Here is a 46,982-nt window from a genome sequence, read left to right on the forward strand (position 1 = left end):
GGGTGATGCAGTTCCCGAGCGAGTTCGAGTGGATCGCGCCCTCCGGGGAGGGCGTGCTCACCCACTACATGCCGCACCACTACTCGGCCGGCTGGTGGATGGACTCCGCACCCGACCTCGCCACCGCCGAACAGGCCGTCTACGAGCTGTACCGCAAGCTCAAGCCCGTCGGGGCGACGAAGAACCTGCTGCTGCCCGTCGGCACCGACTACACCCCGCCCAACAAGTGGGTCACCGCGATCCACCGCTCCTGGGCCGCCAAGTACCTCTGGCCGCGCTTCGTCTGCGCCGTCCCCCGCGACTTCCTCGACGCCGTCCGGGCCGAACTCGCCGCCACCGGCCGCCGGCCCAGCCCGCAGACCCGCGACATGAACCCGGTCTACACCGGCAAGGACGTCTCGTACATCGACACCAAACAGGCCCAGCGGGCCGGTGAGGTCGCGGCGGTCGACGCCGAGAAGCTCGCCACCCTCGCCGCCGTCCACGGGCTCGGCCGCTACCCGTCCGCCGCGCTCGACAAGGTCTGGCGCCACCTCGCCTACGGCGCCCACCACGACGCCATCACCGGCTCCGAGTCCGACCAGGTCTACCTCGACCTGCTCGGCGGCTGGCGCGAGGCGCACGACCTCGCCACCGCCGTGCGCGACACGGCCCTGGACGCGCTCGCCTCGCGGATCCGCACCACCGGAGCCGGCCGGGCCGTCGTGGTGACCAACACCCTCTCCTTCGACCGCACCGACCTGGTGGCCGTCCCGCTGCCCCCGGACGGGCGGTCGGTCCGGGTGCTCGACGACCGCGGCGAACCCGTGCCCAGCGCCGTCGACCACGGCACCCTGCACTTCCTCGCCACCGACGTCCCCGCCCTCGGCTGGCGCACCTGGCGGCTGGTGGACGGCACGCCGCCCCCGGCCTGGACGGCCGCCCCCGGCAGCACCATCGCCAACGGCCGGTACCGGGTCACCGCCGAACCCGCCCGGGGCGGCGGGCTCAGCTCCGTCCAGGACCTCGCCCACGACCGCGAGCTGATCCGGGACGGCCGGATCGGCAACGAGCTGCGCGTGTACCAGGAGTACCCGCAGCACCCCGACTTCGGCGAGGGCCCCTGGCACCTGGTGCCCAGCGGCCCGGTGCTCGGCTCCGGCGACGCCGCGGCGACGGTCCGCCGGGAGACCGGCCCGCTCGGCGAACGGCTGCTGATCGCTGGGTCGGTCGACGGGATCCGCTACGAGCAGACCGTGACGCTCTGGCACGGCCTCGACCGGGTCGACTGCCGCACCCGGGTCGTCGACCACTCCGGAGCCGACCGCCTGCTGCGGCTGCGCTTCCCCGTCGACCTGCCCGGCGCGCTCCCGGTCAGCGAGGTCGCCGGTGCGGTCATCGGCCGCGGCTTCGCCCTGCCGGACGTCGATTCGGCGGAGGCGCCCTGGACCCTCGACAACCCGGCGAACACCTGGTTCGGGCTCGGCGCCACCGCACGGGCCGAACTGACCGACCCGGCGGGCACCCCGACCGGCACCCGGGCCCTCGGCGTGGCCGAGGTCGTCGTCCCCGCCCTGGACGACGCCGCCGACGCCCGGCCCCTGGTCGTCGCCCTCGCCCGGGCCGGCGTCACCGCCACCACCTCCGGCGCCGACTGGGCGCGCTACGGCTGGCTCGAGGTCGACTCCAACCTGCCCGACGTCCGGATCGTCCTCGGCGGTCCGGAGCGCAACGCCGCGGCCCGGGAGCTGATCGAACGCGCCGGCGAGGAGTACGCGACGGTGCTCAAGGCCCACGGTGCCGTCTGGATCCCCGCCCTCACCCCGCTCGCCGACGTCTGGCGGCCCGACGCCGACCTGCGCGACCTGCGGGCGCTGCCCGCCCTCGTGGTCGCCGACCCGGACACCCTCGTCGCCGACCTCGCCGACGCCCGGATCACCGCCGTCTGCCCCGTCCCGGTCGCGGACCGCCTCGTCGACCACACCGTCGCCCTGCTGAGCTTCGGACTCCCCGGATTCGCCGTCGACCCCACCGGAGCCCTCCACCTCTCCCTGATGCGCTCCTGCACCGGCTGGCCCTCCGGCGTCTGGATCGACCCGCCCCGGCGCACCCTGCCCGACGGCGCCTCCTTCCAACTCCAGCACTGGACGCACGAGTTCCACTACGCACTGGTCGGCGGCGCGGGCGACTGGAGGGACCAGGCGCTGCCCGCCCAGGGCCAGGAGTTCAACCACCCCCTGCACGCCCGGCTCGCCCCCGCCCACGACGGCCCGCTCCCCGCCACGCTGTCCTGGCTGCGGGTCGAGCCGCAGCGGGAGGTCCTGCTCGGCACCCTCAAACCCGCCGGGAACCCGGTCGCCCACGGCTCGGCCGCACCCACCGGGCCCGAACTCGCCCTCCGGCTGCTCGAATCGACCGGCCTCGGCCGGACCGCACGGCTCACCGGCGCGCTCGGCCTCGGCCCGCTGCACCACGCCGACCTGCTCGAACGGGCCACCGGCGAATCCGGCGCAGCCACCGGGACCGTGCACCTCACCGGCTCCCGGATCGCCACCCTGCTGGCCACCCCCGGCGTCGCGGCGCCGCCGGACGGCCCGCTGCTCGGCCCGGCCGCCGAAGCCGCCCAGCCCGTGCACGCCCGCTACTGGCTGCACAACCGCGGCCCCGCACCCCTCGGCTACCTGCCCGTCTCCGTCGGCGCCTCGCCCGGCCTGCTGCGGACGGCCGGGGAGCCCGTCACCCTCTCCGTCGCCCTCGCCTCGCAGCTGCGCGACACCGCCGTCGAGGGCACGGCCGTGGTGCTGCCGCCCGAGGGCTGGACCGCCGCCCCCGGCAGCCGCCCCTACCGGCTGGAGCCCGGAGGGCACCTGCGCTTCCCGGTCACCCTGACCCCGCCGGCCGGCGCCCGGCCCGGACTGCACTTCGCGGCCGTCCGGATCGACCACGACGGGCAGCAGATCGAGGACGTGGTGACGATCGCCGTCGGCGAGCTCCCCGCCCTGCTCCCCGCGGCCGGGGAATCACCCGAGGACTGGACGGCCGCCCAGGGCACCAAGGCCCTCACCGGCCGGGACACCGGCCTGGACGTCGACGCCCCGAACCGGACGGTACGGGTCGCCCCCGGCGGCCGCGCCACGCTCGGCGTCACACTCACCAACCGGACGTGCGGAGAGATCCGCGGCGAGCTCCAGCTCGTCTCGCCGTGGGGCACGTGGGAGGCGATCGCCGAGCCGGTGCGCGGCTTCACCGTCCCGGCCGGCTCCTCCGTCACCGTGGACTACACGATCTCCGCCCCCGAATCGCTCGCCCCCGGCTCCTCCTGGGCCCTGGCCAAGGTGATGTGGTTCGGCCGCTGCCAGTACGCCCCGACCGTCGCCCTGGAGGTGCGGGCATGACCGGCCGAGCGGCCGACCGGGCCCTCGGCCTGCTCGACGGCCGCCCCCTGCCGCGCACCGCGCTCGACCGGCGGCTGGCCGCCCTGCGGGCCGGACCGCGCGCCACCGCCCTGCCGCAGCCGGGGAGCCCGGAGGACCGGCAGCTCACCCGGTGGGTCGCCCAGGTGCTGCTGACCGAGGCGCTCTGCGAGGCCGTCGCCGCCGAGCGCGGGCTGCCGGTCGACGCCTCCGGCCCCGCCCGGCTCGACCAGCGGGCCGCCGTCGAGCTCGGCTCCATCACGGCGGCCGCCTACGAGGGCAGCGCGGCCGTCCGCGCCGTCCACGACGCCGTGACCGCCGAGGTCGAGGCCGCGCCCGCGGACGTCGCCCGCTACCGCGAACTCACCGCCCGCCCACCCGCCCGGACCTGGCGCCTCGCCCTCCCCGACGGCGAGATCGAGGCCGACCCCGACACCCTCCCGCTGGCCCTCGCCGACGCCCTCCGCGCGGCCCCGGCGGGCCGGTGGGTCACCGCGGGCCCGTGGACCGCCGCCCTGCTCGCCACCTCCGCCCCTCCCCGGCCGCCCGACCCCGCCCCCGCCCTGCGGGACGCCGCCCGCCGCGCAGCCTTCGTCCGCTGGCTCGACCACCAGCGCGCCCGCCGCCTCACCCTCGTCGAGGGCCTCGAACACCCCGGCGACCCCGACCAGCCCGACAACCACCACCGCCACTGAGAACGCCCCCGCACCGGCCCGCCGCGTGGGGGCGGCAGACCGGTGCGGGGGCTCGCGGGTCAGGACGTCGGGTGGCTCGCCCGGACGAGGGCCCGCCCGCGCAGGGTGCGCAGCTGGTCGAGCAGCGACTGGTCCGCGCCGAGGACGGTCCGCTCGACGTCGGCCTGGGCCCGGGCGACGGCGTCCGCGAGGCCGGCCTGCTGCTGGCAGCGGGCACTCGCCCCGGCGAGGGCGAGTTCGCCGCCGATCAGTTCGCGGGTCTTCGCCGGGTCGGTGCCGTCCTGTTCGACCTGCTGGTCGATCGCGGCCACCGGGTCGCCCAGGTGGGTGGCCGGCCGGTGGGCGGCGCTCATGCAGTCGCGCCAGCGCGCCTCGGCGGCGGTGAACCGGCCGTCGGCCCGGACGCCGGCGACGACCTTGCCGCCGAGCACCTGGAAGGTGTTGAACAGGCGGAAGTAGTCCGGGCCGTAGAGGGAGTCGCGGGCCGAGGCGAGGCAGGAGTCGTCGTTGTAGAAGAACTGCTGCCGGTCGGGCAGGTCGACGGTGACCCGGTGCGCCTCCGTCCCCAGCAGTGCGGCCTGCCAGGGCTCCTCCCCGGCGTGCGCCTGGTTGGGGTCGGCGGCCGGCTTCAGGTCCAGCGCCGTGCTGATGACGCCGAAGCCGTCGGCGGCGGCCTGGGCGCCGGTGAGGAGGCCGTACGGGTTGGCGTCGACCCGGTGGTCCCCGGTGGTGAGGCCCGCGGGGCGGTAGTCGAAGCCGCGCCCGCGCATGCAGGAGGCGACGAGGCTCTCCTCGGCGCCGTGCAGGGCGAGGCGCTGCTGCTCGTCGTAGTGGGTGACGCCGTCGAAGGGACGCGGTTGGGCCCCGGGCGTGGTGGTGCCGCCGGACGAGGAGCATCCGGCGGCACCGAGGCCCAGGAGCGACGCCGCGAGGGCGAGAGCGATCCTGGTGTTCACGACCGGGTCAGACCGTGCACCAGCGGTTGGAGAGGATGCTCGGCAGATTGTCCCCGATGAAGGTCCAGCCCTGGCCGCGGTAGAGGATCCAGCCCTGGCCCTGGGCGTTCTTCTGGGCGTAGACGACGACGCTGCAGCTGTTGCCGTTGTTGTACGCCGAACCCCCGTAGCTGTGTGCGAAGTTGTTGTACTGGCTCAGGTCGTTGTTGTCCTGGTAGACGGTCTGGACCGCGCCGCCGTAGTTGGAGTTCCAGTAGACGCACAGGCCGCCGGAGTTGCAGCCCGACGGGGCCGCCTGGGCCGCGGGGGCGAGGGCGACGCCCGCGCCGAGGGCGAGGCTCGCGGCGACGGCTAGTGAGGCGACGGTCTTCTTGAACATGTGGTGGCTCCCCGTGATCGAGTGAAGGTGCCGTTCAGTGAAGGTGCCTTGCACCGACGGGTGTGACGCCCCGTCGGCGACGCCCAGCCTGTGGCAGGGGTCGGAAAGATCGCCATCCACCGGCTGCGTCCCGGGACGGCGGGATTCCGTCCCACGCGCCTGAGCAGCGCGTCCCCCGGCCGTCCCGGCCGAAGGAGGGACGTCCCCGGGGCGGTGGTGCGCCGATCGAGGGGTCCGGCCGAGCGCTCGACGGTGCCGCGCCAGGCGCGACATGACGTAACGTCAGGATGCTGTCAGCGGGCTGCCGGTGGTGTCAGCGGTTTGTTCGTGTGCTGTGAGCGGGCAGGGCGAGGGTGGTCGACGGATGCAGCACCGACCCACGGGAGACCCAGCATGTCGAACACCACCCCGCCCGACGGAACCACCCCGCCTGACGTCACCGCCCTGCCCGACGGGACCACTCCGCCGCGCGGCGCCCGGACGACCTCGGTCCTGGTCTCCGGCGCCGGGATCGCCGGCACCGCGCTGGCCTACTGGCTGGAGCGCTACGGCTTCCGCGTCACCGTCGTCGAGCGCGCGCCGTCGTTGCGCGGCGGCGGCCAGGCCGTGGACATCCGCGGCAACGCGCTGGAGGTCGTCGAACGGATGGGCCTGCTGGAGGAGGTCCGGGCGCGCCGGACCGGCCTGCGCGGGATGTCCCTGGTCGACGGCGAGGGCCGCGAGCTGGGCCGCACCACGGAGTGGACGGCCAGCGGCGGCCCGGTCGGCGGGCCCGACGTGGAGATCCTGCGCGACGAGCTCGCGGGCCTGATCGCGGGCGCCACCGGCCCGGGCGTCGAGTACCGGTTCGGCGACTCGATCGAGACCCTGGTGCAGCACCGGGACGGCGTGCAGGTCCGGTTCCGCGGCGGCGCCGAGGAGGCCTTCGACCTGGTGGTGGGCGCCGACGGCCTGCACTCGAACACCCGCCGTCTGGTCTTCGGCCCGGAGGGCGACTTCCTCCACCCCCTCGACACCTTCATCGCGGGCTGGAGCGTCCCCAACCACCTCGGCCTCGACCGTTGGGAGGTGCTCCACCAGAACGGGGGCGACACCGGGTGGAACTGCCTGGTGATGACGGCCCGGGAGAACACCGAGCTGCGGGTCTTCGTCGGCTTCCGCAGCGACGAGCCGCTCGACCGGATGCTGCCCCGCGACCGCGGCGACCAGCGCCGGCTGGTCGCCGAGCGCTGCGCCCACCTGGGCTGGGAGGTGCCGCGGTTCCTCCGGGAGATGTGGGAGTCGGAGGCCTTCCACTACGACGTCGTCGCCCAGGTCCGGATGGAGCGCTGGTGGAAGGAGCGGGTGGCGCTGGTCGGTGACGCGGGCTTCTGCTGCTCGCCGTTGACCGGTCAGGGCACCAGCGTGGCGCTGACGGCCGCCTACGTCCTGGCCGGGGAGCTGTCCGCGGCGGACGGCGACCACCTGTCCGCGTTCCCGGCCTACGAGCGGCGGCTGCGCGACCACGTGGCGGCCAACCAGGCGATCCTGGAACTGACCGGTGACGTCTTCGGCGGGGACGCCGAGCCCGCGGAGGAGGGAGGGCCGGTAGGCCTCGCGGGGTTCGAGCGGCCCGGTCCGGAGATGGAGGAGGCGTTCCGGGCGGCCACCGTGTTCGACCTGGTGGACTACTGAGGGCCGGGGCCCGCCGCGCGTCGGCCGCGGTGCGGCGGGCCCCTTGCGGTCCGGGCCCGGGTGCGCCACCGGCACCCGGGCCCGGGCCGTACTACGGCAGCAGCCCCAGGGTGACCTGGAAGCCGAGCCCGCCCAGCAGGGTGTGGTCGCCGAAGAGGTCGCACCGGCCGGCGACGAGCACGCCGGCCGGTGAGGTGATGACCTGGGGGGCCTCGACGCAGTAGCCGCGGCGGCGGTCGGCGGCCGGCGCGGCGGGGGAGAGGACGCTGGTGGCGCCGGGGAAGAGGATGGCGGTGCCGCCGGTGCGGTCGCCGTGGGGAGGGGGCAGGGGGATTCCGGTGTCGTCCTGGGGGGTGAAGAACAGCACCCAGAACGATCCGGTGGGCTCCTCTCCGAGGGAGAGGTTGACGGTGGCGTCGCCGGTGACGACGTCGCCGAGCACCTTCACTCCGGAGAAGGACAGCGGGAGCGCCAGCGGGTGGTCGGAGGCGTCGATCCCGGCGAGCAGTCGGTGCAGGGCGGGGGCGGCTTCGGGTGTGGCGTACTCCCTCAGTGAGATGAATGCGGCGTCCTGGGCGGGCACGACCTGCTCGTCGTCCATGGTGTCTCCTCGCTGCCGCCCTCCGGGTGTTCGCAGGGCCGGGCGGGGTCACGGATGCCCGGGTGGGGCGGGCGGCGCACGGCGGGTGCCGAGCTGTCCCCCGAACGGCTGAGGACGGTGACCGGTACGGTCCACCGGGCCCCGCCCCACCCCGGCCCGCCCGGGCGTCAGGCCCAGGGATCGGTGAAGGAGCGGCCGGGGACGGGCTTGGCGATCAGGGCGATGGCGGTGAAGAAGTTGACCTGGCCGATGGCCGCGGTCAGCGTGGTGAGCGCCCGCTCGTCGTAGTGCGCGGCGACCTCGGCGTAGAGCGCGTCGGTGACGCGCTCGCCGTGGGGGTTGGGCTGCAGGACGGCCTCGACGAGGGCGAGGGCGGCGCGCTCGGGGGCGCTGAAGTACGGCGAGTCCTGCCAGGAGGAGACCGAGGTGATGCGTTCCTCGGACTCGCCGGCCTTGCGGAGGAAGCCGGTGTGCAGCACGGTCAGGTAGGTGCTTCCGGCGAGCTGGCCGGCCCGCAGCTGGACGAGGCTGATGGTGGTGCGGGGTACGGTGCGGTTGCCGGTGGCCTTGAACAGCGCGGCCGAGACCTCGGCGAGCTCGGGGACGAGCTCGACCGGGTCCTGGGTCATGCGGGGGCGGAGCGGGATCTCGGTGGTGATCGATCGGGTTTCCACGGCGGTTCCTCTCGGGGCGGTCGGTGCTTCCGGAGGTCCGACGGATCACGGCGGGGGATTGTGACGGGGGCCGGTCGGGAGTTCTGTGACGGCGGGTGGTCAGGGGAGCAGCGAGACCTGGTAGTGGGCGATGGACCAGCCGTCGGCGGTCCGCCGGAGCAGGACGCCGAGGTTGACGGTCAGGGTGGGGCGGTCGGTGAAGGAGAAGTCGACGGCGAGGTAGCCGAGGAGGAGGTCGTCGGCGAGGCGGCGGGTCTCCTGGACGCGGTAGGCGGCGGTCATGCCGAGCGGCTGGGAGGCGTAGTACCCGGCGACGCCCGCCCGTCCGACGGAGTAGGGGTGCAGGCCCTGGAAGATCGCGTCCTCGGTGAAGCAGGCGGCGGCCCGGTCGGGATCGTGGGCGTCGACGGCGCCCTTCCAGCGGTCGAGGACCTCGTGCAGGACGGCTTCGTCGTTCATCGGGCACCTGCGGATCCGGGGTCGTTGGGGTGCGGGGTGAGCGGGGTGACGGTGTCCCGCCGCCACACCCGCAGCGGCATCGAGGCGAGGAGCTGCTCCAGCCGTTCGGCGTCCGGGGCGGAGAACAGCCCCCAGGTGCGCCACTCGCCCGGGGTCAGCGGGGGCCGCCAGAGCCGCAACAGGTTCCCCTGGGAGGCGAGTTCGCGGGCCCGCTCGGCCTCGCGGGTGCGGATGTCGGCGACCGCCTCCGCGGAGGTGCCCTCGGGGACGGTGGTCACCATGTCGACCAGGAATTCCATCGGTGTCCTCTCGTACGGGTCACCCGGAGTATCGGGGGGCGGCCCGTGGCGAGGGGCGGTGCCACGCCGTCGGGGGCGCGTGTCGGGCGTCGGAGGCGGGGCGCGGGCCGCCGGGCGCTACCGCAGCACCGCGGGGGTGGGGCCGTCGGGGCGGACGGTGATGCTGTAGGAGGCGCCGGTGGGGATGGATTGGAACGTGGGCAGGCCGAGCGGGAGCAGCAGCTCCAGCAGGGCGGTGGTCTCGCGGAGGGCGAACTGGGTGCCCAGGCAGGCGCGGGCGCCGAGGCCGAACGGGAGGTAGGCGCCGAGCGGGCCGGGGCGGGTGCCGGCCGCGGTGAAGCGGGCCGGGTCGAAGCGCTCCGGGTCGGGCCACAGGGCCGGGTCGCGGTGGGTGAGGAAGGGGCAGACCAGGACGTCGGTGCCGGCGGCGATGCGGTGCCCGGCGAGCACGTCGTCCTCGACCGCGTGGCGCGGCAGCAGCCAGGCGGAGGGGTAGAGCCGCAGGGTCTCGCTGACCAGGGCCTGCGGGTCGTCCCGGTGGGCCCGGTGGGCGGCGGGGTTGCGGTCGAGCAGGAGGTAGAGCCACGTCAGGGTGGTGGCGGTGGTCTCGTGGCCGGCGACGAGCAGGGTGACCAGCTCGTCGCGGATCAGCCGGTCGGTGTACTCGGGGTGCCGGTCGGCGGCGTCGAGCAGGACGCGCAGCACGCCGGGTTCCTCGGTGTCGACGGCCGCGCGGGCGGTGTCGATGGCGGCCTGGGCGACGGCGTCGATCCGGGCGAGCTCCCCGGCGACGGCGTCGCGGGCGTCGGCGGCGTTGCTCGGCAGGGTCGGCATCACCGCCACCACCCGCTCCACCGCGCGGAGTTCGCGGTCGGTGTGGTCGTCCAGCGGCAGCCCGGTGAGGGCCCGCCAGACGGTGTCCAGGGCGAAGCCGCGCATCTCCTCGGCGAGGTCGAAGGTCGCGCCGCTGCGGCGGTACCCCTCCCAGCGGTCGGCCGTGCGGCGGGCGGCGGCGGCGATCCGCCGCTCGTAGCGGCGTATCCCGGTGCCGGTGAACTGGGACTGCAGCAGCCGTCGTTGGCGCTTCCAGGCGTCCCCGGTGGCGGAGAGCACGCCGTCGCCGACCAGCATCCGGGCGCGGTGCGAGCGCTTGACGTAGCGCTCCGGGTGGCGGCCGAGGACGTGCTGCACGGCCGCCGGGTCGGTGACCAGGACGGTCGGTGTCGGTCCGAGTCGGAAGGCGGCGACGCCGCCGACGTGGTGCCGGGCGCGGGCGAGCAGGTCGACGAGTTCGGCCTCCTCGGCGCGCCACTCCTCGACGGCCTCGGGTGCCAGCTCCGGGACGGGGCGCGGGTCCGTGGTCACGGGTGTTCTCCTCCGACGTGCTGACGGGGCGTCCGTGCCGACTCTATGCCAGGCCGCGGCCGGCCGGGCCGGCCCGCCGGGGGCGCCCGGGCGTGCGCTTCCGCCACCCGGGCATGCGGCTGCGCCGCGGTCCGTCCCCCTCGACGGACCGCGGCGCAGCGTCGGTGGTGGCGTCAGCTGCGGACCGCGCGGGTCACAGCTGCTGCCACAGGGCGGGGACGATCGGCGGCTCCCAGCCGACCTGGGCGGTGTGGCCCTGGATGCAGCGGTAGCTGATCCCGTTGTAGGTCACGACGTCGCCCGCCTGGTAGGTGGTGCCGGCCTTCCAGGTGCCGCCCGGGTTGCCCGGGTCGGTGCCGACGACCAGCGAGAAGGTGCTGGTGTGGGTGGCCGATCCGGTGCCGGTGACGGTGATGGTGTAGGTGCCGGCCGCGGTGGAGGAGGCGGTGGAGACGGTGAGCGTCGCGGAGCCGCCGGACTGCACGGAGGACGGGTTGAAGGAGACCGTGACGCCCGCCGGGGCGCCCGCGGCGGTCAGGTTGACCGTCTGCGCCGAGCCGGCGGTGGTGGCGGTGGAGACGGTCGCGGTGGCGCTGCCGCCGGGGGTGACGGTGGCGCCGGACGGGTTCACCGCGAGGGAGAAGTCGTTGGTCGGCGTGGTGCCGCCGACGGAGGTCTTCCAGATGGTGTAGGCGACGCCGTCGGCGCTGCGGTTGAGGACGGTCGCGTCGACGTTGCCCGTGGTGTCGCAGGACTGGTGGTAGCAGGAGTCGTAGGAACGGCCCGCGGTGCCGCCCCACTTGGCCGCCTGGGCCGAGCTCTTGGTGTCGCTGGCGCCGGCGGCGTACCCCGACGTGGGGATGCCGGCCTGCTGGAAGGAGTAGTCGTCCGAGCGGCCCTGGCCCTCGACGTTCTCCTCCGGCTGGAGGTTGAGGGAGTCCCAGTAGGCCTTCATCGGGGCGGACGCGGCGGAGCCGATGTTGTTGATGAAGTACCCGGCGTTGGGCGAGCCGATCATGTCGAAGTTGTAGTAGGCCTTGATCGCGGAGCGCTGGGCGGAGCTCAGCTGGCCGACGTAGGACTGCGAGCCCTGCAGGCCCTGCTCCTCACCCGTCCACCAGGCGAACCGGACGTGCCGGGTCAGGCCGGGGTTCTGCTGGGCGAGGACGAGGGCGTTCTCCAGCAGGGTGGCGGAGCCGGAGCCGTTGTCGTTGATGCCGGGGCCGGCCGAGACGCTGTCCAGGTGGGCGCCGAACATGGTGACCTGGTCGGTCGGGCCTCCGGGCCAGTCGGCGATCAGGTTGTTGGACTGGTAGGTGCAGGAGGTGCAGGTCTGCTCGGTGACGGTGTAACCGGCCGCCTGCAGCTTGCCCTTGATGTAGGCCAGGGACTGGCTGTGCCCGGCGGTGCCGGCCCGGCGGTTGCCGCCGTTCTGGTTGGCGACGGTGTTCAGCTGGGTCAGGTGGGCCTGCACCTTGGCGACGTCGATGTCGGGTGCGGGCCCGCCGGGGGTGCCGCCGCCGACCGTCAGGGTGTACTGGGCGGTGTGGGTGGCCGCGCCGGCGGTGCCGGTGACGGTGATCACGTACGTGCCCGGGGCCGCCGAGGAGGAGGCCGAGAGGGTCAGCGTGGCGGAGGAACCGGCCTGCACCGACGAGGGGTTGACCGTCGCGGTGACTCCGGCGGGGGCGCCCGAGGCGGTCAGGTTGACGGTCTGCGCGGTGCCGGAGGTGACGGCGGTGCTGATCGTCGCGCTGGCCGACGAGCCGGGCTGGACCGAGCCGGAGGCCGGGCCGAGCGCGAGCGAGAAGTCGTTGTTGCCGGACGGCGTGCAGGTCGGGTCACCGCTCTGGGCGGGGACGCTGACGGCGTCCCAGGCGGCCTTGGCCCGGTTGAAGGTCGTGCAGGAGGGGTCCAGGTTCTTGGCCGCGGTCAGGGTGGCGGTGCGGTAGCGCTTGTAGGTCATGCCGCTGGTCTTGAGCAGCATGCCGCCGTAGAAGATCCGGCCGGCGTCCTTGATGCCGACGCCGGTGACGGAGGAGTTGTTGCAGGTGGGGCTGGTGGGCTTGCCGCCGCCCGGGTTGGAGCCCTCGGCGAGCAGGTAGAACCAGTGGTTGAGCGGGCCGGCCGCCGCGTGCACCTCGGTGCTCGGGATGGAGGAGGAGTAGCAGTTGGGGTTGTTGCTCACCAGCGAGGGGTTGTACATGTTCCGGATCGGCCCGTTGCCGACGAGGTTGATCATCTCGCCGACGGTGTAGTCCGGGTTGTCGTACGGGGAGGGCTCGTTGGCGTACGCCTCGGTGAGCGCGCCGAAGATGTCGCCGGTGCCCTCGCCGAGGCCGTTCTCGTTGTTGGCGCCGCCCGGGGTGTACTGGTCGATGCCGTGGCCGAACTCGTGCCCGACCACGTCGATGGCGGCGATCCACTCGTTGGCCTGGCTGTGGCCGATCGATATGGAGCTGCCGTCCCAGTAGGCGTTGACGTCGTTCAGGCCGACCTTGACCGGCCAGCTGCCGCCGTTGCCGTCGTGTCCGTTGCGACCGAGCCAGTCGCGGAGCATGTCCCATTCCTTCTGGGCCGCGAACATCGCGTCGCCGCAGCCGGTCTCCTTGCTGGTGGGGTTGCCGGTGCCCCAGGAGTCGGAGGACTTGCTGAAGACCTGGCCGGTGCTGTAGTCGGAGCAGGTCAGGCCGGGCCGGTTCGGGTCGCGCAGCGAGTAGGAGCCGCCCGAGCCGGTGGTGCTGATGGTGACCGGGGAGGGGCCGTTCCACTTGCTGTTCACGGTGCCGGCGCGGACGTCGTCGTAGGAGTCGATCACCTCACCGCTCGCGGCGTCGACGAAGACGTGCAGCCGGCTCGGGGCACTCTCGGTGCGGCCGGTCAGCACGGTCTCCCAGGCGAGCCGACCGCCGGAGCCGTCCTTGACCCGGACGACCAGGCGGCGGGAGTCGACCTTGTCCACGGCGGCCAGCCTGGTGCGGGCGGTCTTCTCCGCCTTCGCCGCGCTGACCTGCGGGGTGACCGAGCCGCCGACCGGGCCGGAGGCCGCCGACTGGAGGCCGCGGACCTTGCCCTGGCCGTCGGCGAGCACCACGGCGTCGCCGCCGACGACGGGCAGACCGCGGTAGCTGCGCTCGTACGCGACGGAGTACAGGCCGCCGAGCCAGGGGGTGACGGAGCGGCGCTCGTAGGTCTCGTCCGGGCCCTTGGCGAGGGCGTCCAGGCCGGCCGCGGCGGCCGCGTCGGCGGCGTTCACGGCGGCGGCCAGGGCGCTCGGGGGTGCGGGGGAGGGGGTGGGCGCGGCGGTGGCCGGCCCGGCCGTGGCGGCGATCATTCCGGCCAGCACGGTCAGGGTGGTCGCCGTGGTCAGCAACCGTCCTGTGGAAACTCTGCGTTGCATCGAGGCTCCTCGCATGTGGGGGTCCTCGACCGCGGACGGCAATGGCTGGTGGCGCACCGCAGGGCCGTTTCTGGGGGGACGGCCGTGCGGGCCGTCCGCGCTCGGGTGCCGGAACCCTCACATGGCGTCATGCTCGGGTCAATGGCTGGTGCAAGCGGTGAATAGGGTTGGCAAATTCCGTCAAGCTGCGGTTTTCCCCCAGTGGTTGAGACCACGTCATGTACGGAACGGGTGCCATCGAGTACCGTCCTCCTCGTCGGAAGGCGAGTGCAGGGCCGGGGGACGCGACCTGGGGAGGCAGCCGTGCATCGGAACCGCGTGGCCGCGGCGCGGGCGTCCGCACCCCCGCCGCCGGCCCTCCCGAGCCCGTCGGCCGCCTCCCCGGCCACCGTCCAGGACCCGGGCGCCTGGCGCGAGTTCGGGGCCCGGATGCGCCACTGGCGGCGCCGGACCGGCCTCACCCAGGCCCAGCTCGGCGCCCACATCGGCTACGACCACACCGCCGTCAGCAAGATCGAGCACGGCTCCCGCCGGGTCACCCCCCGGATCGCCGACCGGATCGACGAACTCCTCGGCGCGGGCGGTGAGCTGCGCGCAGCCTGTCTGCGCGCCGAGACCGCCGAACTGGCCGTGCCCGCGCCGCTCGCCCCCGGACTGCTGCGCCCCCCGCTGCCCGCCGCCGGCACCGGACCCGCCGGTCCGGCGCGCTGGCCGGCGCCGATCGGCCCGCCGCGGCGGCTGCCGGACTACGGCCTGCTCTGCCCGCTGCACGGGGCGGACGGCTGTGCCGTCCCCGAGCCCGTCGAACTCGCCGCCCTGCACGCGGAGTTCTGTGCCGCCCCGTCCACCGTCGCGCCGTCGCTGGACGCCGACACCGCGCACGCCCTGACCGGACTGCTCGCCGCCCACCTGCGCTCCGGGGAGGCCGGCGGTCTGCCGGGCCTGGCGGCCGCCGTCGAGCGCACCCTGCACGCGGTGCTCGCCCGGCTCGCCGCGGCGCCTCCCGCGCAGCGTGGCCCACTGGCCCGGCTGGCCGCCGAACACGCCCACGCCGCAGGCGCGTTGCGGATGCAGGACGGCCGCAACGCGACCGCGATGGCCTGCTTCGACCGGGCACTGGGCTGGGCCGAACTCGCCGGGGACCAGGCCACCCAGGTCGCCGCGCTCAGCGACATGAGCACCCTCGCCCGGCTCGACGGCGATCCGGCCAGCGCCCTCGGCTACGCCCGGGAGATCGGCCGGGCCGCCCCCGGCCGGCACTGGTCGGGGGCGATGGGCCAGATCGGCCAGGCCCGCGCGCACGCCCTCGCGGGCGAGGTCCGGGACACCGTCCGGGCCATCGGCCGTGCGCGGCTGCACCTGGACCACATCGGCGACCGGGACGAGGACGACGCGCCCTGGCTCTCCATCGCCTCGATGCGGCTGCGGGTGGAGGCCGCCGCCTCGGCCGCCCTGCGCGACCTCGCCGCGGTGGTGGACGATCCCCGGCTGGCCCGGCGCGCACTGGCCGCCGCCGAGACCGCGCTCGGCCTGCTCGGGCCGGACCAGCTGCCGTCCAGCCGCCTGCTGTTCACGGTCCGGATGGCGGACTGCCACGCCTGCGCGCACGACCCGCAGACGGCCGTGGAGCTGCTCGGTCCGGCGCTGGAGGCCGCCCCGATCGAGGCCCTCCCGGCCCTGGTCGGCCACGAGCTGCGGGGGCTGCGCGACCGGCTGGCGGCGCAGCGCCCCGGCGCCGCCTGGCGGCTGGAGGCGTTCACCCCCCTCGCCTCCGGGCGCCCCTGACCCGCGCCGCGCTCCGGAATCTCCGTCGCCTGCCGGGGAATGCGCCCCCTTCACGCCGGAGCGATGTCAACCCTGTGCACGGATCTTCCGCCGATCGGGTCATTCATGGCGTTAGCACGTCGAATGACTGACCCTGCTGGCGGCTCCCGCTAGAGTCTCTGACGATTCCAGTCGTTAGTCCGCGAAGAACCAAGGGGGCGCGTGCTGTCCGCCATCGCACGCCGGCTCGCTCATCCGCTTCTGCTCCTGGGGGTGCTGTGCACGGCCGTCGCCACGCTGCACTTCCACTGGGAACCCGACCGGGTGTCCCCGCTCGTGCTGGTCGGCGTCATCGGGTACCTGGCGGTGCTGGAACGCGTCATTCCGTACCGGGCCGACTGGCACCCGAGCCGGCGTGAACTCGGCTGGTACGCGGCCTACTTCGCGCTGAGCATGGTCGGCGGCGGGCTCGCCCAGGGGCTGGTCACCGCGCTGGTGGAGCTGCTCGGGCCGGCCCGCCCGGCGCTCCCGTTCGCGGCGGAGATCCCGCTGGCACTGCTGGTCGGCTCGCTCGGCGACTACCTGGTCCACCGGTGGTCCCACCGCAACCGCTGGCTCTGGCGGCTGCACGGCGTGCACCACGTGCCGGACAAGGTGAACGTCGCGAACAACGGGGTGAACCATTTCCTCGACGTGTTCGTCGCGCAGTCCGTGGTCCAGCTCTCGCTGGCGCTGATCGGATTCTCCGCGGAATCCGTGTTCGTGGTCGGAATATTCATCATCGCCCAGGGGTATTTCGTCCACGCCAACATCGACGTCCGCCTCGGCCCGCTCGGCCACCTGCTCGCCGGCCCCGAACTCCACCGCCTGCACCACAGCACCGAGCTCGGCGAGGCCGGGCACTTCGCCTCCGACCTCTCGCTGTGGGACCACGTGTTCGGCAGTTTCACCTGGCGCCCCGGCCGGGTGCCCACCGCCGTCGGTCTCGCCGACCCGGCCGCCTTCCCTGCCACCGGCGAGCTGGGCGCCACCCTGCTGCACCCCTGGCGCCGGGTGAACCCCACCGAACCGACCGTCTGACCCGGCCCGCGGGGCCACCTCCTCCGCCCGTGTCCGCGCCGCCACGCCCTCACCCCCGGATTGGACCATGACCACCTCGCCCCTCGCCGTGCCCCGCGACCGGATCGCGATCACCGGCATCGGCTGCCGCCTGCCCGGACACGCCAACGACCACCGGGCCTACTGGCGCAACCTCGTCGAGGGCCGGGACTGCCTCACCGCGACACCCGCCGACCGCTACGACACCGCCACCCTGGGCAGCCGGGACAGGTCCAAACCCGGGCGGCTGACCGGCGGCCGCGGCGGCTACGTCGACGGCTTCGACACCTTCGACCCGGACTTCTTCGGGATCAGCCCGCGCGAGGCCGCCCACATGGACCCGCAGCAGCGCAAGCTCCTGGAGGTCAGCTGGGAGGCCCTGGAGGACGGCGGCCTGCGCCCCGGCGACCTGGCCGGCCGCGACGTCGGCGTCTACATGGGCGCCTTCACCCTGGACTACAAGATCCTCCAGTTCGCCGACCTCGACTTCGGCACCCTCGCCGCGCACACCGCCACCGGCACCATGATGACGATGGTGTCCAACCGGATCTCGCACTGCCTCGACTTCCGCGGCCCCAGTGTCTCGATCGACACCGCCTGCAGCTCCTCCCTGGTCGCCGTCCACCTCGCCTGCCAGGGCCTGCTCCGCGGCGAGACCGAACTCGCGCTGGCCGGCGGCGTGTTGCTGCACATGGCGCCGCAGTACACGATCGCCGAGACGAAGGGCGGCTTCCTCTCCCGGGACGGCCGCTCGCGCGCCTTCGACGCCTCCGCCGACGGCTACGTCCGCGCCGAGGGCGTCGGCGTGGTCGTCCTCAAACGACTCGCGGACGCGCTGCGCGACGGCGACCCGGTGCACGCCGTCGTCCTCGGCAGCGGCGTCAACCAGGACGGTCGCACCAACGGCATCACCGTCCCCAGCGCGGACGCCCAGGTCGCCCTGATCGAACGGGTCTGCGCGGAGGCGGGCGTGCTCCCCGGCAGCCTGCAGTACGTCGAGGCGCACGGCACCTCGACCCCGGTCGGCGACCCGATCGAGGCGGCCGCCCTGGGCCGGGTGCTCGGCGTCGGCCGCCGCCCCGGCGCCCGCTGCTACGTGGGCTCGGTGAAGACCAACATCGGGCACACCGAGGCCGCGGCCGGGGTCGCCGGACTGATCAAGACCGCCCTCGCCCTCGAACACCGGCGGATCCCGCCGCACCTCAACCTGGAACGCCCCAACCCGGGCATCGACCTGGCCGCGCTCCCCTTCGACGTCCCGACCGCCGCCGTCGACTGGCCCGAGCACGACGGGCCGGCCCGGGCCGGCGTCAACTCCTTCGGCTTCGGCGGGACCAACGCGCACGTCCTGCTGGAGGAGCCGCCCCGGCCCACGCCCGCCGCGCCCGTGCCGCACCCCGCCCGCACGGTGCTGCCGCTCAGCGCCAGGGACGCCGCCGCGCTGCCCGAACTCGCCGCCGGCGTACGGCGGGAGCTCGCCGCCGGGGTGTCGCTCGCCGACCTCGGCCACACCCTCGCCCACCGCCGCCAGCACCTGCCCGAACGGCTCGCGGTCGGCTACGCCACCCGGCAGGACCTGGACGCGGCACTGGCCGCCTGCGAACGCGGCGAGGCCCACCCGCAGGTCGCCCGGGGCCGCGCCAGAGCGCGCGAACAGCGCCGGCTCGCCTGGGTGTTCACCGGCATGGGCCCCCAGTGGTGGGGCATGGGCCGCGGCCTGTACGCGAGCGAGCCGGCCTACCGGGAGGCCGTCCGGGCCTGCGACCGGGAGATCCGGGAACAGGCCGGCTGGTCGCTCCTGGCGGAACTGGAACGCGACGAGGCCGACTCCCGGATGGCCGAGACCTGGCTCGCCCAGCCCGCCAACCTCGCCGTCCAGCTGGGTCTCTCCGCGCTCTGGCGCAGTCGCGGGCTGCACCCCGACGCCGTCGTCGGGCACAGCACCGGCGAGGTCGCCGCCTTCCACGAGGCCGGCGTCTACGACCTCGCCGACGCCGTGCGGGTGGTGCTGGCCCGCAGCCGGCTGCAGCAGCGGCTGGCCGGCACCGGCACGATGCTCGCCGTCGGCCTGCCGGAGGAGCAGGCGCAGCGACGGATCCGCCCGCACCGCACCCGGGTCTCGCTCGCGGCCGTCAACAGCCCCTCCGCCGTGACCCTCGCCGGTGACACCGAGGCGCTGCGCGAACTCGCCGACGAGCTGCGCGCGGAGGACGTCTTCGCCCGCCTCCTGGACGTCGAGGTCCCGTACCACAGCGTGCGGATGGAGCCGATCCGGGAGGAGCTGACCGCCGCGCTGGCCGCGCTCGCGCCCGGCGAGGCCCGGCTGCCGCTCTACCTCACCGCCCGCGACGGCCTCGCCCGCGGCCCGGAGCTGGACGCCGGGTACTGGTGGCACAACGTCCGCAACCCGGTGCGCTTCCGTGCCGCCGTCGAGCGGATGGCCGGGGACGGGATCGGCCTCTTCCTGGAGGTCGGCCCGCACCCGGTGCTCGGCCACGCGATCCGCGAGTGCGTCGACGGCGCGCACACCCTGGCCTCCCTCCGGCGCCGCGCGGACGAGGACGCGTGCGTCACCCGCACCCTCGCCGAACTGCACACCCTGGGCGTCGAACCGGCCTGGGACGCGCTGCACCCGGCCGGCCGCCCGGTGCCGCTGCCCGCCTACCCCTGGCGGCGCGACCGGTACTGGGCCGAGCCGGACGCCGTCCGGAAGGTCCGCCTCGGCGAGGTCGACCACCCGCTGCTCGGCCGCCGCACCGCGAACGCCCAGCCCACCTGGACCACCGCGCTCGACCCCGAGCACCTGCCCTACCTGGCCGACCACCGGATCGAGGGCCGGGTGGTCTTCCCCGCCGCGGGGTACCTGGAGATGGCGGCGCAGGCCGTCCGCGCCCTGACCGGCGGCACCGAGGTGGTGCTCGCCGAGGTCGAGCTGAACCGGGCCCTGTTCCTCTCCGAGGCCGAGCCCACCCCCGTCCAGTTCGGCTACGCCCCGGAGGACGCCCGCTTCACCGTCACCTCCACCCCCGCCGGCGGCGAGCCCGCGGTGCACGCGAGCGGCCGGGTCCGCACGGGCCAGCGCCTCGCCCACGGCCCGGTGCTGGACGCCGAAGCGGTCCGGGCCCGGACCAGCCGGCTCGACGGCCCGGACTGCTACCGGCTGCTGGCCGCCCGCGGCTACGACTACGGGCCCGCCTTCCGGGCCGTCCAGGAGGTCTGGGTCGGCCCGGGCGAGGCCCTGGCCCGGATCGGCCCGGCCGATGGGCTCGGGCCCGCGGCGGGCGAGCACCACGCGCACCCGGTGCTGCTCGACGCCTGCTTCCAGACCCTGCTCGCCGCCCGGACGGCCGCGCCCGACGACGGCGGCGTACGGCTGCCCGTCGCCATCGAGGAGGTCCGCCTCGACGCGTTCGGCGACCGCCCGCTCTGGGCGCACGCCACCGTCACCCGCGACGACGGCCGCGACGTCGTCGGCGACCTCGCCCTCTACGCCGAGGACGGCACCCCGCTCGGCCGGATCACCGGCTTCCGGGCCGCCGACGTCGCCCGGGCCCCGGGATCGGTCGGCCTCGCCACCATCGACGGCTGGCTCACCGAACCCGTCTGGCTGGACGCCCCTGCCGTCGCCGACCCCGAACACCCCGGCGACCTGCTGCTGTTCGCCGACGCCGGCGGCCTCGCCGAGCGGCTCGCCGCGCTCGCCGCCGAACGCGGCTCCCGCTGCCACCTCGTCCGGCCCGGCGCCGCCCACCACCGCGGCGACACCGGGTCGACCGTCCGCCCGGACTCCACCGAGGACCTCACCCGGCTGCTCGAAGGGCTCGACCCCGGCTACCGCACCGTCGTCCACCTGTGGAACCTCGACCAGCCCGCGCTGGACGCCGCGGAGACCGGGCAGCTGGACGGCCTCGCCACCCTCGGCGCGTACTCGCTGATCGCCCTCGCCCGGGCGCTGCCCGCCGCCCGCCCCGACGCCCGGCTGCACGTCGTCACCCGGGGCGCCCAGGCCACCGCCCCCGGCGAACGGGCCGAACCGCTCGCCGCCCCCGCCTGGGGCGTCGGCCGGGTGCTCTGGCAGCAGGAGCTCACCGCCCAGCGCGGCACCCTGATCGACCTCGACCCCGGCGCGGACCATGCCGACCAGGCCGAGGCGCTGCTCGACGAACTCGGCGCCCGGGACGAGCAGGAGATCGCCCTGCGGGCCGGCCGCCGCCGCACCTGCCGGCTGCGCCCGGCCGAGGGCCTCACCCGCCCGCTGCCCCCGGTGCTCCGGGCGGACGGCTGCTACCTCGTCACCGGCGCCTTCGGGGCGCTCGGCCGGCTGCTCTGCCGCACCCTGGTGCGCCGCGGCGCCCGCCGGCTGGTGCTGCTCGGCCGCACCGCGCTGCCCGACCGGCGGCAGTGGCGGCACACCGACCCGGACAGCCCGGCCGGCCGGCGGATCGCCTTCCTGCGCGAGCTGGAGGCGCTCGGCGCCGAACCCCTGCTCGCCGCCGTCGACGTCACCGACGGGACCGCCCTCGCCGACTGGCTGGCCGACCACCGAGAGCGCGGGCTGCCGCCCGTGCGCGGCGTCTTCCACCTCGCCGGTCAGGTCAGGGACGTGCTCGTCCCGCAGATGGACCGGCCGGCCTTCGACGCCGGCTACCGCCCGAAGGTGGTCGGCGGCCACCTGCTGCACCGGCTGCTGCGCGACGAACCGCTCGACCACTTCGTGCTGTTCTCCTCCGTCGCCGCGCTGCTCACCACCGCCGGGCAGACCAACTACGCCGCCGGCAACGCCTTCCTGGACGCCCTCGCCCACCACCGCCGGGCCGCCGGCCTGCCCGCGCTCAGCCTCGACTGGGGCCCGTGGGCCACCGGCATGATCGAGGAGCTCGGCCTCGTCGCCCACTACCGCGACGCCCGCGGCATGAGCTCGCTCCCGCCGGAGGCCGGCGCCGCCGTGCTGGAACGGGTCCTCGGCCAGGACCGCGCCCAGCTGCTGGTGGCCACCGTCGTCGACTGGCCGACCTTCCTCGCCTGGTACCCGGCGCCGCCGCCGCTGGTCGCCGAGCTCGCGGCGAGCGCCGCCGAGCTCGCCCCGGCCGGAACGGACGGCTTCCTGGACGCCTACCGCTCCGCCGACCCGTCCGCCCGCCGGCAGCTGCTGGCCGAGCGGTTCACGGCCGCCGCCGCCGGCGTGCTGCGGGTCGGCGCCGAACGGATCGACCAGGACACCAGGCTCGGCGCGCACGGCCTGGACTCGCTGCTCGCGATGGAGCTGCGCGCCCGGGTGCACGGTGAACTCGGCGTCGCCCTGCCCGTGGTGGCGCTGCTCAGCAACGGCACCGTCGGCGACCTGGTCGAGCTGCTCGGCGAGGGGCTGGCCGAGCAGCTCGCCGCCGGGGGCGGCCCGGAGCACGCCGAGGTCGAGCTGCACATCGACGAGTCCCGCTACCCGCTCACCCACAACCAGCAGGCGCTCTGGTTCCTGCGCCAGCTCCACCCGGACGGCTACGCCTACAACATCGGCGGGGCCGTCGAGGTGCACGCCGAGCTCGACCCGGAGCTGGTCTTCGCCGCATTCCGCACCCTCGTCGACCGGCACCCCGGGCTCCGGGCCGCCGTCACCGCCGAGCAGGGCCGCCCCGTCCAGCGGATCCGCCCCGAGGCCGTCGCCGACACCGGGCTGTTCGACGTCGAGGGCCGGCCCTGGGAGGAGGTCCACGCACTGATCGTCGCCGAGTACCGCCGGCCGTACGACCTCGCGGAGGACCCCCTGGTGCGGCTGCGGCTGTTCCGGCGCGGCCCGGAGCGCTGGGTGCTGATGAAGGCCGTCCACCACATCGTCTCCGACGCGATCTCCACCTTCACCTTCATCGAGGAGCTGTTCGAGGTCTACGAGGCGCTGCGCCGCGGACGCACCCCCGAACTGCCCCCGGTCGCCGCCCGCTACCTCGACTTCCTCAACCACCAGAACCGCTTCCTGGCCGGTCCCGAGGCGCAGCGGATGCTCGACTACTGGCGCGGCCACCTGCCGTCCCCGGTGCCGGTGCTCGCCCTGCCCACCGACCGGCCCCGGCCCGCGGTGCAGACCCACAACGGCGCCTCGGAGTTCTTCCGGCTCGACGCCGAGCTCACCGCCCGCGTCCACGACCTGGCCCGGGCCCACCACGCGACCCCGTTCATGGTGCTGCTCAGCGCCTACTACCTGCTGCTGCACCGCTGGTCGGGCCAGTCCGACATCGTGGTCGGCAGCCCCGTCACCGGGCGCACCCAGGAGGAGTTCGGCTCCGTCTACGGCTACTTCGTCAACCCGCTGCCGCTGCACGTCAGCCTGGCCGGGGAGCCCGGGGTGGCCGAGCTGCTCGCCCGGGTGCGGCGGAGCGTGCTCGGCGGGCTGGACAACCAGGAGTACCCCTTCCCGCTGCTGGTCGAGCAGCTCGGGCTGCAGCACGACCCCAGCCGCTCCGCGGTGTTCCAGGCGATGTTCATCCTGCTCACCCACAAAGTCGCCGTGGAGCGCTTCGGGTACCGCCTGGAGTACATCGAACTCCCCGAGGAGGAGGGGCAGTTCGACCTGACCCTGTCGGCCTACGAGGACCGCGCGGACCACAGCTTCCACTGCGTGTTCAAGTACAACTCCGACCTCTTCGACGCCGCCACCGTCCAGCGGCTCGCCGCGCACTACCGCACCCTGCTGGACGCCATGACCCGGGCCGGCGACGACCGCCCCGTCGGCCGGCTGCGGATGCTCGAGGACACCGAACGCCGGCGCATCCTCGACGGGTTCAGCGGCGCCGGCCGGCGTCTGGAGCACGACACCCCGGTGCCCGAGCTGATCGCCAAGGCCGCCGCCGAGCACCCCGAGGCGCTCGCCGTCGCCGCCCCCGGGCCGTCCGGCACCCGGCGGCTCGGCTACGGCGAACTCGACCGCAGGGCGCACCGGGCGGCCCTGCGGCTACGCGAACTCGGGGTCGTCGAGGGCTCGGTGGTCGCCGTCTGCCTGGACAAGTCGCCCGAGCTGATCACCGTGCTGCTCGCGGTCTGGCGGGCCGGCGCCGCCTACCTGCCGCTCGACCCCGGACACCCGGCCGACCGGCTCGCCCACCAGGTGGCCGACGCCGGAGCCGTCCTGGTCGTCGTCGACGAGCGGCGGCCGCCCGGCGCCGACCTGCCCGCCCGGCCGGTCACCCTGGAGGAACTCGACCGGCCCGCGGCCGAGGGCCCGCCGCTGCCCGCCGCCGACCCGGACCGGGCCGCCTACGTCATCCACACCTCCGGCTCCACCGGCCGCCCGAAGGCCGTCCGGGTCGACCACCGCAACCTCGCCGCGGTCACCGCGGGCTGGCGCGCCGAGTACCGGCTGGACACCGAGGCCCGGGTGCACCTCCAGATGGCCGGGACGGCCTTCGACGTGTTCTCCGGCGACCTCGCCCGGGCGCTGAGCACCGGCGGCACCCTCGTCCTGGTCGACCGCGACCTGCTCTTCGACACCGCCCGGCTGCACCGCACCATGCGCGAGGAGGCCGTCGACTGCGCCGAGTTCGTGCCCGCCGTCGCCCGCGCCCTGCTGGCCCACTGCGAGCGCGAGGGCCTGCGGCTGGACTTCCTGCGCCTGCTGGCCGTCGGCTCGGACTCCTGGAAGGCCGCGGAACACCGGCGGCTGCGCGCCCTGTGCGGGCCGGACACCCGGCTCGTCAACTCCTACGGCCTGACCGAGGCCACCATCGACACCAGCTACTACGAGGGCACGGCCGAGGGCCTCGAACCCGGCCGGATGGTGCCGATCGGCCGGCCGTTCCCCAACAGCGAGCTCTACATCCTCGACCGCTACGGCGAACCGGTGCCGCCCGGCGTGGCCGGCGAACTGTGGGTCGGCGGCGCCGGGGTGGCGGCCGGCTACCCCAACGACCCCGGGCAGACCGCCCGGCGGTTCACCGCCCTGGACCTCGACGGCACGCCGACCCGGCTCTACCGCACCGGCGACCTCGGCCACTGGGACGCGCACGGCACCGCACACCTGCTCGGGCGGATCGACAACCAGGTCAAGGTGCGCGGCCACCGGATCGAGATCGGCGAGATCGAGGCCCACCTCACCGCCCGCCCCGAGCTCGCCCAGGCCTGTGTGACGGTCTGTCAGGACAGCACGGGGGAGAGCGTGCTGTCCGCCTACCTCGTCCCGGCCGAAGGGGCCGCGCTGGACCGCCGGGAACTCCGCCGCCACCTCGCCGAACACCTCCCCACCGTGATGATCCCCGCCCACCTCACCGAACTGCCCGCCCTGCCGCTCACCCCCAACGGCAAGGTCGACCTCGCCGCCCTGCCCGAACCGGTGGTCGACACCGGCGCCGCCCGAGACGAACCGCCGGTCACCCTCTACGAGATCCGCACCGCCGAACACTGGAAGGCGCTGCTCGGGCTCGACGAAGTCGGCCTCCAGCACGACTTCTTCGAACTCGGCGGCAGCTCCATCCGGCTGATCGAACTGATCCACCACCTGCAGACCGAGTTCAACGTCGGCATCCCGGTCGGCCAGCTCTTCAAGGTCACCACGCTGCACGGCATGGCCCGCACCCTGGAACAGATCATCACCGGCGAACTCGAAGGCGGCCAGCCCCACCTGTGGTTCAACCCGCAGGCACCCGAGGACCGCACGGTCCTCTGCTTCCCGCCCGCGGGCGGCCACGGACTGGTCTACCGCCAGCTCGCCGGCCACCTGCCCGGCCACCGCCTCGCCGCCTTCAACTACCTCACCGGCGACGACAAGACCGCCCGCTACGCCGACCTGGCCGAGGCCCTGCACCCGGCCGGCCCGTACGTCCTGCTCGGCTACTCGCTCGGCGGCAACCTCGCCTTCGAGGTCGCCGCCGAGCTCGAACGCCGCGGCCGGACCGTCCGGTCCGTCCTGATGGTGGACTCCTACCGGATCCCCGAACCCTTCACCCTCGGCGAGGACCACGTGGCCGCCTTCGAACGCGAGCTGCACGAGCACCTGCACCGCCACACCGGCTCCCGGATCGTCGCCCGGGAGACCCTCGAACAGGCCCGGGACTACCTGGAGTTCTGCAGCCGGACCCCCAACCTGGACACCGTCGACGCACACCTGCACGTGGTCTGCGAACGCGACCGGCTCGCCCTGCACACCGGCGGCGAACCCGGCTCGTGGCAGGGCTCCTCCACCTCCGGCACCACCGTGCACGCCGGGCACGGCAGCCACGCCGAGATGCTGGACGCCGAGTACGCCGCCCGCAACGCCGAACTGGCGGGCGCCATCCTGGCCGGAGGCGCCGCCGATGACCGCCCCTGACCGCGGACCGGACTGGTCCGACCGGCGGCGCGCCGGCGGCGGCCCGCCCCGGGTCATCGTGATCGGCGCCGGCATCGGCGGCCTCGCCACCGGCTGCTACGCCCAGATGAGCGGCCTGGAGACCCGGATCTTCGAGAAGCACGTGCTGCCCGGCGGCTGCTGCACCGCGTGGTCCCGGCACGGCTACCTGTTCGACTACTGCATCGACTGGCTCATCGGCACCGCCGAGGGCACCGGCGCCCACCAGGTCTGGCGGGAACTCGGAGCCCTCGACGGCAAGACCGTCACCCGCTTCGACGTCTTCAACCGCGTCGTCGACGAACACGGCCGGGCCGTCACCTTCTTCGCCGACCCCGACCGGCTCGAACACCACCTGCTGGCCCTCGCCCCCGGCGATGCCCGGCCGATCCGCTCCTTCTGCCGGGACCTGCGCCGTTTCGCCGCGCTCGACCTGCCCTGGGAGCTCACCCCGTCGCCGCTGCGCGGGCCGGCCGAACGGCTGCGGACCCTGCGCGCCGTGCTGCCGGCCTTCCGGCTGTTCTGGCGCACCGCCACCACCCCGATGCGCGGCTTCGCCGACCGCTTCCAGGACCCACTGCTGCGCCGGGCCCTGCCCAACGTGTTCCTCCAGGAACCGGCCGGCTTCCCGCTGCTGCCCTACCTGTACACCCTGGCCGCCGCGCACAACGGCAACGCCGGCTTCCCGCAGGGCGGTTCGCTCGGCCTGGCCCGCTCCGTCGAGGAGCGCTACACCTCGCTCGGCGGGGTGATCGGCTACCGCTGCCGGGTCGACCGGATCCTCGTCGAGGGCGGCCGAGCCGTCGGCGTCCGGCTCCGGGACGGCACCGAGCACTACGCCGACCACGTCGTCGCCGCCTGCGACGGCCCGACCGTCCTCGACCGGTTGCTGGACGGCCGCTGGTCCAGCCCCACCACCGACCGGCTGTACGGCGAACTGATCGACCGGCCCGGCAACCTCTACCCGGCGGTGGTCTCCGCCTTCGTCGGCGTCCGCGGCGGGCTGCCGGAGGGCGAACCGCACAGCACCACCTACCTGCTGGGCCCCGAGCAGGGCGCCCGGCTGCCCGGCTCGCTCCAGCACAGCCTGGTCGTCCAGCTGCGCTCCGCCTACGCGGAGGGCTTCGCGCCCGCCGGCCGGTCCGTGCTGCACTGCACCTACTTCAGCGACCACCGCAGCTGGAAGGAGCTGCGTGTCCGCGACCGCCGCGCCTACCGGGCCCGTAAGCAGGAAGTCGCCTCCTTCGTCCGGGAGTTCCTCGACCGGACGTACCCCGGGCTGGGCCGCCGGATCGAACTCGTCGACGTCGCCTCGCCCGTCACCACCGAACGCTTCACCGGAAACACCCGCGGCAGCATCCTCGCCTGGCAGGCCTTCTCCGAGGCCGAGGACGCCGCCAACCGGCTGGTCAACCGGGACCGCATGCGGCTGCCCGGACTGCGCGGCTTCTCCATGGCCGGGCAGTGGGCGGGCCTCGGCGGCCTGATCCGCGCCGCGACCAGCGGCCGGTACGCCGCCCAGTACCTCTGCCGCGAACTCGGCCGGCCCTTCCGGGCCTGGCCCAGCGACAACCAGGAACCCTGGCACGCCGGAAAGCTGGGCCGGCTGCCACAACTCGACCGGGTCACCACGGGAGTACCGGAATGAGCACGGGCAGGCGGACCATGGTGATCGTCGGCGGCGGCCTGGGCGGCCTGTCCACCGGCTGCTACGCCCAGATGAACGGCTACCGCAGCCGCATCCTGGAGATGCACGAACTGCCCGGCGGCTGCTGCACCGCCTGGGACCGCGGGGAGTTCACCTTCGACTGCTGCGTCAGCTGGCTGCTCGGCAGCGGCCCCGGCAACGAGATGCACCAGATCTGGCTCGAACTCGGCGCCCTCCAGGGCAAGGTGATGCGCAACTTCGACGTCTTCAACGTGGTGCGCACCCGCGACGGCGGCGCCGTCCGCTTCTACTCCGACCCCGACCGCCTCGAAGCCCACCTGCTCGACCTCGCGCCGGAGGACGCCCGGCAGATCCGGCGGTTCTGCGCCGGACTGCGGTCCTTCCGCCGCGCGCTGGTCCACTACCCCTTCCTCAAGCCGGTCGGGCTCATGGGGCGCCGGGAACGCTGGCGGATGCTCGCCTCCTTCCTGCCCCACCTCAACGTGATCCGGCGCTCGATCACCGAGCTGATGAGCGACTACTCGGCCCGCTTCCGCAGCCCGCTGCTGCGCGAGGCCTTCAACTTCGTGCTCTACGAGAAGCACCCCAACTTCCCCGTGCTGCCCACCTACTTCCAGCTCGCCGCGCACGCCGGGCAGTCGGCCGGGGTGCCGGAGGGCGGCTCGCTGGGCCTGGCCCGCTCCGTCGAGGAGCGCTACCGGCGGCTCGGCGGGGAGATCACCTACAACGCCAGGGCGACCGAGATCCTGGTCGAGCGCGACCGGGCCGTCGGGGTGCGGCTCAGCGACGGCCGGGAGGTCCGCGCCGACATCGTCGTCGCGGCCTGCGACGGCCGCACCACCATGCTCGACCTGCTCAAGGGCCGCTACCTGAACGACACCTACCGCCGGCTGTACACCCGGACCATCACCGAACCCGGCATGGTCTTCCCCGGCTACCTCACCGTCTTCCTGGGCCTGCGCCGGCCCTTCCCGGCCGGGGACCCGTGCACCACCCACCTGCTGGAGGAGGAGTTCGCGGCCCGGCTCACCGGCATCCGGCACCCCAGCATCAACGTCCAGTTCCGCAGCCGCCACTACCCCGAACTGTCCCCCGCCGGGACGACCGTCGTCTACGTCAGCTACTTCTGCGACATCGCCCCCTGGCGGGCCCTGAGCACCGGCCCCGAACAGGCGCCCCGGCTGCGGCGCGGCGAGGAGCTGCACACCCTGCCGGTCGGCCGCGGACGCGAGTACCAGCGGGAGAAGCGCCGGGTGCGCGACGCCCTCGTCGACTTCCTCGACGGCCACCACCCGGGGCTGAAGGAGGCCGTCGCGGTCAAGGACGTCTCCACCCCCCTCACCCAGGTCCGCTACACCGCCAACTACGACGGCACCGTGCTCGGCTGGCAGCCCTTCGTGGAGAGCGGCGAGACCCTGGAGGAGGAGATCAAGCGCAACGGCCCCGGGCTGCCGGGCCTGCGCGACTTCTACCTCTCCGGCGTCTGGGCGACCACCGGCGGCCTCATCCGGGCCGCCGCCGCCGGGCGCCACGTCGTGCAGTTCATCTGCCGCGACGACCGCAAGCCGTTCACCGCCGCCGTCGACGACACCGCCCCGCCGCCCACCCTGCTGGTCGAGCCGGTCGGCCCCGCGGACCGCCAGTTTGGAGTCACCTCGTGAGGATCGAGAAGTGGGTCGTCCACGAGCACGCCGACGGCGTGCCGGACGTCGAGCGGATGTACCGGAAGGTGGTCGAGGAGGTCGACGTCCGGCTCGCCGAGGACGAGATGCTGCTGCGCACCCGGTACGTCTCCGTCGACCCGTACCTCCAGGGGATCGCCCTCGACACCCCGGTCGGGGACCACATGGGCGCCGACTCGATCATGGAGGTGCTGGAGGCCGGCCCCCGCGCCCGCTTCGCCGTCGGCGACCTCGTCCAGGGCTTCGGCGGCTGGCGCAGCCACGTGATCGGCAACGGCGCCCCGACCCCCTGGCAGACCGGTACCTTCCCGATGGTCTTCCCCGCCTACCGCCGCCTCGACCCCGACCACTACGACGACGCCCTGCCGATCTCCACCGCCCTGGGCGTCCTCGGCGGGCCCGGGATGACCGCCTGGGGCACCGTGGAGAAGTTCCTGGCCGTGCGCCCCGGCGACACCGTGCTGGTCAGCGGCGCCTCCGGGGCCGTCGGCTCCCTGGTCGGCCAGCTCGCGCGGCACCGCGGCGCCCGGGTCGTCGGCACCACGGCGACGGCGGAGAAGGCCGACCGGCTGAGGGACCTGGGCTTCGACGCCGTCCTGCACTACCGCGACGGCGACGACCCCGAGCGGCTCGCCGAGCGGCTCGCCAAGGCGGCCCCGGACGGCGTCGACCGCTACTTCGACAGCCTCGGCGGCACGCTGACCGACGTCGTCTTCACCATGCTCAACGTCGACAGCCGGGTCGCGGTCTGCTGGCAGTGGGCGAGCCAGGTCGGCGGCCGCTGGACGGGCCCCCGGCTGCTGCCGATGATCATGTTCCCGCGCACCACCGTCCGCGGCATCTTCTCGCTGGAGTGGTTCACCGAGGAGAACTGGACGGCCCTGCGGCGGGACCTCGGCGGCCTCGTCCGCAGCGGCGACCTGCAGTACCACCAGACCGTCCACCGCGGCTTCGACACCATCCCCGCCGCCTACCGCAGCCTCTACCAGGACCGGGCCGCCAGCCGCGGCAAGGTGCTCGTCCGGCTCTGAGGCCGGGTCGTCGCGGGGTCGCGGCCGGGGCGTGGCGGGGGCGTGGTGGTGGCCGCCGCCACGCCCCCACCGGCGGCCGTCAGCCGGTGGCCGCCCACTGGTGGGCGGTGCCCTGGTGCACGGCGGCGTAGACGCGGTCCCGCAGCAGGTTGGCCTGACGGTCGGTGAGCGTCCGGTCCAGGTGCCGCAGGACCAGCTTGAGCAGGACGTTCTTCTGCCCGGGGCGCGCGCCGAGCCGCTCCAGGGCCCGTGGCGGCAGCTGCGAGCACGGCGTCTCGGCGAGGATCTCGACGGTCTCCACGCAGTCCGCGTCCGGGCCGAGCGCGTCGCGGACCCGGTCCCCGAGGTCCTCCGCCAGGTCGTCGCGGTCCACCGCCACCGAGAGGTCCCGGCGGACGGCGGGCATCGCGGACACCGGCCGGTAGGGCGCGAGGTCGGTCAGCTGGGCGGCCACCGACGGCTCGGTCGAACGCAGCACCCGGATGTCGTCCACGCCCTTGAGCAGCATCAGCATCCGGTCCAGCCCCATGCCGAGGGCCAGACCGCTCCACTCGGCGCCGAGCCCGGCCCGGGCCAGCACGCCGGGGTGGGCCAGGCCGCACTCCGCGACCTCGATCCACTCCGCGCCGCGGGCCACGTCCACCTGGCGGCCGGCCAGCGTGTACGGGTGGACGCGCTCCTCGTGGCGGTGCTCGGCGCCCGGGAGCAGACCGCCGACCAGGGCGGTGACCATCCCGTCCAGGTCGGCGGTGGTCAGCCGGGCCGGGCGGCGGGTGAGCCGCCACAGGTCCAGCTGGTGCGGGGTGCCGGTGTGCAGCCGGTCGATGCTGTCGCGGCGGTAGACCAGGCCGGGGCAGACCAGCAGGACGTCCTCGGCCGGATCCGCGGCCAGGGCCCGCAGCGCCGCCGGCACCAGGGCGCTGGAGTGGCTGCGGAGCATCCGCCGGTCGTCGACGTAGCGGGTGTACCGGGTGTCGCGGGTGATGTCGTCGGCGCGGTAGCCGAGGTGGTCGTAGTTGTCCTCGACCGTGACGACGCGCTCACCGCGCCACCAGCGGACCTCGCAGCCCCAGAGCGCGGCCAGCGCCTCGACGGCACGGGCGAGGACGAGCTGCACGGCGTGCGGACCGGCGGCGGGGTCGGTGAGGTCCCGGACGGCGAGGTCGCGGGCGAGCTGCTCGGGGGAGAGACGGGCGGGAACGGCGGTGCCGGGTACGGACATGGCGGCCTCCTGGCCGGGAGCGGTGACGGGGTGACGGCACACCCCCCGGCCCCTGGGCACGACCGCCGCCCCGGGCCGGCGGCTCAGCCCTGGAGGCGTGGCGACGTCCGACCCCTGCGGCGCCCAACGGGGGCCGGGGGGCCGGTAAATCGGCGAGAGTTCGCTACGACGGCCACACAGCGACCGTACCGGCACCCGGCACCGGGGACCAAGGGGTTTCCGCGGTGCCGGGTGCCGGGTGACGGGTGACGGGTGCCTGGTCCCGGTGCCGGACGCCTGGTCCTGGTCCTGGTTCTGGGGCCGGATGTCCGCCGCCCGTGCGGGGGCGGCCGTCAGCCGCGGATCCCGGCGGCCTGCAGCCGGCGGTGGACGGCCTCCCACTCGGGGGCGACCGGCTCGGTCCTCCGGGAGCCGACCCCGAGGTCCTTGAAGCCGCTGGACGTCGACACGCAGACCACCGGTCCCTCGATGCCCTCGGCTCCCTCGATTCCCCGGGAGCCGCCCGCCGCCCCGCCCAGGCTGCGCAGCCCGGCGAGCCCGGCCGCCGCGGACAGCTCCGTCCAGAGCCCGGCCCGGGCCAGCTCGCCCTGGGCGGCCGTCAGCTGGGCGTCGTCCAGCACCAGCGCGCGGCCGCCGCTCCCGCGCACCGCGAGCACGCCCCGGTAGCCGCCGACCGGTGCGGCGATCGAGTACGCCCGGCCCGGCGCCACGGCCGTGCGCGCGGCCGGCAGGCCCTGCCGGAGGGCACTCGCCAGCGGCGCCCCCGAGGCCGACTCGCAGGAGTAGATCCTGGGCACCCGCTCGGCCAGCCCGAGCCGGTGCAGTTCGGCGAACCCCTTCCAGACCCCGAACAGCAGCTCGCCGTAGCCGGTGGGCACGAAGACCGCGCCCGGCACCCCGAGGTCCCGGAAGATCTCGTAGGCGACGGTCTTGTAGCCCTCGGGGCCGTACGCGTGCCCGGTGTGCGTGGTGGTGAGGTTGCTGACCGGGTGCAGACCGAGGCGGTCGACCACCTGGCGCAGCAGCGGCCAGCGCGCCTCCCAGGGCACCGGCAGCACGACCGCGCCGTAGGCGTTCAGGAACGCGTCGACGTTCGGCGGCAGGTCCGGGCCGGTGAGGACCACGCAGCGCAGCCCGGCCCGGGCCGCGTAGGCGGCGGCGGAGGCGCCGTGGTTGCCCGAGGAGGCCACCGCGATCCCGGCCGCGCCGACACCGACGGCGGCGCTGGTGGTGCAGCGGTTCAGCCGGTCCTTGTGGCTCCAGGTCGGGTTGCGGGACTCGTCCTTGACGTACACCCCCGGTTCGAGCTCGACCAGCGGCGTGCCGCCCTCGCCCAGGCCCGGCGCGAGCAGCGGCGGCAGCAGCGGGGCCCACCGCTCCAGGCCGGCGACCTCCGACGGCGCGAACAGCGCCGCCGGGTCCGCCTTCCCGTACGCGTAGTCGACCTCGACCGGGTAGGCGACGTCCGCGGTGCCGGTGCCCGGACAGCCGGCGGTGAGTGGGGGCCACAGGGGGTAGTCGAGGGAAGGGTCGCCGAGGGAACGCTGACCGGTTGCGAGTGATCCGTCTGTCGCCATGTCAGGAGCCTATGTCCTCCCTCCGGGCCGGGTCCGCCGGATTCCCGGCCCCGGCCGGTGCGCGGACCCCGGCCGCCCGCCCGGACCGGGGGAGTGCCGCCGCCCCGCCCGGGGAAGGATCACCGCGAATCGGCAGGCGCAGCACGGACAGGGGGCCGGCGTGGACGGCGACATCGAGGCGATGAGCACCACCGTTCGGGAGGCCCGGGCGAAGATCCGTGAGGACGCCCTGCCCCGGGCCCGGGCACGCCGCGAGGCCGTCGTGCCCGCCGACCAGGCCGCGCTGCTGGCCGAGCTGATCGACCTGGTGGACACGGCGGCGGAGCTGGCCGACGCCGTCCACATGCGGATGACCACTCCCGACGGCCGTACGGCGTACCTGCAGGCCGGCCGGAGGCTCCGGGACCCGCTGGAGCACCTGCGCGGCCACCGGCGGCGGTTGACCGCGCAGGCGGGGTCCGGGGCGGGTTCCGAGTCGGGGTCGGGATCGGGGTCGGGATCCGGGGCCGCGGAGGCGTCGAAGCCGTCCTGACGGCCGCCGCCGGTGCCCCACCCGGGTCGGGCGGGGCACCGGCGACGTCCGGGCTCGGCGGCTCGGCGGTGTGGTGGCTCAGCGGTGGGCGGTGAACTGCACCACCTGCTGGTAGGTCGGCCGGTTCTGCCAGGTCGTCCTGACGTCCGTCACCCCGCCCAGCGGACGCTGGATGACGGTGTCGGCGCACCACTGGTCACCGGCCGAGCAGTCGGCGTCGCCCGGGTAGACCTGGGCCGCGGTCTGGGCGGCGGCCCGCTTCAGGGTGTCGAGCAGGACGCCCCGACAGGCCGCGAGGTCGCCCCCGCCGCAGTACGGGCGCGCCAGCGGGCCGGCCACCCGGTCGCCGAGGACGGACCGCAGGTCCTTGTCCAGGTAGCTCCACCAGCCGTACTGGAAGGCCGAACCCTTGTGCGGGATAGACTCGTTGGCGCTCGTCGAGCCGCCGCCGGGGCCGCTCTGCCCGCCGGAGGGCGACTCGTTGATCTGCACGGCGCCGGTCAGCGCGGTGAACAGCTGGTCGCCGAGGCCGGGGCGCATCGTCCCCTCGGCGACCAGCGGCCACCAGGCGTCCATGACGCGGATCGCGGTGGCGTCGGCGTAGCTGTGGCTGCCGGCCGAGGTCTCCTTGCGCCGGCCGCCGTCGGCCAGCCACGTCTCCAGCTGCTGCAGCGCGGTGGCGGCCGTCTGGTCGGTGACCGGGGCGCTGCGCAGCACCCGGATCAGGTCGGGCAGCACGTCCTCGGCACGCAGGTCGGTCAGGGCGGCGCCCTCCATGGCCTGGGTGAGGGAGACCCTGCTCGCCTTGCCGCCGCCCTGCAGCAGCGCCCTGACCCGGTCGTCGAGCAGGTTGCCGCGGTGCACCGAGCCGTTGCCGAAGCCGGCCGTGGTGAAGCCGTCGGCCTGCTTGTTGTTCCAGGAGATGTAGTAGTCCTGGTCGACGGACTGCGGGTGCTCGGCGGGCGGGGTGTACCGCGCGGTGTTGGTGACGGGGTCGAAGTCGGTCCACTCGTAGGCCGGTTCGGCGCGCAGCGGCAGGCCCGGGTCGACGCCGGGGGCGCGGACGGGGTTGGTTCCGGAGTTGTAGTAGGCGATGTCGCGGGAGTCGGCGTAGAACCAGTTGAAGGTGTAGTTGATGTCCTGCGCGGCCCGCTGGAAGCCCGCCGCGTCGTGCACGGCGCCGGGGTCGTTGAGCTCCTGGAAGCCGATGATCGAGTCGGCCTCGTGCCGGTAGGTGGAGCGCAGCGAGGTGAAGGCGACGGGCGCGCCGCCGACCGTGCCGCGGGCGGTGACCAGGCCGTACCTGGAGCGGTACATCACCAGGGTGTACGAGCCGGCCGCGGTGGAGTCCGCGGTGGTCGGGCTCCAGGCGTTCTTGCGTTCCAGCCGGTCGAGGGGCACGCACTGGCCGTGCCAGAGGTAGGACTCGGCGGCGGTGGTGACGGGCGAGCCGTCGGTGGTGCAGAGCGGCACGGCGTAGGTGTCGGTGATGTCCTGCCCGGCGGAGGTGGCGCTCCAGGCGTAGTCCTGGCCGCGGCCGAGCTGGACGTAGAAGCTCAGGCCGGCGAAGGCGGCGCCGCGCGCGCTGATGCCGGGGCCCTGGATCTCCTCCAGCATGAGCAGTTGCGGGGCGAAGTAGCCGGTCTGCGGTCCGAACACGGCGACGGGGTGGCCGTCGTCGGTGTGGGCGCCGGAGACCAGCAGGGCGTTGGACATGCCGTGCCGGGCGCTGAGCAGGTTGCCGGGCAGCAGACCCGGTGCCGCGGTGGCGGCGGTGCCGGCCGAGCCGGTGGCGTCGTAGACCATCCGCTCGGGCACCACCGAGCCCGGGTCGGGCGGCGCCTCGCCCTGCGGGCTGTCGGGCACCGTGGCGTAGGGGAAGCGCTGGCCGTCGTGCAGGGTCTCGACGGCCTCGGGGTCGTCGGCCTCGCGCAGCGACTTCCAGACGGCGTCCCCGGCGTCCTTGCCGTAACGGGCCTCGGCGGCCGACTTGACCTGCGCGGAGGCGAGTTCGCCGCCGCCGCCGGAGCCGAACAGCGCGCCCACCACGGAGGCGAGGGCCACCAGGTCGGTCAGCTTGAACGGTTCGATGGACCCGGCGTTGGTGATCGGGTCGATGTGCCCGGTCAGGTCGTACTCGCCGGGGAAGGTGCGGCCGTTGTAGGCCTCCCGGACGTACTGGTTGATCCCGTCGAGGTAGGCGGTGGCGTCGGCGAGGGCCTGGGCGGCCCGGCCGCCGCGGGACGCGAGCGCGTCGATCTGCTGCTGGAGCTCGGCCTCGGTGTACGGGGCGGCCTGCCAGAAGCTCTGCTCCAGCTGGCGGTTGGCGGCGGCGCCGCCCGCGAAGCCGGACAGCTGGCCGCGGCCGACGTGCCGGAACAGGTCCATCACCCAGAGCCGGTCCTGGGCCGCCGCGTAGCCGGCCCCGAACTCGGTGCCGTAGCGGGTGGTGCCGCTGATGTGCGGGACGCCGGTCGCCTTGTCGCGCACGATGGTGACGTCGCCGCGGGGGCTGGCGGTGCTCGCCACCTGGTCGGCGGGGACGCCGAAGGAGGCGTCGTTGAAGAAGTCGCGCAGCTTGGCGTCGGTGAGCCCGGGGTAGCCGGCGGCGAGGCCCGCGTACGGGCCGAGCTGGTCGTCGGTGTGGGCGGGGCGGCTGCCGAACACCCGGTTGAGCAGGATCTCGGCGAGGGTGGCGTTGCCGTTCTCGCCGGGCGGCAGGATGTCGGTGCAGCGGCCGCCGCAGTAGTCGGCCGCTGCGGCCGGCGCGGGGGCAGGGGCGGCCGCGGTGGGGGTGGTGGTCAGGGCGGCGGTGACGAGAAGGGCCGACGCGAGGGCGGCGGCCGGGAACCGGAGGGGGTGGGGGCGTGGGCGCAAGGCGTGCTCCTCCGTCGAAGTCACGGGGAGTCGACGGTAGGGGTGCTACTGACCGGTTGGCTAGTGGCGTGCATGCCATTTCCGCTGGGGCGCCGTGGAGTTGACGGCTCGGGGGTGATGGCCTGGGGGCGGGTGAGGTGCTGTCAGCGGTCGCCGGGCGAGGGGCCGTCGGGCGCCGGGTCGCGGCTGAGCGGGTTGTCGTCGAGCGGGTCGTGCGCGGCCGGGCGGTGGGCGGCGTGGCGGGCGGACAGTCGGGCGGCGGCGGTGGCCGGGTCGGTGCGGGGGAGCCGGGGGTGCAGGTCGGCGAGCAGGACGAGGAGCCGCTCACGGACCGGGCCGGCGGAGGTGGCGACCGCGCCGGCGAGGACCAGGGGCTCCTCCGGCACGGCGGTGGCACGGGCCAGGGCGGCCAGGTGGCCGGCGGCGGTGTGCGCGATCGCGAGGGCGGGTCCGTCGCCCTCTTCCGCCAGCCGGGAGACCAGCGGGGCGAGGGCGGCGAGGCGCCGGGGCGGGCCCTGGTAGGCCCAGCGCAGCAGGTCGCCGGGGGAGTCGGCGGCGCAGTGGGCGCGCACGGCGGCACCCAGCGGGCCGGCCGGGTCCGCGTGGGCGTGCCGGAGCGCCTCGCGGCCGAGCCAGAAGCCGCCGCCCTCGTCGCCGAGCAGCCAGCCCAGCCCGCCGGCGCGGGCGATCGTGCGGGTGCCCGCCAGTCGGGCGCAGACCGTGCCGGTGCCGGCGATCAGCACGGTGCCGCGCCCGTCGGTGACGCCGCCGCAGGCGAGGGCCGGCACGGTGTCCGGGACGAGTCGCACCGGGCAGTCGAGGCGCAGGGCGGCCCGGCAGCGCTCCGCGAACCGCTCGGGATCCGGCAGGGCCCGGTACCCGGCGAGCCCGACCAGGCAGGAGCCGACCAGCCGGGGATCCCGCCCGTCCAGGGCGCCGGCGGCGGCCGCGCCGAGATGGGCGAGCACGTCGCCCGGGCGCTGCCCGGCCGGGTTCGCGCCGGGGCCCTCGCCGCGCCCCCGCAGCGCGCCGTCGGCGTCGAGGAGGACGGCGCCGGTCCTGCTGCCGCCCGCGTCCAGTCCGAGGTGGAAGGTGCTCACGGGGCGCCTCCGGGAGGGCGGTCCGCCGCCCGGGGCGGCTCGTGCGCGGCAGGGGTGCGGGCCGGGGTCCGCGGGTCGGGAGTCGCGGTTCGCGGTCCGGGGGGAAGCGTACCCGCCGGCGCCCCGCCGCCCCGGACGCGCGCCGCCCCGCCGCCCCGCCCGACCGCCCCGGGTCCGTCGGTCAGGACACCAGGGTCTGCTCCGCCAGCTCGGTGAGCGTGACGGTGCACAGACCGCCGCGCTCCGTCCGGACGTCCGTCACCTCCAACTGGGTGCCCGGGAGCAGGATGAACTCCTCCTCGCCGGTGAAGGCGGAGAAGTCCTGGATGCCGGTGGCCCGGGCGGGGCGCACCTCGAACAGCGTCCGCTTGCCGCGGCTGCCGAGGAAGGCCTGCGCCACGCCCAGCTTGGAGGTGCAGGAGGAGACGCCCCACCACGTCACCGTCCGCCCCAGCGGGTACTGCGCCCGGAGGTCCAGCGGGACGCCGCGCCAGAGCGGCTCGGTGCGGACGGGCAGCTGGGACACCGCCGCGAACAGCAGCCGCAGGTACGGCAGGTAGGGCACCAGGCGGGAGCGGTCGGGGGAGCGCAGGACGGCGTTGATCTCCCGGTAGAACGCCGACTCGCAGGTGTAGAGGTAGAGCGCGGCGATCGCGTCGGCGGACAGCCCGCCGGCGGCGGCCGGTGCGCCGTCGGCCCGGCGCTTGCCGAACTCGTGCGAGAGCGTGACGTGCCGGTCCAGCCCGCGCAGCAACCGGGCGACCGGCTCGACGGCCTCCCGGAAGTCCATCAGCGGGGTGTCGAACACGCCGGTGATCGCGGGCAGGACGAGGCCCTCGTCCTTGACGCTCGCGAGCCGCTCCAGGTACAGCTGGTGCAGCTCCATGGTGGAGGCGATGAACGCGCCCATCCGCTCGGCGACGTCGCCGTCGGCCGGGCCCCGCCCGTCGGCGTGCCGGTTCCACCCGGTGCTCGGGAGCCAGTCGACCTCCTCGGCGCCCAGCGAGGCGAGGGCCTCGTTGACCGTCGCGAAGTGCGCGCCGTCGCAGAAGACGTCGCCCTGCGCCGCGGGGTTGGGGTGGTCGATGTGCCGGACCTCGACGCCCGGGTACTTCTTCTGGAGCCGGAGCACCACGCTCTTCAGGCTGCGGGCGTGCGCCCCCCACCACGCGAAGACGACGCCGCGGTCCTCCTCGTCGGCGTCCTGCTTGGCGCGCAGGATCTCCTCGACGATCCGTTCGGCGACGGGCCGCCAGAACGCGGTGTGCCGCTCCGGCCCCAGGGCGCCGTCGCTGCTGGCGGTCAGGGCGGCGTTCAGCAGCAGCACGCCCTGGGTGAGCATCGCCTGGAACCACTCCGGCGGCTGGACCGTCTCCTTCTCCTTCAGCAGCGCCCGGACGTCGGCGATCGGTGTCTTCTTGGGTATGCCGTACTTCCACATCGCCGCCGCCTTGATGATGCAGCGGATGCTGACGACCCGGCCGAACTGGCTGTCCTTCCAGTCGTGGAAGGTGTTGTCGAACATGGCGATGCCGGTGGCGCTCTCCGGCCGCGGGTAGGGGTTCTGCCCGAAGACGACGACCTTCCACTTGTGCGGCGCGTGGGGCTTCAGCGCCTGGAAGGTCAGCTCGCGGACGGGCACGACGTCCGGGCCGCGCCCCGGGCCGATGAACGCGGCGGCGTCGGGCCGGGCCTCGATGACCGGCTTCAGCAGCGGCAGCCAGGGCTCGCCGCCGCCCGCGAAGAGTTCGGCGAGGGCCAGCGGGTCGGTCGGGTCGGACGGGGTGGTGGCGTTGGCTTCGCTCATGGGGCGGCACTCCGGGACGTCGGCTCGTTCGTGATGGCCCGTCAGGCACCGGGCGGGCCCCTGGCGGACACCCCCATTCCTACCTGCGGGGTGTGACAGCCCGTGGTCCGCGGATTGTCAGAGGTGGGCGCTAGCGTCGTGGTCAGTCGAGGCCGTACGCCGATGGGAGTGGAGCATGAGCATGGACGACACGCGGTCCCCGCTGAGGGTGGTGCTGGCCGACGTCAACGCGTCGGTGGTGGAGGCCTGGAGGGCGGCGTTCGCCGACGTCCCCGGGGTCGAGGTCCGGGTGGGTTCGATCCTCGACGAGCACGTCGACGCCTGGGTCAGCCCCACCAATGCGCGCGGCCGGATGGACGGCGGGGTCGACGCGGTGATCAGGCGTCACCTCGGCGCCGGCATCCAGTTGCGCGTGCAGCGGGCGATCCGGGACGAGGCCGCGGGGGCGCTCCCGGTGGGCAGCGCGGTCTGCGTCCCCTCCGGCGCGACCAACCCGCGCTTCCTGATCTCGGCGCCGACGATGGCCGGGTCCTCGCAGAACGTGAGCGAGACGCTGAACGTGGCCCTCGCCTGCGCCGCCGCCTTCCAGGCCGTCCACCGGCAGAACGCGGCGGCGCCGGGCAGCATCCGGTCCGTGGCCCTGGTCGGCATGGGCGCGCGGGCGGGCCGGGTGCCGGCCCGGGTGTGCGCCAACCTGATGTGGACGGGCTACACCCTGTTCAACGACCACCGCTTCGAGGACTACGACGACCTGCGTGCCACCGTCCTCGCCCAGCTCGACGACCTCGAAAGCGCGCCCGTGACGCAGCGCGTCCGGATATCCCCGCCGGCCCGCGGCACCGGCCGGCGCTGACCCGGGCGAGTGCCGGGACGGGTGGGCCCGCCGGCGGGTCGGGGTGCCCGGCCGCTCCGTCGGGCCGGGCCGGACAGGAGCGCCGGTGGGCCGTCACGGCCGGCCGGGGCCGCGGCCGGGCAGCGTCTGGCTGTACACGACGCTGGTGGTCGTGCTGCCGAAGCCGGCCAGCTCGTCCACGAGCACCTCGAGGTGCTCCATGGAGGTCGCGGCCACCTTCAGCGTGTAGCAGTCGTCCCCGGTGGTGCGCAGGCACTCCAGGATCTCCCGCCGCTCGGCGAGCAGCCGGCGCAGCGGCTGGTGGCGGTTGCCCGGGTACTTCAGCCGGACGACGGCGAGCACGGGGTAGCCGACCTTGGCCAGGTCCACCACGGCTCGGTAGCCGCTGATGACGCCCAGCGACTCCAGGGTGCGCACCCGTTCCGTGGTGGCGGAGGGGCTGAGCCTCACCCGCCGCCCCAGCTCGCTCAGGGAGATCCTGGCCTCCTGCTGCAGCTGCTCGATGATCGCCCAGTCGACGTCGTCAAGATTCACGGCCATCCGGCCACCCTACCGGGAGATCCACGGCAGCGGGCCGCCACAACCGGGAAGTCTCCGTTCCCTGCCCCATGATCGCCGGGATAGCCTCGGGGCATGCAACTTGGCGTCAACGTACCGAACTTCGGGCCCGGGACGGATCCGGGCGTGCTGCGGGAGTGGGCGCGGACGGCGGAGGGGCTGGGCCTCGACCTGCTCATGGTGTCGGACCACGTGGCCGTCACCGGGGACGTCGCCGCGCGCTACCCGGAGCCGTTCTACGAGCCGTTCACCACGCTGTCCTGGCTGGCCGGCCTCACCACCCGGCTGCGGCTGGGCACGACGGTGCTGGTGCTGCCCTACCGGCACCCGCTGCTGGTGGCCCGGATGGCCGCCGGCCTCGACCGGCTGAGCGGCGGTCGCTTCGTCCTCGGGGTGGGCGTCGGCTGGGCGCGCCAGGAGTTCGAGGCGCTGGGCGTCCCGTTCACCGAGCGCGGCAGGCTGACCGACGAGTACCTGGGCGTCCTGCGGGAGGCCTGGCACCCGGCCCCGGCGGCCGGTGCCCCGGCACTCCCGGGCGCGGACGGCCCGCCCACCGACGGCCAGCCCGCGGACGGCCGGCCGACCGACGACCCGCCCACCGACGACCGGCCCACGGACGGCCGGCCGACCGGATCCGCGGTGCCCGTCTGGGTGGGCGGCCACAGTGCGGCGGCGCTCCGGCGCGCCGCCCGGTTCGGCGACGCCTGGCACCCGCTGCGCCTCCCGATGGCCCGGATGCGGGAGGTCCTGGCGCAGCACGAGCTGCCTGGCTTCGCGCCCCGGATCGCGCTGCGGCTGACCGCCGCGCCGGTGGGCGACCCCGACCGCCCGGCCGGCGTCGGCACCCTCGACCAGGTCCTGGAGGACCTCGACGGGCTCCGCAGCCTCGGCGCGGGCACCGTGGTGCTCGACCCGTACCACGGCGATCCGGAGGAGACCCGCCGCCCGCAGACCGCCTGGCGGGACCTCGCCGCCGTGGCCACCCACTGGAGGACACCGTGATCACCCCCGCCGACGAACCCCTGCTGCGCCGCGCCGTCGCGATCGCGGCCGAGGCCGTGACCCTGGGCGACGCCCCCTACGGCTCCCTGCTGGCCGGTCCGGACGGCACGGTCCTCGTCGAGGCGCACAACACCGTCCGCCGCGACGACGACATCACGGCCCACCCCGAGCTGAAGCTGGCCCGCTGGGCGGCCCGTGAGCTCGCCCCCGACGAGGCCGCCCGCACCACCATGTACACCAGCTGCCAACCCTGCTCCATGTGCGCCGGCGCCATCGTCCGCTCCGGCCTCGGCCGGGTGGTCTTCGCCCTCTCCACCGACCAGCTCGTCGACCTCAACCCGGGGTCGGGCGCCTGGCCGACCGTCCCGCAGGACGGCCCGGCGCTGTTCGACGAGGCCCGCGCCCCGATCGCCGCCTACTACGGCTCGGCCTGACGCGGCCGCCCGGGTGGCGCGCCCGTCCGCTCGGGCTGCTCCCGGCAGTTCTCGGCAGCCCCGGCTGCTCAGGCAGCCCCGGCCGCTCAGGCCGCAGCGCTCGGCCGGGTGACGCGTTCTGCGACGGCGACGGTGGCGCGGCGCGGCAGCAGGCGCGGCGCCAGCGTGCCGAGCCGGTTGACCAGCCCGTCGACGACCGTGGGCCGGCCCCTGCGCAGCGCGGCCAGGGTGGTCGTGACGACCTGCTCGGGCCGACGGCGGACGCCGACCGCGGCCTCCTCGCCCGCCACGTCGAAGAACGGCGTGTCGGTGGCTCCCGGGCAGACGGCGAGCGCCCGCACACCGCTGCCGCGCAGTTCGTTCGCCAGTGCCTCGGTGAAGGAGAGCACGTACGCCTTGGTGGCGCCGTAGACGGCCATCCGGGGGATCGGCTGGAAGGCGGCCGTGCTGGCGATGTTGACGACGGCGCCGTGTCCGCGGTCGACCATGCCGGGCAGCAGCCGGGCGGTCAGGTCGGTGAGCGTGAGGCAGTTGAGCTGGACCTGCTCGGCCATCCGGGACGGGTCGGTCTCGGCGACGGCGCCGAAGGTGGCGAAGCCGGCGTTGTTGACGAGGATGTCGACGGTCGCGCCGAGTGCCTCGACCCGCTGCTGGAGTTCGGCGGCGGCGCCGGGCCGGGCGAGGTCGAGCGGGACGACGTGCACGGTGGTGCCGTGCGCCGCGGTCAGCTCCTGCTGCAGGCCGCGCAGCTTGTCCTCGCTGCGGGCGACCACGACGAGGTCGGAGCCACGGGCGGCCAGTTCGCGGGCGAACGCGGCCCCGATACCGGTGGACGCTCCGGTGATCAGGGTGGTCTTGCGGGCGAAGTCCATGACGCTCCTCGTCTCGGCAGGCGCGGGGTCGGGTGCCCCGGTCGGCGCCGCAGCTCAATGTAGTCAGTGCCAACAAAGTAGTCAACGACTACATTCCCGTATGCTGATGCCCATGCGAACGGGCCGCTACCACCACGGAGACCTCCGCGCCGCACTGCTGGAGCGCGCCGAGCAGACGCTGCGCGAGCAGGGCGTCGACGCGCTCTCACTGCGCGAGCTCGCCCGCGCCCTCGACGTCAGCCACGCCGCGCCCAGCCGCCACTTCAAGGACAAGCGCGCCCTCCTCGACGCCCTCGCGCTCACCGGCATCCAGCGGATGACCGCCGCCGGTCGCAGCCGCCTGGCCGGGAGCGGCGAGGGTTTCCGGGACCGGATGTTCGCCTTCGCCCGGTCGTACGTCGACTTCGCCGCCGCGCACCCCGCCCTCCTGGAACTCACCTTCGCGCGCAAGCACGACGTCGCCGTCGCGGACGAACTCCGGCTCGCCTGGGGGCCGTTGGAGGAGGACATCCACGCGGTCATCGCCCAGGGGCAGCGCGAGGGCGAGCTGAGGGCGGGCAGTGCCGACCGGATCTTTAACGTGCTCTACACAGCGGTGCACGGCGTCGCCGCCCAGGCGGCCTCCGGACAGCTCTCCGGGCCGGCCCTCGACCAGGTCTTCGACGACCTCCTCACCCACCTGCTGCGCGGCCTGCGGCCCGCCGCCGGGGACGAACCCCTGGCCGGGCCCGCGGCGCCGACCTGCTGAAGCCCGGCCCCGCGAAGTCGGGCAGCCTGGCACCACGAAGCCCGGCCCCGCCGAAGCCCGAACCGCCGAAGCCGCCCGTCGCGGGCCCGACAGTGCTCCACGTGGCGTGATCTAGCCCAGGAAGCCCCGGAGCAGGGCGGCCGTGGCGGCGAGGTGTTCCTCGGTGGCGCGCCGGGCCGCTTCGCCGTCGCCGTCGAGGATCGCCCGGACCATCGCCCGGTGCTGCTCGGCGGCGTGCTCGATGTTGCGCTCCAGCACCGGGATGGCGTTCAGCAGGTCGTTGAGGCGCATCCGGGCCTGCGCGATGCCCGCGGCCAGGGTGGGGGAGCCGGTGAGCTCGCCGACGGCGAGGTGGAAGCGCGAGTCGAGCTGGCGGTACCGCTCGGCGGGGGCGCCCTCCAGGTCGGCGAGCCGGCTCTCCAGGTAGGCGCGCTGCTCCGGGGTGAGGGTGCGGCGGGCGGCGGCCTCGGCGGCGCCGCTCTCCAGCACCAGGCGGTAGGTGAGCGCGTCCTCCAGGTCGTCGCCGAGGTCGCGGACGGCGCGGCGCAGCTCGGCGACGTCCGGCTCGGGCATCCGGTAGGTGACGAAGGTGCCGCCGTAGCGGCCGCGGCGGGACTCGGTGCAGCCCGCGAGCTGCAGGGTGCGGAGCGCCTCGCGCAGGGTCTCGCGGCTGACGCCGAGCCGGGCGGCGAGGTCCCGTTCGGCGGGGAGCCGGTCGCCGTGGCCGAAGACGCCCAGCTTGATGGCCTGCAGCAGCCGTTCGACGGTCTCCTCGAAGGCGTTGCCGGTCCGCACCGGGCGGAAGATCGCCCCGGCCTGCCAGTCCTGGCGGGCCCGCTCGCGTGCCTCGTCGACGTCCACGCCGGAATCGTACCTACGGTCGGGTTCCGGGACTCATCCCCTTTCCGCTCTTGACGCGGCCCGGGCCGAGCCGGAACGATGCTGATCACCCACCCCAATGGTCTGGTTCCGGACCATTGGAAGAGCCGTCCGACCGTCTAACCCGCCGGGGGAGTCGCGCCACGACGCCGTGGCCGCGCCCGCCGGCACACCCTCAACCCCCAGGGGTGCCCATGACCGACGCACGCTCACCCGACCACCCTGCCCCGCTCGGGTTTCCGTCGAACACCGGAAGTGTTACCGGCACCGACGCCGGCGCCGCAACGTCCCCCGCCGCTTCCGGCGCCGATTCCCCCACCGCTTCCGGCGCCGATTCCGCCACCGCCACCGCCGCTCCCGCCGCCGGCACCCTCTCCGCCGACGAGCAGCGGCTGCGCGAACTGGGCTACACCCAGGAGTTGGCCCGCTCGATGACGGGCTTCTCCAACTTCGCCGTCTCCTTCTCCATCGTCTCGATCCTCTCCGGCTGCCTGACCCTGTACGGCACGGGGATGAACACCGGCGGCCCCGCCATGATCATCTGGGCCTGGCCGGTGGTGGGCCTGCTGACGCTCTGCGTCGGGCTGGCGATGGCCGAGATCTGCTCCAGCTACCCCACGGCGGGCGGACTCTACTACTGGTCCGCCAAGCTGGCCCGCAGCGGCGGCCCGGCCTGGAGCTGGTTCACCGGCTGGTTCAACTTCCTCGGCCAGGTCGCGGTGACCGCCGGCGTCGACTACGGCGCGGCCTTCTTCACCAACGCGTTCCTGACCCTCCAGTTCGGCGTCGAGGCCAGCCCCGCGCACACCATGGAGATCTTCGCCGTCATCCTGGTGATCCACGGCCTGCTCAACACCCGCGGCGTGCGCCTGGTCGCCGTCCTCAACAACGTCTCCGTCTGGTGGCACCTGGTCGGCGTGGCCGCCATCGTCGGCGCGCTCGTCCTGCTGCCGGACCAGCACGCCTCCGCCTCCTTCGTGTTCACCCAGTTCGTCGACAACACCGGCTTCCACAACCAGTTCTACGTGGCGATGATCGGCCTGCTGATGGCCCAGTACACCCTCACCGGGTACGACGCCTCCGCGCACATGACCGAGGAGACCCACGACGCCGCCCGCTCCGGACCGCGCGGCATCGTGAACGCCATCACCGTCTCCCTGGTGGCCGGCTGGGTCCTGCTGCTCGGCATCACCTTCGCGATCCGGGACTACGACGGCGCGCTCGCCAGCGACACCGGCGTCCCGCCCGCGCAGATCTTCATCGACGCCATCGGCGCCGACGGCGCCAAGGTCCTGCTGCTGATCGTCATCGGCGCCCAGTTCTTCTGCGGGATGGCCTCGGTCACCGCCAACTCCCGCATGATCTACGCCTTCTCGCGTGACGGCGCCCTGCCGGGCTCCGCCCTCTGGCACCGCATCGACCCGCGCACCCAGACGCCGACCAACGCGGTCTGGCTGGCCACCGGCGGCGCCCTGCTGCTCGGCCTGCCCGCGCTGTGGAACACCACCGCCTACACCGCCGTCACCTCGATCTCCGTCATCGGCCTCTACATCTCCTACGTGCTGCCGGTGTACCTGCGGCTGCGCCAGGGCGAGGACTTCCCGCGCGGCCCCTGGCACCTGGGCCGCTGGAGCCGGCCGATCGGGATCGTCGCGGTGGTCTGGACGGCGGTGATCACCGTGCTGTTCATGCTCCCGACGGCCAGTCCGATCACCGCCGAGAGCTTCAACTACACCCCGGTGGCGGTGGCCGTGGTGGTCGGCTTCGCCGGTGTGTGGTGGCTGGCCTCCGCCCGGAACTGGTTCACCGGGCCGGTCGTCCACGACACCTCCGCCGCTTCCGCGACCTCCACCGCTGCCGTCGGTCCCGCCGACGCGCTCGACCCCGTCGTGGGCACCCGCCCCGTTCCCCCCTCCGACCCCGCCAAACTGGAGACCCGATGAGCAGCCGTCCCCGGCTCACCCTCGACGAGCTGCGTGCCATGGTCGCGGCGGGGGAGATCGACACCGTCGTGCTGGCCATGACGGACATGCAGGGCCGGCTGCAGGGCAAGCGGGTGGCCGCCGAGTACTT

Annotated in this window: 31 protein-coding genes (1 of these 31 only partly in view); 15 read left to right on the plus strand and 16 right to left on the minus strand. The window is 74.7% G+C overall.

What is annotated here, in order from left to right:
- A protein-coding gene (locus AB0N04_RS03350; protein WP_360208466.1) for an NEW3 domain-containing protein crosses the window boundary here: on the plus strand, positions 1-3,374 show its 3' portion. Its footprint begins 871 nt before the window's first position; the window shows 3,374 of its 4,245 coding nt (coding positions 872-4,245); its start codon lies off the left edge, out of view; its stop codon occupies positions 3,372-3,374.
- The gene (locus tag AB0N04_RS03355) at positions 3,371-4,087 is read left to right on the plus strand and encodes a hypothetical protein (protein ID WP_360208469.1); all 717 of its coding nucleotides are present in this window, start codon (positions 3,371-3,373) and stop codon (positions 4,085-4,087) included. The genes AB0N04_RS03350 and AB0N04_RS03355 overlap by 4 nt, the downstream gene beginning before the upstream one ends.
- Positions 4,088-4,146: 59 nt before the next feature.
- On the opposite strand, the gene AB0N04_RS03360 is transcribed toward AB0N04_RS03355, so the two are convergent.
- On the minus strand, positions 4,147-5,043 hold the full coding sequence (locus tag AB0N04_RS03360; RefSeq protein ID WP_360208472.1) for a hypothetical protein: 897 nt from the start codon (positions 5,041-5,043) through the stop codon (positions 4,147-4,149).
- A gap of 7 nt (positions 5,044-5,050) precedes the next feature.
- Complete coding sequence (locus AB0N04_RS03365) at positions 5,051-5,422, minus strand: peptidase inhibitor family I36 protein (protein WP_360208474.1); 372 nt, start codon at positions 5,420-5,422, stop codon at positions 5,051-5,053.
- Positions 5,423-5,815: 393 nt separating this feature from the next.
- Between AB0N04_RS03365 and AB0N04_RS03370 the strand changes: the two genes are divergently transcribed.
- The gene (locus AB0N04_RS03370) at positions 5,816-7,096 is read left to right on the plus strand and encodes an FAD-dependent monooxygenase (RefSeq protein ID WP_360208477.1); all 1,281 of its coding nucleotides are present in this window, start codon (positions 5,816-5,818) and stop codon (positions 7,094-7,096) included.
- Positions 7,097-7,187: 91 nt separating this feature from the next.
- Here the strand turns inward: AB0N04_RS03370 and AB0N04_RS03375 are convergent, their stop codons facing one another.
- The 6 genes from AB0N04_RS03375 to AB0N04_RS03400 all read right to left on the minus strand — a co-directional run bounded on the left by AB0N04_RS03375 (position 7,188) and on the right by AB0N04_RS03400 (position 13,828).
- The gene (locus tag AB0N04_RS03375) at positions 7,188-7,697 is read right to left on the minus strand and encodes a hypothetical protein (protein ID WP_360208480.1); all 510 of its coding nucleotides are present in this window, start codon (positions 7,695-7,697) and stop codon (positions 7,188-7,190) included.
- Positions 7,698-7,864: 167 nt separating this feature from the next.
- Positions 7,865-8,326: a carboxymuconolactone decarboxylase family protein gene (locus tag AB0N04_RS03380; RefSeq protein WP_360208553.1), complete on the minus strand. Its 462-nt coding sequence runs from the start codon at positions 8,324-8,326 to the stop codon at positions 7,865-7,867.
- A gap of 144 nt (positions 8,327-8,470) precedes the next feature.
- On the minus strand, positions 8,471-8,830 hold the full coding sequence (locus tag AB0N04_RS03385; protein WP_360208483.1) for an SgcJ/EcaC family oxidoreductase: 360 nt from the start codon (positions 8,828-8,830) through the stop codon (positions 8,471-8,473).
- Positions 8,827-9,129 carry a muconolactone Delta-isomerase family protein gene (locus tag AB0N04_RS03390; protein WP_360208486.1) on the minus strand — a complete coding sequence of 101 codons (303 nt, stop codon included), beginning with the start codon at positions 9,127-9,129 and terminating at the stop codon, positions 8,827-8,829. The genes AB0N04_RS03385 and AB0N04_RS03390 overlap by 4 nt, the downstream gene beginning before the upstream one ends.
- Positions 9,130-9,246: 117 nt before the next feature.
- The gene (locus AB0N04_RS03395; protein WP_360208488.1) at positions 9,247-10,494 is read right to left on the minus strand and encodes a cytochrome P450; all 1,248 of its coding nucleotides are present in this window, start codon (positions 10,492-10,494) and stop codon (positions 9,247-9,249) included.
- Positions 10,495-10,687: 193 nt separating this feature from the next.
- Positions 10,688-13,828: a M28 family peptidase gene (locus tag AB0N04_RS03400; RefSeq protein WP_360208556.1), complete on the minus strand. Its 3,141-nt coding sequence runs from the start codon at positions 13,826-13,828 to the stop codon at positions 10,688-10,690.
- A 369-nt stretch (positions 13,829-14,197) separates the two neighbouring features.
- On the opposite strand from AB0N04_RS03400, the gene AB0N04_RS03405 reads away from it, so the two are divergent.
- The 6 genes from AB0N04_RS03405 to AB0N04_RS03430 all read left to right on the plus strand — a co-directional run bounded on the left by AB0N04_RS03405 (position 14,198) and on the right by AB0N04_RS03430 (position 30,448).
- On the plus strand, positions 14,198-15,679 hold the full coding sequence (locus tag AB0N04_RS03405; protein WP_360208491.1) for a helix-turn-helix transcriptional regulator: 1,482 nt from the start codon (positions 14,198-14,200) through the stop codon (positions 15,677-15,679).
- Between the two features lie 201 nt (positions 15,680-15,880).
- The gene (locus AB0N04_RS03410) at positions 15,881-16,738 is read left to right on the plus strand and encodes a sterol desaturase family protein (protein WP_360208493.1); all 858 of its coding nucleotides are present in this window, start codon (positions 15,881-15,883) and stop codon (positions 16,736-16,738) included.
- Between the two features lie 67 nt (positions 16,739-16,805).
- Positions 16,806-26,048 (plus strand): amino acid adenylation domain-containing protein, encoded by a 9,243-nt coding sequence (locus AB0N04_RS03415; RefSeq protein ID WP_360208496.1) that lies wholly within the window; start codon positions 16,806-16,808, stop codon positions 26,046-26,048.
- On the plus strand, positions 26,035-27,714 hold the full coding sequence (locus AB0N04_RS03420; RefSeq protein ID WP_360208498.1) for an NAD(P)/FAD-dependent oxidoreductase: 1,680 nt from the start codon (positions 26,035-26,037) through the stop codon (positions 27,712-27,714). Before AB0N04_RS03415 ends, AB0N04_RS03420 begins: the two co-directional genes overlap by 14 nt.
- Before the next feature lie 17 nt (positions 27,715-27,731).
- The gene (locus AB0N04_RS03425) at positions 27,732-29,396 is read left to right on the plus strand and encodes an NAD(P)/FAD-dependent oxidoreductase (RefSeq protein ID WP_360208559.1); all 1,665 of its coding nucleotides are present in this window, start codon (positions 27,732-27,734) and stop codon (positions 29,394-29,396) included.
- On the plus strand, positions 29,393-30,448 hold the full coding sequence (locus AB0N04_RS03430) for an NADP-dependent oxidoreductase (RefSeq protein ID WP_360208500.1): 1,056 nt from the start codon (positions 29,393-29,395) through the stop codon (positions 30,446-30,448). Before AB0N04_RS03425 ends, AB0N04_RS03430 begins: the two co-directional genes overlap by 4 nt.
- 79 nt (positions 30,449-30,527) lie before the next feature.
- On the opposite strand, the gene AB0N04_RS03435 is transcribed toward AB0N04_RS03430, so the two are convergent.
- Both AB0N04_RS03435 and AB0N04_RS03440 read right to left on the minus strand, forming a co-directional pair.
- Positions 30,528-31,670: a hypothetical protein gene (locus tag AB0N04_RS03435; RefSeq protein WP_360208503.1), complete on the minus strand. Its 1,143-nt coding sequence runs from the start codon at positions 31,668-31,670 to the stop codon at positions 30,528-30,530.
- Between the two features lie 332 nt (positions 31,671-32,002).
- Complete coding sequence (locus AB0N04_RS03440; RefSeq protein WP_360208505.1) at positions 32,003-33,247, minus strand: pyridoxal-phosphate dependent enzyme; 1,245 nt, start codon at positions 33,245-33,247, stop codon at positions 32,003-32,005.
- A gap of 160 nt (positions 33,248-33,407) precedes the next feature.
- On the opposite strand from AB0N04_RS03440, the gene AB0N04_RS03445 reads away from it, so the two are divergent.
- Positions 33,408-33,779 (plus strand): hypothetical protein, encoded by a 372-nt coding sequence (locus tag AB0N04_RS03445; RefSeq protein WP_360208507.1) that lies wholly within the window; start codon positions 33,408-33,410, stop codon positions 33,777-33,779.
- A 78-nt stretch (positions 33,780-33,857) separates the two neighbouring features.
- Here the strand turns inward: AB0N04_RS03445 and AB0N04_RS03450 are convergent, their stop codons facing one another.
- From AB0N04_RS03450 to AB0N04_RS03460, 3 genes are all read right to left on the minus strand, one after another.
- Positions 33,858-36,584 (minus strand): penicillin acylase family protein, encoded by a 2,727-nt coding sequence (locus AB0N04_RS03450; RefSeq protein WP_360208562.1) that lies wholly within the window; start codon positions 36,582-36,584, stop codon positions 33,858-33,860.
- 215 nt (positions 36,585-36,799) lie between these two features.
- The gene (locus tag AB0N04_RS03455) at positions 36,800-37,756 is read right to left on the minus strand and encodes a BadF/BadG/BcrA/BcrD ATPase family protein (RefSeq protein ID WP_360208510.1); all 957 of its coding nucleotides are present in this window, start codon (positions 37,754-37,756) and stop codon (positions 36,800-36,802) included.
- A gap of 181 nt (positions 37,757-37,937) precedes the next feature.
- Positions 37,938-39,563, minus strand: a complete 1,626-nt coding sequence (locus AB0N04_RS03460; RefSeq protein ID WP_360208512.1) for an ADP-ribosyltransferase domain-containing protein — start codon at positions 39,561-39,563, stop codon at positions 37,938-37,940.
- A gap of 181 nt (positions 39,564-39,744) precedes the next feature.
- On the opposite strand from AB0N04_RS03460, the gene AB0N04_RS03465 reads away from it, so the two are divergent.
- Entirely contained in the window at positions 39,745-40,416 is a 672-nt protein-coding gene (locus AB0N04_RS03465; protein ID WP_363363141.1) for a macro domain-containing protein, read from the plus strand.
- Positions 40,417-40,509: 93 nt separating this feature from the next.
- Here the strand turns inward: AB0N04_RS03465 and AB0N04_RS03470 are convergent, their stop codons facing one another.
- On the minus strand, positions 40,510-40,956 hold the full coding sequence (locus tag AB0N04_RS03470) for an Lrp/AsnC family transcriptional regulator (protein ID WP_360208518.1): 447 nt from the start codon (positions 40,954-40,956) through the stop codon (positions 40,510-40,512).
- Between the two features lie 93 nt (positions 40,957-41,049).
- Here AB0N04_RS03470 and AB0N04_RS03475 point away from each other — a divergent pair, with 93 nt between their 5' ends.
- Positions 41,050-41,976 carry an LLM class flavin-dependent oxidoreductase gene (locus tag AB0N04_RS03475; protein ID WP_360208521.1) on the plus strand — a complete coding sequence of 309 codons (927 nt, stop codon included), beginning with the start codon at positions 41,050-41,052 and terminating at the stop codon, positions 41,974-41,976.
- A complete protein-coding gene (locus tag AB0N04_RS03480) occupies positions 41,973-42,410 on the plus strand; it encodes a nucleoside deaminase (RefSeq protein ID WP_360208524.1) in 438 nt (145 codons plus the stop codon). The genes AB0N04_RS03475 and AB0N04_RS03480 overlap by 4 nt, the downstream gene beginning before the upstream one ends.
- Positions 42,411-42,496: 86 nt before the next feature.
- On the opposite strand, the gene AB0N04_RS03485 is transcribed toward AB0N04_RS03480, so the two are convergent.
- Positions 42,497-43,282: an SDR family oxidoreductase gene (locus AB0N04_RS03485; RefSeq protein WP_360208527.1), complete on the minus strand. Its 786-nt coding sequence runs from the start codon at positions 43,280-43,282 to the stop codon at positions 42,497-42,499.
- Between the two features lie 106 nt (positions 43,283-43,388).
- On the opposite strand from AB0N04_RS03485, the gene AB0N04_RS03490 reads away from it, so the two are divergent.
- Complete coding sequence (locus AB0N04_RS03490; RefSeq protein ID WP_360208530.1) at positions 43,389-44,030, plus strand: TetR/AcrR family transcriptional regulator; 642 nt, start codon at positions 43,389-43,391, stop codon at positions 44,028-44,030.
- Between the two features lie 111 nt (positions 44,031-44,141).
- Here the strand turns inward: AB0N04_RS03490 and AB0N04_RS03495 are convergent, their stop codons facing one another.
- Entirely contained in the window at positions 44,142-44,891 is a 750-nt protein-coding gene (locus AB0N04_RS03495; protein ID WP_360208533.1) for an FCD domain-containing protein, read from the minus strand.
- Between the two features lie 449 nt (positions 44,892-45,340).
- Between AB0N04_RS03495 and AB0N04_RS03500 the strand changes: the two genes are divergently transcribed.
- Positions 45,341-46,852, plus strand: a complete 1,512-nt coding sequence (locus tag AB0N04_RS03500; RefSeq protein ID WP_360208564.1) for an amino acid permease — start codon at positions 45,341-45,343, stop codon at positions 46,850-46,852.
- Positions 46,853-46,982 lie beyond the last annotated feature (130 nt).

Source organism: Kitasatospora sp. NPDC051702, assembly GCF_040681575.1.
Classification (GTDB): Bacteria; Actinomycetota; Actinomycetes; order Streptomycetales; family Streptomycetaceae; genus Kitasatospora.

Coding starts and splice junctions, on each gene's coding strand:
- AB0N04_RS03355 (WP_360208469.1), top strand. CDS start 3,371: ATGACCGGCCGAGCGGCCGACCGGGCCCTCGGCCTGCTCGACGGCCGC.
- AB0N04_RS03365 (WP_360208474.1), bottom strand. CDS start 5,422: ATGTTCAAGAAGACCGTCGCCTCACTAGCCGTCGCCGCGAGCCTCGCC.
- AB0N04_RS03370 (WP_360208477.1), top strand. CDS start 5,816: ATGTCGAACACCACCCCGCCCGACGGAACCACCCCGCCTGACGTCACC.
- AB0N04_RS03375 (WP_360208480.1), bottom strand. CDS start 7,697: ATGGACGACGAGCAGGTCGTGCCCGCCCAGGACGCCGCATTCATCTCA.
- AB0N04_RS03380 (WP_360208553.1), bottom strand. CDS start 8,326: ATGACCCAGGACCCGGTCGAGCTCGTCCCCGAGCTCGCCGAGGTCTCG.
- AB0N04_RS03385 (WP_360208483.1), bottom strand. CDS start 8,830: ATGAACGACGAAGCCGTCCTGCACGAGGTCCTCGACCGCTGGAAGGGC.
- AB0N04_RS03390 (WP_360208486.1), bottom strand. CDS start 9,129: ATGGAATTCCTGGTCGACATGGTGACCACCGTCCCCGAGGGCACCTCC.
- AB0N04_RS03400 (WP_360208556.1), bottom strand. CDS start 13,828: ATGATCGCCGCCACGGCCGGGCCGGCCACCGCCGCGCCCACCCCCTCC.
- AB0N04_RS03415 (WP_360208496.1), top strand. CDS start 16,806: ATGACCACCTCGCCCCTCGCCGTGCCCCGCGACCGGATCGCGATCACC.
- AB0N04_RS03420 (WP_360208498.1), top strand. CDS start 26,035: ATGACCGCCCCTGACCGCGGACCGGACTGGTCCGACCGGCGGCGCGCC.
- AB0N04_RS03425 (WP_360208559.1), top strand. CDS start 27,732: ATGGTGATCGTCGGCGGCGGCCTGGGCGGCCTGTCCACCGGCTGCTAC.
- AB0N04_RS03435 (WP_360208503.1), bottom strand. CDS start 31,670: ATGTCCGTACCCGGCACCGCCGTTCCCGCCCGTCTCTCCCCCGAGCAG.
- AB0N04_RS03440 (WP_360208505.1), bottom strand. CDS start 33,247: ATGGCGACAGACGGATCACTCGCAACCGGTCAGCGTTCCCTCGGCGAC.
- AB0N04_RS03460 (WP_360208512.1), bottom strand. CDS start 39,563: ATGAGCGAAGCCAACGCCACCACCCCGTCCGACCCGACCGACCCGCTG.
- AB0N04_RS03465 (WP_363363141.1), top strand. CDS start 39,745: ATGGACGACACGCGGTCCCCGCTGAGGGTGGTGCTGGCCGACGTCAAC.
- AB0N04_RS03470 (WP_360208518.1), bottom strand. CDS start 40,956: ATGGCCGTGAATCTTGACGACGTCGACTGGGCGATCATCGAGCAGCTG.
- AB0N04_RS03475 (WP_360208521.1), top strand. CDS start 41,050: ATGCAACTTGGCGTCAACGTACCGAACTTCGGGCCCGGGACGGATCCG.
- AB0N04_RS03485 (WP_360208527.1), bottom strand. CDS start 43,282: ATGGACTTCGCCCGCAAGACCACCCTGATCACCGGAGCGTCCACCGGT.
- AB0N04_RS03490 (WP_360208530.1), top strand. CDS start 43,389: ATGCCCATGCGAACGGGCCGCTACCACCACGGAGACCTCCGCGCCGCA.
- AB0N04_RS03500 (WP_360208564.1), top strand. CDS start 45,341: ATGACGGGCTTCTCCAACTTCGCCGTCTCCTTCTCCATCGTCTCGATC.